Consider the following 57,671-nt stretch of genomic DNA (forward strand, 5'->3'; position numbering starts at 1 on the left):
TCCTCAACACTGACCGATCTGGAAGCCTGCCAGGAGCAGATCGGCTATCGTTTTCGTAACGTCGAATTTCTCAACGCGGCCCTCAAGCATGCCTCGGGGGTTTCGCATCGCTTGGCATCGAACGAGCGGATGGAGTTTCTCGGCGATGCCATCCTGGGCTTTGTCGTTTGCGAACAGTTATATTTGCAATACCCTGAGTATCTCGAAGGGGACCTCACGAAGATCAAATCGGTCGTGGTGAGCCGAGACACTTGCGCGACGATTTCGGAGAACTTGGGTCTGCACGAATTCTTAATGCTCGGCAAAGGCATGGCTGCCGATCCCGAGATTCCGCGTTCAGTGATTGCCGCCGCGCTCGAGTCGTTGATCGCTGCTATTTATATGGATGGCGGCATCGAGCCAGCCAAGGCATTTATTCTCAAGCACATTGAAGCGGAAATCGAGCAGACCGTTTCGGGCGAGTTCCGCGGCAACTACAAATCACAGCTGCAACACTATGCGCAACGCGAACATGGCGTGACGCCGATTTACAATCTGCTCGACGAAAAAGGGCCTGACCACAGCAAGTGCTTCAAGGTGGCCGCTCAGGTCGCGTCGGTCCTGTTTGCACCGGCGTGGGGCCGCAGCAAAAAGGAATCAGAACAACGGGCCGCTCATAATGCGATTAGCCAACTCGGCGGCAAGCCGGTCCCCTACCCCACCGACGATTTATTTGAAAATGGTGATTGAGAGTGGGGTGATTAAGAGTGGATCTTGATGGACCGCCACCGCATTCTCGGGAGCATGTCGTGGCCAATTCCATTTCCGACCTGAAAGCCTGTCACTGCTGCGGCTTGATTCAACACATTCCCCTGCTCGCTGCGAAGCAAGTTGCTGCCTGCTCGCGCTGCGGGGCCACGGTCAGCCGCTATGGCGATTATTCCGCCAGTCGCACTGCCGCGTTGGCCATGGCCGCGTTTGTGCTGTATTGGCCGGCAATTTTGCTGCCGATTCTAGAAATCGAACGCCTCGGCCGACATCATCAATCCAGTTTGCTGATGGGAACCATCGAACTGATCCGCGAGGGGAGTTGGTTCGTTGGTTTTGTCGTGTTGCTCTTTTCGATTATCTTTCCCTTGGTCAAAATTGTGCTGCTGTTGGAATTGAGTCTCTTCGGGATTCTTCACCGCAATCACAAAGCACTCACTTATCGCATCATGGAACAAGCAGGCCGATGGAGCATGATGGATGTGATGCTGCTGGCGTTTTTAGTGATGCTGGTGAAATTGGGCACGCTCGTGGAATTTCATATCGGTCCAGCTGTGTGGGCATTTGTGCTGTGCGTGGCGATGAGCATGCTCGCCTCGTTGTCGTTTAACCCTTATGCGATTTGGGAAGGTGACAATGAGTGACGAGACTCCCCCACAATCGGAATTTCCCACGGCTGAGGTTCGCAATGTTGCGCATCCGGCGCGTGTCGCGGGACAGCTCACGTCACGGGTCTGGAATGTGACGGCCCTTTGCTTTTTAGTGGCGATCGCCCTCATTTGGGCCGCGCTCGATACGTCGGGAACTCAAATTCAAATCGCGTTCACCGAAGGCCATGGTTTGGTGCCTGGTGACAAGGTACGCTACCGCGGCATCGACGTCGGTGAAGTGAAATCTCTAGTGCTTGATGACGACCTCAAACACGTGACCGTCACGGCGGAACTCACGGCCGAGTCGGCCCCCTTGGCCCGTGAGGGAACACGCTTCTGGATCGAAAAGCCGGATATTCGTTTGGGGCAGATTCGCGGACTCGATACGTTACTCAGCGGACGCTACGTCGGCGTACTGCCCGGCTCGCCGAATAGCGCACGCGCGACAATTTTTGAGGGACTCTCCGATCCCCCCGCCTCAGTGGAAGATATTTCTGATGGATTAGAAATCGTGTTGGAATCGATTCAGCGTTTTGGACTGCAACGTGGTTCGCCGGTGAGTTATCGCGGCGTCGATATCGGCCACGTGATTAGCGTGGGGCTCACTAATGATTCGTCTAATGTGGTGGCACGCACTTACATTCGCCCCGAATATCGTTCGTTGATTCGCGATAACACGCGATTTTGGAGTAACAGCGGCATCGATCTGCGGTTTGGCTTTCAAGGGTTGGAATTTGATGCCGAAACGCTGGCAACAATCGCCGCCGGAGGTGTGGCCATGGCAACGCCAGATGCCGCTGGCGAGCGAGTGAGCACCGGGCATCGGTTTGAACTCACGAAATCTCCGCGCGATGAGTGGCTGAAATGGCAACCGCGGCTCGCGATCGGCAGTGCTTCGCTTCCCGATGATTTTATTTTCCCCCAGCCGACGATTGCGATCTCGCAAGGCAAAGGCGCACTGGCCGTGTTTGGCCACAACCGCCGGCGCGGCTGGTTGTTGGCACTCGAAAATCGAGCCATTCTCGGCCCGGCCGATTTATTGAGTTTCGACAAAGAGGACGAGCGGACGCTTGAAATCTGGGGCGAGACGATTCCCATCGTCGCAGAGGGAATCACCATCAGCGGCGGCTTAGCCAAGCGCGTGTTGCCGGCCGAAGAATTCAAGGCGGAATCGACTTGGCCGCTGGCGAAGATTCAGCCCAACGCCGACTTGAGCAAGTATCAAGAACTGATCGTCACCTGTGGCAGCGACAATCTCACCACGCCCATTGCCACTGACCGATTAACGTTTGCCGACGAGCGTTGGCAAATTGATTCCCGTTTGCCGTTCGACGAAACCTGGCACGGGGCGTGTATCATGAGTTCCAACGGCAACTTGCTGGGGATCATGCTGCAAACCGAAAACGGCATGGTGATCGAAAACATCAAGCCCGAACTAATCCGCTAAGGTTCGGTTAGCTTTTTTCCAACTCTTCCCACCGCACGTAAGCCGTGGAGAGTTCGGTTTCGAGAGCTTGCAGTTCCGCCTGCTTGGTGGCAATGATTGGCCCGGCTTGCTTGAAGAAACTCGGCGCTGCCATGGCGACGTGGAGTTCGCCCACTTTGGCTTCCAACTTTTCGATCTTCGCCGGCAAGCCGGTCAGCTCGCGCTGTTCGTTGTAGGAAAGCTTTCTCTTAGCCGCTTGCGGCTTAGCGGCAACAGCAGTCACAGCGGCTTTTTCCTCGGCTTGCTCAGCAATGATTGCTCGTTGACGCAACCAATCGTCATACCCGCCAACGTATTCCCGTGGTCCCGCTTGCTCGAAGGCAATCGTGCTCGTGACGACGTTGTTCAGAAATTCGCGGTCGTGGCTCACCATCAACATTGTGCCGGGGAATTCGATCAATTGCTCTTCCAACAGTTCCAGGGTCTCGGAATCCAAATCGTTGGTCGGTTCGTCGAGCACAATCAAGTTGGCGGGTTTGGAAAACAGCTTGGCGAGCAACACGCGATTTCGCTCACCACCTGAAAGGAACTTCACCTGCGTTCGCGCCCGCTCGGGCGTGAACAGGAAGTCCTGCAAATACCCGAGCACATGCCGCGCCCTGCCGTTAATCAGCAGTTCGTCGCCCCCTTCGCCCACATTATCTTGAACGGTTTTCTCTTCGTTGAGTTGATCGCGGAGCTGATCGAAATAAGCGATCTGCAAATTCGTTCCTAATCGCACGCTGCCGCTTTGGGGTTCCAGTTTACCGAGCAGCAAACGCAAGAGCGTCGATTTGCCCGCGCCATTGGGGCCGATGATGCCGATCTTGTCGCCGCGCATAACCTCGGTTGAGAACTCACTGACGATATCGTGACCATCGTAGCCAAAGGAAACTTCCTCGGCACGAATCACCAGCGCCCCGCTCCGCTGCTCGGTCTGAATATTGACCTTCGCCTTGCCGACATTGCTGCGGCGTTCGGAGCGCTTCACGCGCAGTTCCTTAAGCGCCCGCACGCGGCCTTCGTTCCGCGTGCGGCGAGCTTTGATCCCCTGGCGAATCCACGCTTCTTCCTGCGCGAGCTTTTTGTCGAATAGGGCGTTTTGTTTTTCTTCTGCGGCCAGCGCAGCTTCTTTGCGTTTCAAGAACGTGTCGTAATCGCACGACCAATCAAACAGCTTGCCCCGATCGATCTCCAAAATCCGCGTGGCGAGCTTACGCAAGAAGGCCCGGTCGTGGGTCACGAATAAATACGTTCCCGACCAACGTACCAGAAAATCTTCCAGCCAGATGATCGCTTCGATATCGAGGTGGTTCGTGGGCTCGTCGAGCAGCAGCAAATCGGGGTTGGCCACCAACTGACGCGCCAACAATACACGACGTTTCATCCCGGCGGATAGCGTTTCGACTTGCCGCTCGGCGTCGAGCGACATTTCCGTGAGCAGCCGTTCGAGCCGCTGTTCGCCTTCCCAGTCGTGGTGGTACTCGTCTTCAACTTGGTCCAGTCCGCCGCGGACAACTTCCTCGACTGTGCCTGTAAGACCCAGCGGCACTTCCTGGGGCAGTAGCGATACGCGGGTCTCGGGGGCGCACAAAACCTGGCCATGATCGGGCAAGATTTGCCCCGAAAGGATCCGCATCAGCGTGGTTTTGCCCGAGCCGTTACGACCCAGCAAACCGATCCGCTGGCCGCGCTCGATCTGACAATCCACGTCTTCCAGCAACGCCGGTCCGCGGAATCCGACGCTCAAATCACTCAGTTGTATTAATGCCATCGCTTAAAATCATGACCGCGGGAAAACTTCCCCACCATGATACCAGTTGGCACGCACATTGAGAACGCCGCGCGAAGCGTGCGGCTAGCGGGCTTTTTCCAGCGTGGGTAAGCGCAAACCGTTCGTGAGGACGCGAAAACGCTCGGCCGGCGGCGGGGCGGTTGTCGAATTGATCTCCAACCACGCGGATTGCACATAGTTGGCTGTTACAGGGAGCGATTCGCCTTTGATCAGTTGCATGATGCATTCAAACGCCACGCTGCCCAGCAGCAGCGAATCCTGACAAATGGCCGTCATGCGGGGATACAACTGGCTGCGGGTATCGGTGTCGTCGAATCCCACGATGGAAAGCTCATTCGGCACTTTGATACCCAAGGCGTGGGCTTCGTTGATCAAACCAATCGCAATGAACGGATCGGCCGCGAAGACGCCCGTTGGCGGATTGGGCATCGCCATGAGCTTGCGCAACAGCTGCGCGCCATCCATCCGATGAGGTGGAATGCGGCTGATATAGTCTTCCTTATATAAGCCGGTCGATTTCATGATATCGCAATACGCGGCAAAGCGGTCGCCGTGGTCACCGTCTTCGCAATCGCTCGCGGCAAACGCAATGTTGCGATGTCCCAGCGAAATCAGATGCTCCATCGCCTCGCGGCTGGCGTTGCGCGAACTTGCGTACACAAATGGCAGACGCGGATGCTCGAAGTGATCGCCGAGCACAACAATCGGAAACTGTTCCTGCGCCATCTTCATTAGAATCTCGCGATCGGCCGCGGTCGAACGTACGATCGCGCCGCAGATACCTTTACGGCCAAAAAACTGGCGATAACTTTCGTCAGGTTGTTTATCGCGAGCCAGATCGATCACAGCCAAATCGTGATTGCTCTTCCGCATGACGTTGATCATGCCTTCGATACAGGCCGAGTCATACGGTGAGCCTGGACTGAATTGCCCGACGTAGAGTAACGCCACGGAATCACAAGCGCGCCGTCCCACGGAGGGGAGATAATCGCAACGATCAATGGCTGCGAGAACCTGATTTTTCAACTCTAGGGCAACAGAACCGTTACCATTAATGACGCGAGAAACAGTGGCGATGGAAACGCCGGCTTCTTTAGCGACTTCGCGAATCGAAGGCATGGCCGAACCGTATGAGGAGAATTGTGACAAGAAACAGTTACATCACTCAGTGTAATCACGAAGTTACTCAGAGGAAAGACAATTTTGAAACATTTTCTCAAAGAGAATCTCAATAAACCCGGTTATTTCAGCCACTTTCCTTGGCCAAACAAATATCGCAGGCAAAATAATTCTCGTCACACAAAATTCGGAAAATTTGTTGACACCGTTGTTACCGTCACTTATGATACTAACTGTTTCGCGTGTGTTACTTCTTAGAAACAGCTTTCCTGGGGCCAGCAGGGCTTTTCTCACACGCGGCTACTAGTCACGACTTTTCAGTGTTCTTGTTTGTTGGAGGCTTTGGCGACGAATTATTTTCGCGCCAGAAATTCGTCAGTTGTCTTGCCGTGGCACTGCTTGCGAATTGCGTTCTTACTATTCCGATCCGACGCGGCACAATCTTTTGGGAGAGCGACTAATGAAACGTATGATGGTTATGTTTATTGTGGCATGTGTGGCCTGGGGCGCTGCACAACGTGCAAGTGCAGCCACCGTGAGTGTCGATCCAGGGGCCACATGGCTCGGATTTATGAATGTGTCTGATTTGCCGTCCAATGGCGGTGCTTATCAGTTTGGCAGCGGCTGGGGGACTGCGGACCTCGTAGCTTCATTCTCTGGTCCGGTTTTGACCTTGGCTCCGAATACAATTGGTGATCCCAATCCGTACTGGTACACACCCGCGGGTGGTCCTGGTGCTGCCGGCAACAAGATCATGGCAGCCAGTATGTATGTCCAAGATGACTCGCTCGTTGGGCAGAGCGTAACGTTTGTTGGCAAGGTTCTGAGCAACTCGTTCACCAGTGCACATAGCACAATAGCCTTCATCAAGGATTTTGCTCCGGACTACTCTTCCTTCAATGTGTCGTCAGTCCCTTTATCTTCAACGGGTGCTTTCAGCATCAGCTTGAACACGATCCCCGTGCCGGGTCGTCATGTCCAATTTGGTTTTGAGACCACAGGCGTGAATGTTTGGGTGACGGACGTGGCTCCTTACGGAAACATCCAAATTATCGGCGTTCCTGAACCGGCCAGCTTGGCCATGGGCGGGCTCGCGATGATGGGTTTACTTGTCGGTCGTCGTCGTCGTTAGACTTTATCATTGTGTTGAATACGATTAATCAGAGTCGCCGCGACCGGGGCAGGCGCGGCGGCTTTTGCCTAATCTTTTAAGCTAATCGGAATAACTTGTCGGGAGGAATCAGCTGTGAAATATTTGTGTTGCGTGCTTTCGCTGTGTGGAGCGATTGTCTTATCTTCTGTTCAGTCACAAGCTCAGGTCACTTATAATGTCGAAGTTGACGCACCCTGGCTTGGATATATGAATGTCTTTGAGACTCCTGAGAACCTGGGAACTTTTGTTTTCGGCAGTAACTGGGGTGTTGCCGACTTGGTATCAAACTTTTCGGGTACAACGTTGACTCTTGCCCCCAATTCGATCAATGATCCTAACGCGTTTTGGTACACTCCTTCCGGTGGTCCAGGATCGGTCGGAAACAAAATCATGGATGCCAATCTGTATGTTGAACTCCCCATCGATACCGTTTCGGGACAAACCGTCACGTTTGAAGGCGAAGTTTTGGCCAACACTTTGACCAGCGAGCACGTCGCCACGGCCTTCATCCGCGACTTCGCCCCTGACTATTCGTCATTCAATACTTCAACCGTAGCCCTGACTCCCGGCCCTTTCAGCGTCAGCTTAGCAACTGATGCCGGTGCTGGCCGTCATGTTCAGTACGGTTTCAATTTCAACGGTCGCAATGTTTGGATCACCGATGTCGCTCCTTATGGGACCGTTCAAATCGAAGCGATTGCCGATGTTGGTATTGCTGGCGATCTCAATGGTGACGGTGCCGTGACGGGCCAAGATTTTCTGTTTTGGCAACGTGGGGCCACAACCCCGGCATTCGATGCCGCCCTGCTCTCAGAATGGCAAGGTGCGTACAATGGTGGAGCGCTCGCTGGTGTGACGGCCGTTCCTGAACCCGCTTCGTTGACACTCATTTCGACAATTGCTTGTGGCTTGTTGTTCAGGAGATCACGCGTCAGCGCGTAAGCAGAAATCTGGATATGGAGTCTTATATGTTGTACCGTCGTGCTTTGATGCGGCGTGGTTTCACGCTGGTCGAATTGTTGGTGGTGATTGCGATTATTGGCGTGCTGGTGGCACTCTTGCTGCCAGCCATCCAGGCCGCACGGGAGTCGGCCCGGCGGTCGCAATGCATCAACAATCTGCGTCAGCTAGGAATCGCTTGCAATCTGTTCGAGAGTTCCAAGAAAGCCTATCCGTCGGCAGGCGGGGCGGTTGAACAGTTTACGACTCAAACTGGCCAATATACCGAAAAGGTGAAGTCGCTGTTTGGCTATGAGAATGCTGGTTGGATGTATCAGGTGCTACCTTTCATCGAGCAACAGAATCTTTATGATCGGCGGCGTGGTGATGGAACCGAGGCTAACAGCGGGTTTTTAAGAACCGGCATCGTTGAGGTGAAAGTCCCCACGTTCCAGTGTCCTTCCAGAAACGATCGTATTTGCATAGCAAATGGGATCTACGCATTCGCATTGGGAGATTACGCGGGTGTGGTGGCAAGTCACTTCACACCGAACTGGCCAGGTTTTGCGTGGCAAAGAACCGTACCGCCGGCTTCAAATGCCGTGGGAACGGAAGAAGAGCTCACCTGGACGGGTATCATTGCTAAAGGTGGACATGTTAACGTTAATGGAGGTCCACAGATTTGGAAGTTTGCTCCCGTGAAATCCAAGTCGATTGTCGATGGCACTTCGAATACCATTCTCCTGGCTGAAAAAGCTGCTCAAGCAAAATATTGGACAGCTCCTAATCCTGCAGCAGGTCAAGCGGGTGGGAATCCTTATTGGGAATTGTACGGTTATTATGTCGGTGCTGACTGGCCACATATGCGTCAGTTTGCCGCACGCCCTGTTGGTAATACGAGTTCAAGACCTGAGTATCTTATCCGAGGTGACAGTGATGCCCGCATAGGAGATACAGACTCTTTTGTGCCCGACGAGCAGGGTTTTGGTTCAGCCCATCCGGGCATTATTTGTGCCGTCTTTGGAGACGGTTCCACACGTACGATTTCGCAAGATGCCGACGTGTTATTGCTCGACAGTATGGGCAAACGGGCCGACCAAGTAGTGGTATCACAAGACAGTCTGTAAGGTTGATAGGATCACTTTATGCGACTCCAAATGATGTTCAAGTCTTTTTTTGCTTGCTCGGTTGCTATTTTTGTTGTTGTAGGTGCGTTGACGGGATGCAATTCGAGTATCAATCCGGATGACGCTATTGCTGCTGCAAATTCAAGTAACATCCAGCGCGTGACGAATTTGTATCTTGCTTATCAGGCCAACAACAACTGGATCGGCCCGGCTGATGAAGCAATATTGAAGGAATTTATTCGCGGTCTCCCCGAATCCCAGTTAACTCGAATCGGTGTGAACACCTCTCAACTCGACCAGTTGTTCACGAGCGAACGCGATGGTCAGCCTTTCAAAATTCGCTACGGTGTTGTAGGCAACGTTAGGGGAAGTGACGAACCAGTCGTTTTTGAGGTAACAGGCTCGGGCGATCAACGTATGGTTGGGTTTCTCAACATGACCCAACGAGATGTGGACTCGGCCGAAGCCGATGCCATGTTTGCTGGCAAGGGGGCAACTCAGAGCGCGGCGAGAAGCAATTAACTTGCAACAGTTAACAGGCAAGAGGAACAATGGCAGCTTCAAATAATCACGCGACCATAATTCGTGGGCGCGTTCCGGCATTCCTGTTGGCGTGCGTGGCCGCTCTGTTTGGTTTTGAGTCCGTGGCGATGAGCGCCGAGGGTTGGAGCCAAGTCTGGGCCGACGAGTTTGACGGCAATGCGGTTGATTTGACCAAATGGCAGAATGAGATCTGGACGGCACCCCATAACAATGAACGCCAAGCCTATGTTCCCAGCCAAGCGACGGTTGCCAACGGCTTGCTGACGATTACCGCCACCAACCAGCCCTACGGTGGGAAGCAATACCGCTCGGCCCGTTTGGAAAGCCATTACACCAATCAATATGGCCGTTGGGAAATTCGTGCGAAACTGCCGTCAACGAAAGGAACCTGGCCAGCCATCTGGTTGTTACCTAATGTCGACCAGTATCCATGGCCCAGCCAGGGCGAAATCGACATCCTCGAAAATCGCGGGCAGCAACCCAACTTAACGAGCAGCGCCTTCCACTACGGTCCGAATTGGGAAGCTCATCAGTACAAGTACGACGAAAATACTCAATCGCGCTTCGGCCAGCCGGTGAATTATCACGACGGCTTTCACACCTATAGCGTGGAATGGGACGCCACGAAGATTAAGTTCTTTGTCGACGACATCAATTGGTACACGCTGTACGACTCCGATGTGAATGGAACAATCAGCAATAACGCGCCGATGGAAACCGTGCTTAATGTGGCCGTCGGTGGCGACTTCCTGGGTGGCAGCGATCAGCAACCCGACGGATCAAGCGTTTGGCCTCAAACGATGCAGGTCGATTTCGTCCGCGTTTTCGAGCGTGATAACAACGTGCCACTGAAAATGGTGAATGGCAACTTCGAGGACAACGATGGTTCGCTCGCTGGGTGGAGCATCATCAATAACGAACCTTTCACCAACAATGTTTCAATTCACAATGAAGCCGCCAAAGACGATGCATCATTAAAAATGTTTGGCCGATTCACCGGCAGTGCGAATCCCTCGGGCATCTACCAAGGGATCTCGGTCGAGCCGGGCGATGAAGTGCGGGCTGATGTGAGCCGCTTCATTCGCTCGCAGGACTCGATCGTGGGCACGAACAACACCGTGATCATGCGCATCGAGTTCTACAACAACTTTGGCGCCAAGGCCGGGTCGTCGGCCATGCTGCAGCGGAACGATTTGACCATTGCCAACGGCAGTTCGCCGAACAATGTTTGGAATGATTTCGATCTGACGGCAGTTGCTCCCGCCAACGCGGTCGAGGCACGGTTGTCGCTGTTGTTCAACCAGCCTAACAACCAGGGTGGGGCCGTGCATCTGGATGATGTGAAGTTCATGAATCTCAACCTCGCAGCCGGTGCGGACTTTAATCTCGACGGCGAAGTCAACGGCCAAGACCTCGCGATGTGGCAACAAGGCTATGGCATGACCACTGGCGCGACGCGCGACAATGGCGATGCCGACGGCGACGGCGACGTCGATGGTCGCGATTATCTGGCCTGGCAACAGCAAGTCACGACTGCCGAGCCCTTAAGCAGCGTGGAAGCCGTATCCGTGCCCGAACCAACCGCCGCCTGGGCCGCGGCGATGATGCTAGTTCAATCGCTGCTTTCGCGGGCGATGGTTCGTTAGAAGTGGTTCTTCTACTTCGGGTGGCAGCGACACTCGACTGGCACGATGATTGTGTGCGTTTTAAGCGTGACCAGTCGAGTGTCGGTGTCACTTGTGACAAGACGTATTTGGGCGATAAGTCGAACACTTCTTGTGCTGCGCACCCCGACACGTGTTCGGTGATGTTTTTCTTGTAGGCGGAGCTGCTTGCGAACGACGTGTCGCGGATACCCGTTACTGCTCTTCAACTGCTGCCAATTTTGCTCGGCGTTCACGTAGTTCGGCGGTCATTTCTTGTTCCATCGCGCGGGTAATCACGTAGGCGAGGATCGTCACGCCCGAGAGAAAAAAGATGGTCGCTGGCAGAATGGTCATCATCACACGAATGCCTTCGACCGCACCGGGCGTTTGCGCGACTTTGGGCTCGTAGCCAATCATATTAAGAATCGACGCGGTCAGCGCCTGGCCGATCCCCTGCCCGATCTTAAAAAAGAAGAGCGTGGCAGCGAAGGTAAGGGCCGTGATCTGTCGACCCGACCGCCATTCGCTGAAATCCGCCACGTCGGCAATCATGCCCCACACGATAGGAACCGTGACACAAAAGGCGACTTGAAACAGGAAGTGCATCGCAAGGATACCCCAAGCGGCATCAGGCGGCACAAAATACAACAGTGCCACCAGCAAGGCCGACACCACGAGTCCGCCGCTAAAGGTGTTGCGTTTGCCAAACTTGTGGGCGAGCGATTGCGAGAAAAAGATGCCGATCAGAGCACCGATCATGCCCGCCGCATTGAACGCACCATACAAGCTGAAATCACCAAATAGATATTCGCGCTCAACCACATACTGGAAGTAGTAAATGGCCGCACTTCCCCGGAGCCCATTGCAGATGTAAATCAAAAACGCCGCGATCGCCAAGACTCGCCAAGCGGGATTCGCCAAGAGTGCTTTGAAATCTTCACGCAATGATGTGTGCTTAGTCGCGACCGGAGCAATTCTCTCCTTGGTCGAAAAGAACGCTCCGAACGAGCATAAAATGCACAGCCCTGCCCAAATAGCCATCGTTGTTCGGTAGCCGCTTAGCGCGTCGCCTTGGCCGAACTCCTTCACCATATCCAGCGTGTAGGTCAGGACCAAAAGTGCCGCCAGCATCGCAAAGGCCATTCGCCACGAGGCCACACTCACGCGCTCGTCGGGATCGTCGCTGATTACTCCCCCCAACGCGGAATAGGGGATATTGTTCGCGCCGTAGCAGATGATCATTAAATTCAGCGTCACCACCGCGTAGATGATTTTTCCCGTCGCACTGAGCTCCGGCGCGGCAAAAATCAGGTACCCCGTCACGCCGAGCGGAATCGCACTCCAGAAAATCCAGGGGCGAAACTTCCCCCACCGAGTTTGCGTGCGGTCGGAGAGCGTGCCCATGACCAAATCGTTGCAGGCATCGGTGATGTGCGAAGTGGCCATGATCACGGCTACAACCGACGCCGTCAGGCCATAATGATCAGTATAGAACACCATCAGAAAGGCCAGCCGCATTTGCAGCACGAAATTCGCGGCGGCATCGCCCAAGCCATAACCGAGCTTTTCACCGAGCGAGAGCTTGTTCGGAGCAGAGGCCATTGTCGAGGTCTGCCGAACAACAGGTGACACGCGAGTCGCCCAGCGGCAAGTTTCCCGTGGGGGGACGAGGATATTCTAGGTCTCGGCATTCTATCGGCTCGCGGCGTATTTGCAACGCGAGCCCACTGGCCTTTCGGAAAGCGGAACTTGATTAGTTTCCTATTCCCAACCACGCTTGCACGATCGGCGCGAACTTCACGACCACTGGCGCGAAGACCACGCTCACCATGGTCACGAGCTTAATCAGAATGTTGAGCGCGGGACCACTGGTATCCTTGCAAGGATCCCCCACGGTGTCGCCGATCACGCCCGCCTTGTGGGCGTCGGAGCCTTTGCCGCCGTAAGCACCTTTCTCGATATACTTCTTGGCATTGTCCCAAGCCCCACCAGCGTTGTTGAGCGTCGTTGCCAACACAAAACCGGTCACGAGGCCCCCCGCAAGCATTCCCATCACGCCAGCCACACCGAGGATTAGTCCCGTCGCCACGGGCGCGCCAATCGCCAGAATGGCGGGGGCAATCATTTCGCGCTGTGCCCCGGCTGTCGAAATCGCAACGCAACGGGCATAATCCGGTTTCTCCATGCCTAGCATAATCCCCGGATGCTCACGAAATTGCCTGCGGACCTCTTCGACCATACTGCCCGCCGCACGTCCCACAGCTTTCATCGTCATCGCCGAGAACACGAAGGCCAACATGCTCCCCACGAACATCCCCGAGAGTAAAAGGGGATTCATAATCGTGAGATCATGCGCGATCACGGTCTCTTCTAAACTCGAATGAGCGGCCAAGCCCGGGGAATATTCATCCGACGTCGCAACGAGGATTGCAGTCGTGGCGTCGGCAACTTGCGTCACTGCGGGCACATCAAACCGATCTTCCCACAGCCGCACTTCTTCCACGTAAGCCGCCAACAGTGCCATCGCGGTTAACGCCGCCGAACCAATCGCAAAACCTTTTCCCGTGGCGGCGGTCGTATTGCCCAAGGAATCGAGCGCATCCGTGCGCTCGCGAACTTCCTTGGGCAAATGTGCCATCTCGGCGTTGCCACCCGCGTTATCGGCAATCGGCCCGTAAGCATCAGTCGCTAAAGTAATGGCCAATGTCGAGAGCATTCCCACCGCCGCAAAGCCGATCCCGTAAAGCCCCATCGTAAGATCGCTAAACCCACCGGCGAAGCCAAAAGCGGCGAGCATACCAATCACAATCACGACCACGGGAGCACCGGTTGATGCCATACCCGTGGCCAGACCGTCGATGATGGTAGTGGCGGCCCCCATTTGCGTTTGTCCAGCTATGCCGCGCGTGGGTGCGTATTCGTCGGACGTGTAATATTCCGTGGCTTGGCCGATGATCACCCCCGCAACCAACCCTGAAATCACCGAACCCACGATTCCCCAACCGATGAGATTCGTGCTGCTTGCCACCACGATCAACGCCACGATGACCATCACGCTGCTACCGAGCGTTCCGAAGAGCAAGGCCTGCAACAATTGCTTTTGCGAAGCCCCTTCGCGACACCTCACCAAAAACATGCCCAGGATGGAAAACAAGATGCCGATCCCGGCAACCACCATCGGCGCGATCACAAGATTGAGCACTTCGGAAATTGGCATGCCTTCGTAAACGTGGCGTGTGCCGACGGCGGCCCCCAGCGCGGCTGTCGCTAGAATTGCACCGCAGTACGATTCATAAAGATCGGCTCCCATCCCTGCGACGTCGCCGACGTTGTCCCCCACATTATCGGCCACTGTGGCTGGATTACGCGGATCGTCTTCGGGAATACCGGCCTCGACCTTGCCCACTAAGTCGGCCCCAACGTCGGCGGCTTTGGTGTAGATGCCACCACCAACACGCGCAAGAAGCGCTTGCGTCGAAGCACCCATGCCGAACGTGATCATCGTGGCGGTGATCTGCACCATTTTGTCGAGGTCCGTCATCCCTTGTTGAACGAAAGTCACACCCCACAGCGACAAACCCTGCTGCATGTGCTCGGGTGTATACACCCACTTATCGAGGATGAGATACCACAAACAAATATCAAGAAGCCCAAATCCGGCAACTACCAACCCCATCACCGCCCCAGAGCGGAAAGCTACCTGCAATCCCTGATTCAAACTGGCAAGGCAACCTTGGGCCGTGCGCGAGGAGGCGTGCGTGGCGGTGACCATGCCGATAAAACCGCACAGCGCCGAGAAAGTTCCGCCCGTGATGAAAGCGATCGGCACGAACGGGTTTTGGATTCCAAACCAGGCAAGCACGCCTAACACAAACATCAACAGCAGAAACACCTTAGCAACAACACGATATTGCTGTCGCAAGTAGGCCATGGACCCCTCGCGGACGTAACCGGCGATTGTTTGCATTAGCTCACTGCCCGGTGAGGCGGCGAGCATCGCGCGATAGAAGTAATAGGCAAACGCCAAGGCCAAGATTGAAGAAATGGGTGCGATCCACCACATGCCGGGAGTAAAAGTTTCCATGGAAATAAACTGCGTACTACTTCGTGTTTCGTGCCGCATCCGCACGGGTGTGCGTGGGGTGCGCGCTCGATTGTTGGCTTTGACCTCCCATAACGTGGGAAAGTCCCGGGAAATCTCGATGCCATGATCAATCTTCCCGCGGTCGCGAGTAAGAAAAGGCACACGCCGTGCCACTGCAACGCAAAAGAAGCTTCAAACGCTTAACGCTTAGGACTGGCTGCGGTCACAAACTTTGGCAGCTCATCGCGCGTAATCACGCGCTCATGGTTGTAGGCCCGCTTCAGTGCTTCGCGATCGTGATCGAACAGATAGCTGCCGTGCCAAACCATCCACCACGACCACGGTGTGCCGTCAGCGAAAATTTGATCGGGATCGGGGATCGTGCCGCACTCATGTAGGGGAATAGGCATATCATCGCCGTAAACATTCTTCACCCACTTGTAAAGCCACGGTTGCATGGCGTGGTCGTAAGTGTCGATCCCTACGAGATCGTAATATTCCTTACCAGGATCCCAGCCCGCGCGGGGCCGGCCGCTGTGGCACAAGACCCAGATCAGATTGTCGAGTTTGCGCTCTTTGGCAAAGTAATCGAACATCGTCCGCCACAGCCGGATAAACTGCTCATCGGTCCCCATGCCGTACCAGAACCAGCCGCCGTCGAACTCATGCATCGGCCGCCAGAACACAGGCACGCCGGCGTCGCGGAGCACAGTCAAGTGATCGGCGATCCGTTTGAGATCGTCCCACATCGCTTTGTTTTCGGGCGTGCCTTCTTCAAAACAGCGATTCATGTCGATCGCCATCTTGCTTTGGCCATAACCCTCGCCCTTGGTCGGCGCTCCCCAATGCCACATGACGGTGGGAATTCCGCCGGCGCGCCACCACTCAATCATCAACTCATTGCCGCGCTTGTTGTCGTGCTCGAACATGTAGTCGTGGCCTTGAATGGCCGGCAACTTGCCCGTAACTTGTTCGATATATTCGAAGGCGTCGGGCCTCCAAGGCACCCAGATTTGCCCGGAGAGCGTCTTTTTGCCCTTCATCTCGTTGAGATAATCGAGCACCGCCCGCGCTTCCGGCGAGGCGTGCGGAGTCACAGGCTCAACGGCATAGACGGAACTTGTCGCGAGCGCAACGCAAAGAATAGCGAGTTGGCCAACTAGACGTACAAACATAGTTTGTCGAATCTGAAAGCTTATTTCAGGATTACGTCGAAAAACCAAACGCAAGCAAGCTATTGGAGCTGGATCCGGCGCAGATGGATGAAGACAACTAAAACTTATCTCTAGTTCCAGCCGTCATTCTTGCGGCCCGACTTGCGCTTTTCGGCGGCAGTCAGCGTCTCATCGAGCTTGCTGATCTTGTGCTTGATGGCAATCCGAGTCAGCAGCGTGGCTTTATCGGTTCCCAGCGTTTTCATCGCAGCGGCCTTGTGATTGTCGACCGTGCTGACGGCAAGGTTTAGGATATTGGCAATCTCACCCACGTCGCAGCCCAAGCTGACGAGACGAACGACTTCCAACTGGCGGGGGGTAAGGGATGCAATACGGTCTTTCATGGTGGGTCTTCCTTTTGGTCGGGGGGATAGCCTAATCGTATTAGAAGATCGCCGAGCGCCAAGGGGGTCCTCTCTAGCGGATTGACGCACATTGCCCATGCTGTTTATGGTAGTGACCATGCACCAATCCCTTATTACGAAATGCTGATGCATTTCAAGCTGAATGCGGGCACGACAGGAGCATACAGAATCCGAACGGGCGGCCTGGATTATAGAGACCCGGTCATATAAGAATTACCAAATTAAAAGACACTGCCCTACGTGCATGCCAGAATATCAAGTTATCCTCAGCAACTTTGTACTCCTGTGGGCGGTGATCGATCCCATAGGCACGATGCCAGTCTTTGTGGCTGCGACGCGTGGCCGGTCCGAAGCTGAGCGACGCAGCATTGCCAACCGCGCGTCGGTCGTGGCCGCGGGAATTTTGCTCTTCTTCATCCTGGTCGGCGAATACGTGCTCAACGCGATGGGAGTTTCGATCTCCGCGTTTCAGATCGCGGGTGGCATCATTTTGTTTTTGTTCGCGCTCACGATGATCTTCGGTGAAAGCAAACCCGAAGCCGAGCGCAAAGATATCAAGCATGCCGACGACGTGGCGATCTTCCCCCTGGCAACCCCGTCGATCGCTTCCCCCGGCGCGATGATGGCCGTCGTGCTGCTTACTCGCAACGACCTACACACGATCGACGAGCTTTTTGTCGTCACGGGATTGATGCTGATCGTGGTCGGCGCCGCTTACATCCTGATGCGAGCTTCGTCGGTGATTATCAAGGTGATCGGCGACGGCGGCTCCAGTATTATCAGCCGTGTGATGGGCATGATCCTGGCATCAGTCGCCGCCTCGCAAGTGCTCGATGGAATCAAGACCTATTTCGGATAGGTCATGCGGGCGATGAGTGCCCCAGATAAATCTTGAGATTGGCAGCAATCTTAGGCTTAGCAGCTCGATTCTTGTTAGGCCTTGTCGCCAACTCAACCTGATCGGCGTGCGCATACAAACTGTCAAATGAATTCGAGAGCCACAAACGGCCATCCTTCACAATCGAGTCGATTCGATAGAGCTCGCCCGTCGTTTTTAGTCGCACCTGCGTACCAACGTGCCATTGAGCCATCACTTTACCCTCCCACCAAGCCGACGCAGAATCGCAACCCGCGAGATACCCAACAACGTTCAACAGCGGCCTGCATCTCCTGCGAATGACTTGGCTACGCGTAATATTCGCAAGGCCTGTGCCATGCTGGAATACCACAGATGTCGCCGCAAAATCGTTGTCTTAGGCACTACCCACTACAATATATGTCCCAATCGTTGCAAACATCAAACGCGGGAGGTGGTGATGTGTGACGAGCGCGCCAATTGGATGCGCACTCTGTACAGCAACAAAGAATCGGCAAGGCAGAATGAGAAAAGCTAAGCCCCACAGAGTTACTCTAAAAAGAAGAAGCAAAACAGTACAGCCCACAGGAGTCGAACCTGTAACCTTCGGATTCGTAGGCATGCCCGAGTTTCTTAATTTTCGCAGTATTTCCCGGTGATTTCTTTACATTAACGGACTTTTGGTACCTTTGCAAGTCATCTCATGGAAATGCATTCTTGTGCGAAGAATAGCGGTAACGGTATCGATTCGTGAGCTTGAGAAACTGTACATACCGTTTTTGAAATTTGACCCTGAAGAGCCGCTTGATCTCTCGTTGCGCTACACGACATTACGTACCAATTAGACTCGGTAACCAAGATGTAACCATCAAAATTTCATGGTCGAGCGATCATGAGGCCTCCAAAACGCTGTAAAATTAAGCGTCTCTTGCAAACCTGTTGGGATCAATCACACCGCTCTCTCGCGCGAGAGGGAAGATTTTGTAGAACTACTGAGCGCGTGGGCCAGCAAAATTGCTATTCAGACCATGTTAAATGCTAACTAACCAAACCTATTGGCGATGTCACATTACCCATTTTGAACATGTTTCATAGCTTCGGCCAACTCAATATTGACCAGTAGCCGCTAGCTGTTTGCTCTGGCATCAAAGGCAGCGAAGTCACCCTCTATGTGAGAGAAAATGGCCTGTGTATTGACGCGATTCAGCAAATGCGACCTGCGATGACTCGGCAAGATTCTCAATCGGAATAATATTTCCGCCCAAACTCAGGCTGCCCAGCACCACCATTTGAGGCTGGATCGGCTTGCCGAAGGCGACAGAACGCAGAGCGGCCAACGTCATCGCTGTTGTTGGTCTTCTGTCCCATTCCGGCACTGCTGGCTCAACCACTCTGCACCAAATTGACGGATTGATCTTGTCAGGTTGCTTGCGGTTAACTCCGATGGCTCTCGGCGGTTTGATGTCAAAAGCCGTACGTGTCTGTTAGCCGAATTGGGTCGATGCAACTTGCCACACTTGATCTTGTCGTGATCGCGGCCTACTTCGTGGGGGTTGTGGGGCTTGGCTGTTGGTTTGTCCGGTCCAGTCTCACGTCCACCGACTTTATGACCGCCGGCGGTTCGCTGCCGGCATGGGCCATTGGGCTCTCGATTCTTGGCACGTACCTGTCGAGCAACACCTTTATTCTGGTTCCCGCGCGGTCCTACGCCAGCAATTGGGACTATCTGTGGTTCTCGCTGACGCTGCTCTTTGCCGCCGGGATCGCCGCCCGTTACTTCGTGCCGATGTACCGCAATCAGCAAGGTGGCTCGGCCTACCAACGTCTCGAAGAGCGTTTTGGGTCTTGGGCGCGAAGCTACGGCGTGATCTGCTACTTGCTCACTCAGCTTGCCCGCACGGGGGCCATCTATGCCGCCATCTCGTTAGTGATGGTTACTCTGACGGGTTGGTCGCAATGGCAAATCATTGTGGGATCAGGCGTGGCCGTGACACTGTACACGGCCTTGGGTGGCATTGAGGCTGTTATTTGGACAGACGTGGTCCAGTGCATCGTGCTCATTGCCGGGGCCATCCTAATGCTACTTGTGATGTTGCTTGACATGCCTGGCGGTCCGGCCGAAGCGATCTCGCTGGCGAGCCAAGCAGAGAAGTTTTCGCTAGGGGGCACTGAGTTCGATTTGGCGCTGGGCAGCACCGCCCTGTGGATACCGCTCTTCTATGGGCTGTGCGAGAACACGAAGAATTTTGGCATCGACCAAGGTTACGTGCAACGGTACCAAGCGGCCAGCAGCACGCGCGACGCCGTGCGTAGCCTCTGGCTGGGGTCGCTTGTTTATGTGCCGCTTTCGCTCGTGTTTCTCGCTATCGGCACGGCCTCGTATGCCTACTATCAAACCCATCCCGCACTCCTCAGCGACTTGCAAACGCAAATGGCCACAGAGCGGTTGGTAAGCCAAGGTCAGGAAATAACCCCCGACAGTCTCGCAGCCGTGGTGACTGAACTGGAGCAAACTGAAATCGGCGATCGCGTGGTACCACACTTTATTTTACGTAAACTTCCTGATGGAATGACAGGGTTGCTGGTGGCGGCGATTTTTGCCGCCGCGATGAGCAGCATCGATACTTCGCTCAATAGCTCGGCGACGGTCATTTATCTGGACATTTACAAACGCCACTTGCGACCTACCTGCGGCGAACGCGAAGCCATGATTGTGTTGCACGCCGGCACTTGCCTGATGGGCTGCGCCGGCGTGGGGGTGGCGCTCGCCATGATCGGCGTGAAAAGCATCCTCGATGCCTACTGGGTGCTGACCGGCGCGTTCTCGGGCGGACTCTTGGGCTTGTTCTTGTTGAGCCTGATCGCGCGCGGTTTGCCACAGCTGGCGGCGGCCATTGGGGTGTTGGCGGGAATCTTGGTGACCGCCGGGCTGTCGTTCCCCGACTGGCTGGCACTCCCTGCTGGTCTGCGATTATCACTCCATGCCAACATGATCACGGTTGTGGCTACACTGGTCGTGTTTGTGGTTGGGCTCGCCTGCGCACGGCTACTTGCCTGGCGTCAGCGTGTTGAAATCTAATTCGATTCACACTGAATTCATTGAACTGCTAGCCTTGTGTGAAGCCTGGTGCTTGCTGTGCGTCGCAATTCGTTGTTAGCAAGCTACAATGCCAATCCCCTCATGAGCGTGATACTTCACTCGCTGATTGTGAGCAATTCTTTGATCCCTTCCCCTTGTTTCGACCCGCCGCCAGCAATTCGCGCTGGCGTTGTTCCCGCGTCGGAGCATTGAATATTCCAAAACGCCGAACTGGTTGAACAGGAACAGCGGGTGGTAGCAGGTGCACTCGAAATGACCGCAGTAGGAGACCCCTTATTGGTCGCCATCGGCGACATTATCGGTGGGCGGCAGGTAGCCCAGGTGCCATATTTTGTATGGGTGTCGCTGGCGACCGTCTTGCAACTGTCGATCACGGTGATGAATTGGCAATCATGACGGTAGGCGAAAATGCAGACCTTTTTCGATTCAAGGCGACGGCTTATTTCGCCTACGTATTGTTTTCATGAAAAAGATGCCAGCTCCAATCACACAACCCAAACCGATCACTGCGTAGCCAATTTTAAATGCTATGATCTGGGTCGTCTTGGCTGTTGGCTCAAAGGTCGCCAAGAAGCCGAAGAGACAGAACGCAGCCGCCGCTAGAAGGAGCAGAGAACCAATAATTTTCATGATTTGTCGCCGTTGCTGATAGCCTTGTCGTCACGGTTCACTGTACAGTTTTGGGCGAGGGCCCAGAGTTGTAGACCTGATCGGTCATATCGCATCGGCCTCCTTGCGTAGCTTTTGCTTGGCGGTCTCGTCTAAGTCTCGCCAATCTTTTCCTTCGAGAGCTGCTGCCAAAGCCCAGAGTAGGTTAAGGCTAGTCTTAGGTTCCCGTTGCTTCACAATCTTATAAACGACAATAGCTCCCAGTCGTTCGAGGTCAGCAATCGTGGTAATGCCAGCATCCCGTAGCCATTGACCACTTTTAGGACCGAGGTTGGGCAGTGATTCAATGGAGTTGGTCATTATTTTTAATTTTTACACCCTTACAACGTTTTCGTTAACTAATTTATGCTCGTGATTGAACAGATTACTCGTTGACGTCGGCGATGGCTTTTTGAATCGATTCATTCACACCCATCGGACGAATCGGGAATCGGAGGCACTAGTCAAGCAGAACAACCGGTGAAGTCGGTGTTTCAGCCATTTATGACCCCTGATGAGAGCATAATCTCTGCTCGAATTCGCAGTTAGCAAACGCTTTGTTCTGCGGATAGTATAGGAGAGTATCTTACTGCCGTTTCTCAGTCCGAGGAACATGCTTAGCGGAGAGTTAGAGCAGGAATGGGGATGTTGTCGCTAAGAAAACCTTCAATCGATTCACTAAATAAATTCGTAGCCGAACAAGCGAACTTGCCGTTTAACTATTCCGCTGTGGGATCAACCGCTACGATTCCTCCCGCTGGCTACGTCGTTGATAGGACTCGAATCGAGCTGGGGGAGGGACAGGCTGTTTTTAATTCCGCCAAGGCAGCATTGCAGAGGTGGGAACAGTTCCGACTGGGTTGGGTTGAGGTCTGGTCTCCAAAATCGCCGCTAGTACCTGGCAGCGTTGTGGCGATCATGGGTTGGGCAGTTGGGTTGTGGTGGCTCAACTCGTGCAGGATTGTTTACACGGTGAACGAGTCGGGGGCAGTTACCAAATTCGGTTTTGCCTACGGCACGTTGCCCAGCCATGTTGAGAGCGGCGAGGAAAGATTCTTGATTGTGTGGGATCGTGCCACTAGCACGGTTTCCTACGACATTCTGGCTTTCTCCAAGCCCAACCATTTCCTTGCCCGGCTCGGCTATCGAATGGTTCGTAGCAAGCAGAAACGATTCGGTCGAGATTCGGCGGCGGCGATGTTTCGAGCCGTCAATGAGTCAGCCGTGATGCCTAATATATGCCAGAGTACCGATTGAACAATCTCTCAAATCGATAAGGATGGTCATGGATACTTTTGAGAACGCCAATCCGCCGCAAGAGCAGCCAGAGAAGGTTCTAGCTCAATGCTGGGAATGCGGCGAAACCAAAATGTGTTTCGAACACATCGTCTGCTGTACGGGAACCCATTTCCACACATGCCCGGAGTGTCGTAAAAAAATCGAACACAGCGCGCCCAGCGATATGGCGCGATTATTACCAGTGTTGCCTGCTTCATGATCGTAAAGCGTTACCGAGATCGTGAGGACAATCACAATGACAAGTGCGACACGGTATGGATTCTCCGCTGACATTCATCACCCGTAAAAGATCGTCAACCAAATCGTCGATTCGATAGGTGTCGTCCCACAAATGAACTCCTTGCCTGAAATCCATCGACAATTTTCCACAATGAGCTACTGATCTCGATCTTATTTCAGCTTCGCTACAATCTTGTCCATCTCCGCCCCCGTAAATGCTCGGACTGTGGACGTTTGGACGAACCCTTTCCCTGCCAGATGGAGGAGTGAGCTGGTGACAGTCTCATCGTCGGGAGCTTCGAGAATCAATACGCCGTCATAGTCGCCTAAGGTCCAGTAAATGTCCTTGACCTTCACACCAAGTTTCTTGGCGGCGGCTTTGAAGGCATTGGCACGTTTCGTGGACTCACCAATCTCTTGAATGCCTTCGGCAGTAAAGTTGATGGTCGTGATAAACGTAGCCATGACTACTCTCCTTGAAAGACCCGGAAAACGGAAACAATAATATATCTAATAATCTGACGCCATTTCCTACCCAAACAAAATTTTCCTTATTCAATCCCCGTTTGCCGTTCCATCGATACGCAACTAAGAATCCCCTTTTGTCGAGGCGCTACAGTAGACAGTCAACATACTAAGTCAATAGAACGCTTAGACACCATTTCCGAAACGAGTGATCAGGCTGAGTACGACTCGATACGTGGTCAAAGCCAATATTCTCACGGATCGCTGGTGATGGGAAGACAACGCAGTCAGGCCCTCTAGCCTCCTAGATTGACCATCAGCTTTCCCGGTGGTGATTCAAGCCGCGTCTACTCGCTTCGGCTACGGCCTAACAACCAAATCGAGCCAGTCTAGATACTACCCTGAAACTAACTTAAATTTAGAGTGAGTAGGCGACGGCAGGTCAATCATGACGAACACAGATTTTTAAAGCATTTTAAAATTTGCTGGTGAGTACAAGCATGAATTCAAAGCCAGAGGGTAGCGAATCGCGAATCGACCACGTCTTGGCAGAGTACTTAGCTCGCCTTGACAAGGGTGAGAGTGTGGACAAACAGGCACTTCTCAAGGCTCATCCCGAGCTTGCTGAAAGGCTTCAACAGTTTTTCAGACTGGTTGATGGTATCAATCATCAAGCCCATGCCGGTGGCCAAGATCAACCAATTGATCCGGATGAAACTCAGCTTCACACCTCGGGACTAGGGGGTGAATTTGAATGCAATCCAGGGTCTGATGCAACTGTCGATCATACGCCGGGTCGCTCGCGAGGGCTGCACATTCGTTGCCCGCACTGCAGTAACGGCGTGGAACTCTTGGCTGATACTCCTTTTGAAGAAATTACCTGCCGCTCGTGTGGAAGCACTTTCAATCTGGCAGTGCGCGAGGAACAGACCTCGGCGGCGACAGCGCTCCAGCGCGTCGGCCGTTTCGAGTTGGTATCACGATTAGGAGTCGGTGGCTTTGGCACGGTGTGGAAAGCTCGCGATACGGAACTCGATCGCGTAGTTGCCGTGAAGATCCCACGAAAAGGCCAGTTGAGTTCGCTTGAACTCGAACAGTTTTTTCGTGAAGCCCGTTCCGCGGCACAGCTCCGTCATCCCAATATTGTTCCCGTCTACGAAGTGGGCAAAGAAGGCGACACGATCTTTATCGTCTGTGCCTTCGTACGAGGCGTCTCTCTGGCGGACTTGCTAACAAGTCGACGGCCAGATTTTCGAGAGGCGTGCCTCATTACTCAAACTATTGCCAACGCCTTGCATCACGCTCATGAACACGGGATTATTCATCGCGATCTCAAACCGTCGAATGTCATGCTCGATCAAGCTCAAGTGCCATACTTAATGGACTTTGGGCTCGCCAAGCGTGATGTGAATGAGATCACGATGACCGTGGAGGGTCAAATTCTCGGCACACCAGCCTATATGTCCCCGGAACAAGCGATGGGACATGCCCATTGGACCGATCGCCGCTCGGATATTTATTCTTTAGGAGTCATGTTCTTCGAGCTTCTTACGGGCGAAAAGCCGTTTCGTGGTAACGCACAGATGCAAGTTCATCAACGCCTGACCGAAGATGCTCCCGATCCACGCACGCTCAATCGCCACATCCCAAAAGATCTGGCGACCATTTGCATCAAATGCATGGAACGCGACCCCAACCGTCGTTATAACACCAGCCAGCAGGTTGTGGATGAGATCGGTCGCTATTTGAACGGCATGCCGATCCTAGCCCGGCCTGTAAGTCGTACGGAAAAAATCGTTCGTTGGTGCAAGCGTAAACCAGCACTCGCCACGGCCGCCGCTTTGACGACGATTTTGGCGATCGCCGGCCCCGCGACGGCCTATCGCATCGAAACTCAGCGCGAACGCTTAGCGGACTTGGTTGATGAAAAGGACGATCTTATCCAGCAGATGTCTGCCGAGAAAGAAGCTAACGTCAATCAATTATCGGTTCTCGAACAAGACCTGAAGCTATACACAGGCACGGCGAACCCTTGGGATATTTGGCCTCTGGAGCGCGAGAAGGGACCGAAGACGCAACTTCTCGACCAAGTTTATAAGTCGCACTACCGACACGCGAACGAAACATTCAATAAGGAAACTTACAGTGAACTGGACAAGGCCTTCGGCCAGCTTGGGTTGGCGATTCTTGCCGAACAAGTTCAGCAACCCCTAGAAGCCAGAAAACATTACGAAGCTGCCAAGTTGCTGTTTGAAGAAATTCCGGCGAGATCGCCGGACCAAGCCGAGGTACTGCTAGCGCTGGCGGATTGCCATCTCGGTCTCAGTCGATTTTATAGTCCGTCAGAGAAAGCGAAAGCCGAGGAAGAACTGCGCGCGGCGACCGAAATCTATCAGCAAGTTGGCCGAGCCCAACCCAAGAAACTCAGTTATGAAGCCGATCAACTCGATGCCGAAATGCGACGGGCCGTGTTCGCGGGTGCCCTGGCGGCACAACAAAACTTGACGCAATCCGTGATGCTTATCAAGAACATGGTTAAGAAATGGCCCACGGAACCGAGGGAATTCTACGCGCTGGTGGCTCAAGTGGCGAATGTAGACAATCCCCATCAGGGGCAGCCAACTCCGTCACCCGAGAATCCGTCACCTGAGAAATAGTTAGGGAGCAGGAACTCCACGATGTAGGGAACGCTGTCCCTGGCGTTGCGTGAATAGCGAGACGCTTTCCACCCAAACAATGGAACGCCGTGGAGGGCGTTCCCTACCGTTTCCCGAACAAGTGATTGCGTGACGGGCGTGGCGCGATTACACACACGATGCTCACAGCCGCCAAAAGCAGCATTGAGGGCTCCGGCACATTGATCGAGTAGGCTTTGATTCTGTGAGTGAGTTGCGCGACGGGCATGCCCAGTAAAGCGGCGAAGTTGTCGATATCGTCGACGTCCAGGTCGTCGTCGCCGTCGAGACTTTTCGAATCGGCCGAAGCGCCGTACAAATCGCTATAGGCCCTAGGTTCGGTCAGGGCCATGGCAAAGGCGGCCACGTCATCGGTACCAAAGCCATTTTCAAAGTTAAAATCCCCTTCATGGAAACCGTCCGTCGATAGGGCCACCAAGTCAGGTGAGATCTGCTCGATACTCAAGCGGAAATACAAATCGTTATCGTTGCCGATGACCTCGAAGGAACTCAGGTCTTCCGTGATGGTTTCGGCCGTAAGTATCTGGATGCTGTCGCCCGCTTGGATCGTGCTACCCGTAATGTCGAGGGTGAGGGAGCCTTCCAAGATGGCCTCGCCGGTGACGGAAATTGTGTCGCGGATGGCCTCACTGGTGGCTTCGATCACCAAATTACCTTCGGCTGTTAGGTCGAGATCGCCATCGATGTCGAGATGCCCCACGGAAAAACCCGGGGCAATCGTGCCACTGGTGACGGTGAGCGTGCCGACAGAGGTCTCACTCGACAAGTCAACCAAGCCATTACCTTTGAGCAGGCCTCCAGCAAGGGTGACTTCAGATGTGGCAAGCGTGCCTCCATTCATCGCAATCACGCCGTTTTCGTCAATCGTCACATCCAACGTGGAGGAAAGATTTCCGCTGATGTTCGATGGCGTGCCACTGCCGATCTGAACAGTGAGATCCTCCGTGCCTCCTCCAACCGTCAGCTTGGCGACTAAGGCGTTGGCACTCACGATTTCCACTTCCTGAGCAGTAGCGGTCAGGTTTTGGATCGAGATGTCGTTGACCAAAGCCGGCAAGACTGGGGCACCAGGATTGTCAGTATCTTCCCATGTGGTAACGCTATCAAACCAGTTGGCCGTTGTATTGGTCGCGTCATCAAACACGACGTTCAACTCAGTGGGCACAAAACTCAGTCGAGCACCTTGATCTGGCCCCGAAGTGATGTATTCGACATCGACAGTGAGATTGGGATTGATGAGGCTGAGTCCGGGAGCCACCACCGCGCTGAATTCGCCCGTCACGCTGCCAGCTGTCAAGAAATTGATAGGCGGCAATCCCAGTGTTGGTCCCCCCGAGGATTTCAAGGGATCGATCACGGGGACTTCCAATCTTCCGCCAAGCATAGCCGCGCCAGTCACCTGCAGTTGGTCGTGATCGGTGCCGGGCACCCAATCAGGCATAGCCATCGTGCCTGAGTAGGAAGCAACCTCGATCTCGAGCGAGCCATCAGCCGCTTGCGTGTAATCGCCGGTGATCGTGAGAATTCCAGGAGAATTGCCGGGACGAACACTCCCGCGGTTGATGACGTCACCGTCAATGGAGCCGCTTCCTGAAATTAGTCCGTCACCCACAACTTGGAGAGTGCCTCCAGTGTTCGTCGTCGCACCCTGCCCAACCGTCACGATACCTGTTCCGTCGGTGAGCGACAAATTTCCGCCCGGCCACAGATGTAGCCGCTGACCAACGGATAGACGACCATTAGTGGTGACTTCGACTGTGCCTGAACCGCCAGAGGAAACACTATCGCCACCAATATAGAGATCTTTCTCGACCGACCAACGAGAGTTCAACCCGTCGATCGAAACGATACCAGATGAACCTGCGATCTGAGCAATCTCGCCACCCACGGACGCCATCCGGCCACCCAGGTCGACAGTGACTTCCCCCGCTCCTTCGGCTCCAACGATGATTGAGCCTTTGGATTCAAACTTCGAACCGGTACCGGTGATGGTTAAGAGCGCGGCATCGTTGGGGCTGGCGGCCGCACTACTGCTTATGGTAGATGTTGCAGGGCTCGAAGCGAGAAACCGGCCGCCGTTCTCAACGTGGATTGAACCATCGGTGAGTACCTCGAAGCTGTCAGTCACCAACGTTCCGCCATTGACATCAATCACACTGTTGTCGGCTACCTTGACGCCCGTCAGAGCCGAAAAGTTGCTGCCTGGTCCAATAGCCAAGGTGAAAAGTTCGGCACTGCCCGAGACTAATAAATTATGGACGAATACATTCTGGGTCACGTCCACGCGCTGCGGCGCACCGGCAAGGTTATCCAGCAAGACAATGTTAGCTCCGCTAGGAGTTCCTCCCGCGGACCAATTCGCGATGTCCGACCAATTGGAGTTTGCTGTCGATCCCTGGAAAAGATTGGTACTAGTGGGCTGCACGAAACGAAGTTTGATCTCGGTAGCACTCTCGACAAGCTCTAAACCCAGTCCGCCACCGGCGGTCGCCAGGTTTGGCGAAGAGAGCGTTTCGAATTGCCCTGCGATTGAGTTCGCAGCAAACACTGTGATTTCTTGATTAACACTTGGCACGAAACCATCGGGCAAAGTTGCGTCGAGCTGGCCAGCCAAGTTCGCTGCACCGCCAACAGTCAACTCACTAAGAGAGAGGTTGACCTCCAAAGTACCCGCTGATTCTTGGGTGAAGTTACCCAAGAACTCAAGCGACCCAATAATGTTTCCTGCGCCAACTGTGCCACGATTGGTCACGTTGGAATCCAGAGAGAAGGTCCCATTTCCAAGCAGACCTCCATTTTCGACGATGATCTCGGGGACTGTGATCGTGCCTCCGCTAGTTCCTCTCAACTGACCGCCGGAGCCAATCACCAGACTCGACCCGACACTTAGCAGCCCTCCGGCACGCACCTCCAAACTCACGCGACCGCTGGGATCACCACTCACGTCACCGAGAATCAGGTTGTTCGTCACGTTCCAAGTGCTATTTTCAAGAATGCCATCCGTTACCAAGCCAAGATTTGCAAGCAACTGCGCTGTTGATGTTGTCAACGTCGCTCCCCCGGTGACCTGGAGATGAGTAACATCAACGAGGTTGAAAGCGCCGTCGACTTGGACATCGGCACCATAACCGACGATAAAATCACCGGCATCTTGTTGATAGTCCCCCAACACATGCAGGGACCAGCCACTGTAGATCGCCGTAGAGCCGTGGGTCGTCAAACTGCTCAGCGTCAGGTCAGTGCCAGCGTTAACGTCGCTCAAATTAAGCTGAAATTCCCCCGCTTCGATAACGCTACCGGCTCCATTGCCGACACTGAAACTCCCGTCCAGCAGATAGAAGCTCGGGCCGGTGTAATGGAAGGCTCCTCCCACCTGCACATCCGCACCATCTGTCACACTAAAGGAGCCGCCGGTCTGGGTATAATCGGTCAGTACCTGAAGTGAGGTCCCCGGCTCGGCGAAGATCACATTGTTGCTGGCCGTGAACGTGTTGACTGCGATCTGGGAACCGCCACGCACCTGGACCAACCCGCTTGTCTCAATCGAACTGCCCGCCGGGTTGCCCACGGCGCTGAGCGTCGCTCCGCCGGTGACCAGAAGTTGAAAGCCATCAACGAGGTTGAAAGCGCCGTCCACCTGAACATCGGCACCATAACCCACGATAAAACTACCGGCATCCTGCTGATGGTCACCAAGCACGTGGAGGGACCAACCACTGTAGATCCCCGTGTCGCCATGGGTCGTCAAGCTGCCGAGCGTCAGATCAGTACCAAAGTTAGGGTCGTTCGCGTTAAGGATAAATGTATCCGCCTCAATCGAACTGGCCGCTCCATTGCCCACGCTGAAACTTCCGTTCAGCACTTGGAATCTCGAACCGGTGTAATTGAACGCGCCGTCGATCTGGACGTTGGCGAAATCCGTCACATCAAACCAGCCGCCGGTCTGCGTGTAGTCGGTCAGCACATGGAGCGAAGTCCCAGGGTCGTCGAAGGTCACATTGTTGCTGGCCGTGAACGTGTTCACCGCAATCTGGGCACCACGCACTTCGGCCCACCCGGTCTCGATAGAACTGCCTGCCGGATTCCCCAAGGCGCTAAAGGTCGAGCCATCGTAGATATTGAAAGAACTTCCATTGACGAGATTGAAGGCGCCGTCAACCTGAACATCGGCGTTGTGCCCCACGGCGAAATCGCCGGCGTCCTGGTAATAGTCTCCCAGCACGTGCAGCGACGTACCATTGCCGACCACAGTGTAACCATGCGTCGTCAAGGTGTTGATCACTAGGTCAGTGGTGCCCTGGTTAAGGATAAATGTATCCGCCTCAATCGAACTGGCCGCTCCATTGCCCACGCTGAAACTTCCGTTCAGCACTTGGAATCTCGAACCGGTGTAATTGAACGCGCCGTCGATCTGGACGTTGGCGAAATCCGTCACATCAAACCAGCCGCCGGTCTGCGTGTAGTCGGTCAGCACATGGAGCGAAGTCCCAGGGTCGTCGAAGGTCACATTGTTGCTGGCCGTGAACGTGTTCACCGCAATCTGGGCACCACGCACTTCGGCCCACCCGGTCTCGATAGAACTGCCTGCCGGATTCCCCAAGGCGCTAAAGGTCGAGCCATCGTAGATATTGAAAGAACTTCCATTGACGAGATTGAAGGCGCCGTCAACCTGAACATCGGCGTTGTGCCCCACGGCGAAATCGCCGGCGTCCTGGTAATAGTCTCCCAGCACGTGCAGCGACGTACCATTGCCGACCACAGTGTAACCATGCGTCGTCAAGGTGTTGATCACTAGGTCAGTGGTGCCCTGGTTAAGGATAAATGTATCCGCCTCAATCGAACTGGCCGCTCCATTGCCCACGCTGAAACTTCCGTTCAGCACTTGGAATCTCGAACCGGTGTAATTGAACGCGCCGTCGATCTGGACGTTGGCGAAATCCGTCACATCAAACCAGCCGCCGGTCTGCGTGTAGTCGGTCAGCACATGGAGCGAAGTCCCAGGGTCGTCGAAGGTCACATTGTTGCTGGCCGTGAACGTGTTCACCGCAATCTGGGCACCACGCACTTCGGCCCACCCGGTCTCGATAGAACTGCCTGCCGGATTCCCCAAGGCGCTAAGCGTTCCGCCATTGTAGATATTTAAAGAACTGCCATTGATGAGGTTGAAGGCGCCGTCGACTTGGACATCGGCACCATAACCCACGGCATAATCTCCGTTGTCCTGCTGATAGTCACCCATCACGTGGAGTGACCAACCACTGTAGATTCCAGTAAAACCATGCGTCGTCAAGCTGCCGAGCGTCAGATCAGTGCCAGCGTTAATGTCGCTCAAGTTGAGTTGAAATTCCCCCGCCTCGATGGCACTGGCAGCCCCATTGCCTACGCTGAAACTTCCGTCCAGCAGTAAGAATCTTGTACCCGTGAAATTGAACGCGCCGTCGACCTGGACATCGGCGAAATCCGTCACATCAAACCAGCCGCCGGTCTGCGTGTAGTCGGTCAGCACATGGAGCGAAGTCCCAGGGTCGTCGAAGGTCACATTGTTGCTGGCCGTGAACGTGTTCACCGCAATCTGGGCACCACGCACTTCGGCCCACCCGGTCTCGATAGAACTGCCTGCCGGGTTGCCCACGGCGCTGAGCGAGGCACTACTAGAAATTAGGAAGCTAGTAACATCAACGAGATTGAAAGCTCCATCAACTTGGAGATCGGCATTGTTTCCCATGAAAAAACTGCCGGCATCCTGCTGATAGTCACCCAACACTTGCAGGGACCAACCGTTGGCGACAGTGGTGCTGCCATGAGTCGTCAGGGTGTTGAGGGTTAGGTCACCACCTGGGCCAGCAGCCCCCAAGTTAAGTTGAAAGTTGCCCGCCTCGATGGTGCTGGCAGCTCCATTGCCGACACTGAAATCCGACTGTAGCAGGTAGAAGCTCGAGCCGGTGTAATGGAACGCACCGCCGATGTCGACGCTCGCACCGGCTGTAAGACTAAACGAGCCATTGGACTGTGTGTAATCATTGAGTACCTCCAGGGAGGTCCCAGGTTCGGCATACGTCACGTTGTTGCTGGTAGTGAACGTGTTGACCGCAATCTGGCTCCCGCCGCGTACTTGGCCGGAACCCGTCCAGTTGAGTAAATCGTTCACCACTAAGTCAAAAGCTCCGGTAATCGTCCCGCCCGAGAACGTCAGGTCTTCGAGGGTGATATTCTGATCGAGCGTCACCGTACCGCCGTTGATGACCGCGTTGTAGTCGTTCCCCCCATTACCGTTATTGGGGAAGAGTGGATTGGTACTCCATCTTGTGGAGTCACTCCAATTCCCCGTCGTGCTGTTCCAGATGGATGTCACCTGGGCAACCGCCGAGCTAGGCAAAAGCGATTTCAAGGTCAACAGCAGCAGCCAGAGAATGGTGTAGCGCCTGAGATAAAATCGTCCTTGCGTGGGAATTTTGTTCATGTCGCAATTCGCTAAGGTAGTTTATCCACCACTTCACCACCATCCTTGGTGGCCATGGCCTGGAAGGTCGTAAAATTTATCGCATCGTTCAAAAAATGCACACTGCCGTCTGCGTAGCCGAAGTGAGCGCCGCCAGGGTGTCGGCTGGCAAACGGAAGCTCATTGAGGCGCATTTTTCTGTCGGCTACAGGGACGGAAAAGTCGAATTTGTAATAGCCGAACTCGTTGTGATCGGCGTTGATCGGAAAGACGATGTTGTTGGCCCCGCCCATGCCGATCTCCGCCGTCGGAATAAAGTCGCTCAGCGATGGAGCACGCCCTGGCGGGGGAGTGATGCCGTACCAAATGGCCCCTTCCATCCAGTGCTTGAAGATGTAGGTTCGCTCGCCGATGGCGAGAGTATTCGAGGTGCCGTCGGTGATTTGACCGATCCGCGTATTGCTCTCGGGAAAGAAGATGCCGTTGGTATAAATATCCCCGAACTTGACGTCTTCGAGGTCGATATAGTCGCTAGTGGTGTTGGCTCCCGCGACAGCCGAGTAGTGGGAATTCTTCCCGATGTTGGGATCGCTTGATGGCGGATCCTGCGAGGGGCAGACAAAATCGCTCAAGCTCGTCGTCTTGTGGGTGTCACTGAGGGCGCCCCCATTTGTCTGGGGGTCGATCTCGTTGTAGATGTTGCCGAGCTCAACAAACGGCAACAGGAGCACCCGCCAACTCACGCCGACTTTGTCTTGTTGGAGATGCAGCCGCGTTCCGGGTGGGAAATGTTTGTACTGCGTATGGTAGTTTTGCAGCCCGAGGCCGATCTGCTTGAGATTGTTGGTGCAATGCGAACGGCGGGCCGCTTCACGAGCCGCCTGGATCGCCGGCAGCAAAAGAGCCACCAGCACGCCGATGATCGCGATTACCACCAACAGCTCGACGAGCGTAAAACCGGACAAATTTGAGATGCGAGATGTGTGATTGATGATGTCAGAAGAGTCGTTGTCGGTGGCAGAAGTTCTGCGCGCGCGGCGATTCATGCGTTCCTGACGTTTTCTGACATCCAATATCTTACATCTCAGATCACACATTTCCGGCTCTTGTTAAACTCGAAGGGTCAGCGCGAACCTCGAGCCAGGCGGGGATTCATCACCATTGAGAGGAAACTTAGCAGCACGGCCGTGGCTGGTTCAGGGATATGATTCAAGGCAGCCAACGCGCCGCCATTATAAGTACCCTGCCAAGCGGCCAAATTGGTCGGACTAAACGGAACCGGCGATCCGCCCCGCTGCCAAACTAGAAAATCGCGGCCATCGACATCATTATCGTCATCAAAATCTGCAGTCGGAGTATTATTGGAGACAGCAATATAGAGGTCGGCGGTCGCGCTATCCTTGTTTCTTTGTGTGTTCGCATTGAGAGCCGTATCGCTGACCCAGCCGAAAACGACATTGGTCGCCGACGAACTTTCGCCCGTGTGATTGATGCCTTTCTCGCCAATCTGGAGACGGATCTCTGCCGTACCGAGTACGCCGTGCAAGGAGTAATTGACACTGCCCAGTAACCAAGCGTTGGCTCCAGGATGGTAAAGCGGATCATCAAACAAGTCGGGGGTCATTCCTTGTTGTACCCCATCACTGGCCGGACCAATGCCTTTTCCCAAACGGGCAACACCAAAAACATTGAGCCCCTTCAGACTGTCCGTGGCAAGGCTGGCCCCCGTGGGCTCATCAACGAACTCCCAACGTACGATCGGAATAGACATTTGGCCCCCAGTATTGCCCAAGACCGGATTAAAGGCTTCGACCGACGAAGTGTTGGAAGCGTTAAACGACACCACGCTGGTATTGGAAGAGACGACTGTCAAGGACCAGTTTTCGAGCGTCTTGGTAGCCGTGGGCCTTGCCCAAATGTAAAAAGTTCCTACTGTGGCGCTGGGTAGATGCGTAATCGTTGGTATGTCACCCAAGCTGGCAGGAGGTGTGGATCCCGCCTCGATACACCCTTGTGGAAGCGGAAGACATCCGCTAGTCGAAAGCCAGAAGTTGGCCCCCAAGGCTGGCGAAAAAGCGGCCAGATAGCAAGCCAAAGCTAATGGAATGCGCAGCATCTCGGTACTCGAACTTAGAAAGTGAATCAATCAGCTACACCGACGCCTGAACAAGTATAGTTGTGGCCAAAATCCCCCGCAATCGAACGGTTCGACCCCCCGACAGGGTGTTTCGGGCGTTTTTTTGAAGATTTAGTGAGTAAGCCAGCTCTATGTTCATAGTTCTAGGCACGGCTGGCGCATTGCATGACCGAGAATTCTTGGATGTTTTTATAAATTTCCTGTGCCGATGCCTTGCATGCCAATATTCTCCCTACTGAGGCCAATCAAGATTTTGATTTAACCGTTGCGGTTCTACATAACATTTTTAGTGCCTTTTTCTATTGGGTGACCACATGGAAGAGCGTTCCACAGGGTCTGACTTTTTGACGCAAGGGCTGACCGTGGCACTGATGGCAGCGAAGAACGATCAGGAACAGTTGAAGGGACTGTTAGACTTGTGTCGGCCATTACTGTTGTTAATGGCCCGCCAATCCCTCGGGCAAAAGATTCGTACCCGTGAGGGGGATTCCGACGTAGTGCAAATTACCGTCATCGAGGCCCACCGGGATTTCTCCATGTTCCAAGGTCGCACGATAGCAGAGTTTTTGAGCTGGATTAAACGTCTGCACAAGAACAATATTTTGAATCTTGTTCGCTATCATGAAGCCGACAAACGCGATTTTCGACGAGAGGCAGATTTAGCCAAAGCCAATGAGAATGATATCAGCTTGTCGTGGTATGCCATGGCCAAGACAGCCCCACCTGAGGCACAACTCCTTAAGACCGAAAAATCGCTCGCCCTGGCCGCCGCGATCGCACGGCTCCCGGAAGCCCAACGCAACGCCGTCACCATGCGTCATATCGAGGGGCTCACTCTAGAAAGTATCTGTCAGGTAATGGATCGATCACCCGCCTCAGTGGCTGGTTTATTACGTCGCGGCCTGGGTGCCTTGCGCCAACAAGCAGGGAATGAATCAAGCTGGTTTTAGTAGCGCCTTCCCAAAAATACTTGCAATATAAAAAACCTCTGTTATGTTGCCCATGAAGCATCGAGTGGCTTGACTCGTTTTCAGTCGGAATCGCTCCATTTTCAACTCAGTTGTTCCCTATTAGTTCTATCTTTAGGAGTACGCTAATGACGCAACCTCAGCTTGAAACAACAACCTTGGCGACCGCCAATATTCCGACTATGGGCAAAAAGAAACGCCGTTCCTCCAAGTTGTCCAAAGCGGTTCGCAACTTAGGTGCCGCGGGCGCGGGCGTCACGGCATGCTACGTTGGAGTGGCCTCTGGTGCCCCCATATCTGTACCGATCAATCAAGATCTTACCTTCCCCAGTTCTTCTATTCCTCAATCGTACTCTTTTGACCTAAACAATGATTCTCAGACGGATGTCGAGCTATTCAGCTCTGATTTCGGTGGAAAGCTTGCTCTATCGTTCAAATCTCTGTCTGCGTTTCCTTACTTCGACACGACTGCCTTCGATGAAGTGAGTGAACTCAGTACACCTTCAGGCTCGACAACGACCGAAGCTGCTAAAGCTTTTGAGTTTGGTGAACTTATTTCGGCCACTCCTGAATTCCAATCTCAGCCAGCTCTTTTGGCTTTCAATTTGGATTTTTCAAATGGCACGGGAGACGGTCATTTCTTCAACTCTGCAGGCCCTCGAATTGCAGGCTTTACATTCTTGATTGATGGATCGTCCCACGCAGGGCAATTAAGGGGGAGCATCAGTCTTCTAGAAAATGAGACAGCCGTTTTTTCTCTCAAAGATTTCATTTATGAGTCTCAGCCCAATGTCAATCTCTCTGCCGTGCCAGAGCCTGGTACCGGTGCTCTGGCGCTCTTGGCAACAGGAGTCGCGGGTATAGCGATACGGAGACGTGTTGGAAACAATGTTCATTGATCACTGAATTAAGTAATTGTTGGCTGATAGACTAGACTGATCCGCTTTGCATGAAGACAAGATTGCTCTTTGTCGGTTGGGACGGTGCGGACTGGCGGTTCCTCCGTCCTTTATTGCGGGCCGGTAAATTGCCCCACCTAGCCCGGCTAATCAATAATGGTGCCCATGGTGTGTTGCGCGCCTGCCTGCCTTATGCAACTTCAGCCACTTGGACGACGATCTTAACCGGCACGGATGCGTGCCAGCACGGAATTGTGACAGATATGGAGCCCGACGGGAGGGGCGATGTTCAGCCACCACGGTCCACCTCTCGTCTTCAGCCGGCTTTATGGAATTACGCCACACGGCATGGTTTAGCGTGTGGCGTAGTAGGATTTCCTGCAACCGTACCCGCCGAGCGGATCTTAGGCGTAATGGTAAGCGACCAGTTCTGTGAACAGTCGACCCGCGTTGGGCAGATGTGGCCTGCTGATGAGTCTTGTGTTTCTCCTCGTGATCGATTTCAGGAATTCTGTGAGCTGGTTGTAAGTCCCGAGGAAATCACGTTCGCAGAAATTGCGGCGATCATCGGGGATGCAGCTCCCGCCGGTAGAGAGGCACCAATTATTCGAGCGATCGTCGCGGAGCTTCTCGCCCAGACAAGTACGGTTCACAATCTAGCCACGCACTTACTTGATCAGGCAGACTGTGCGGTTGTCGGGATTCGCTATCGATTTGTTCTATCCCTTTGCCGTTGCCTCTTCGGCATAGAGTCCCGTCCTCTGAAACTTGACGAAGCCGTCGAATGGAGCCAACGCTGCTTGGACGTTGCATACGAATTATTAGACATGATGCTCGGGCGTCTATTGGAATATTTGGATACTGATACTCATGTGTTCCTCGCATCGAATCATGGTTTCAATCCGAGACCGAGAGTGATTGTCAAAGCTCCCTGGGAAGGTGATATCGAACGCTGGAAGAATGTTCCTGAGAAAGAAAGAAAACGGCGATTGCCTCATGAGCCGGAGAGGCATTACACGCCGTATGGGATGTTTGTGGCAAATGGAAAGAAAATCTTAGGAGGACGTTTGAGCTATAGCGTGAGCCAACTAGAGATTCTGCCCACAATGCTTGCGGCACTTAACATCAGCGCACCAACAGCATTAGATGGAGAGCCTGTTGTACTTCCAGCTAAATTGAATGTCAAAAGCGATTCACCCCTACTCGCGATCTCAGATGATGATGGATCCTGGCCCGTGGGTTATGTGGCAAGCCCCTGGTTCACACAAGAATTGATTGATTGTATTGCGGAAGTGGGAGCATGGAGGCCGTCCCAGCCTGAAGCTGCGGTTGCCCTCGAACAGGCGATGTTGAGGCGATATCACCACTTGGGGCGTGCTCATTTCCAGGCCGGTCGCTTCGAGTTGGCGCTGCGAGCTTATTATCGATTATCGACGCGCGACACCTCCTTTTATGTAAAGGTTCACTTGGCAGAATGCTTGTTGGCACTGGGGCGCTGGCAAGAAGCGAACCAAACAATCGTTGAAATGGAAGCTTCTGCTCCGCGAGCAACAGTCGTCAGGGCGCTGAGGGCCCATTGGTTTTCTCGACAAGGTCGATATGAAGAAGCGACGGCTCACCTGAGTCAAGCCGTCAGAGAGCAGCCTGGAGTTCCCCAGCTCCTTCAGCAATTTGGGTGCTCCTTGGTCGACAGCAAGCAGTTTGAGGAAGCTCTTGCTGTGTTCCAGGAAGTCCTACGGCTCGACGAACAAAGACCCCAAGTGCATGCTGGAATTGCCGTGTGTTACGAAGTCTTGGGAGACGTCCGAGCTGCGCATTTTCATCGGTGTCGCACTCGTGAGTTAGGCGGATCTGACGAAACTTGGCATTCTCTTTTTACAGAGGGGCTGATTTGAAATTACCACAAAGTACGAGTGATAGATGGCAGGGGCTGATGGATGTCTTGGCGGCACCAATGGCGGAGCTTGATGCTGAGAAAAAGCATTTTCCCGAGACACGCTCCCAACTTCGTGATACCCTGGCTCGACTCCAACGACTGAAATTATTTGGTCCTCTGAGTCTTGAACAGTTTCATCCTCAAACGAACCGTGCCATACACTCTTTTGCGGTACGCCAACACGAAGGAGGCGAGCAGGAGGGATACCGACAAGCGGTGATGCGTGTGCTGCAGTCGGCAACTTCTCAAGATTTGACAATTCAGAGTATTCGTCGTTGGCATCGGTTGCACATGGGGCCCACAGTCGATCATCGGGGTGAATGGAAAGTAGAAGACAACGTACTTCCCCGACGTGGGCCGGATGGAACTCTCTACGGGACTGCGTCAACTGTTGATAAAGAACTGATTCCATGGGTTATGGAGCAGTTACTCAAGGATTTTCAATACAATTGGAACGAGTATCCTGAAAAGCGTTTTCTGATTGCCAGTGGGTTGGCACTCGATTTTCTCAAGGTTCATCCCTTTGCCGATGGCAACGGCAGGACGGCACGACTTATACTCTTATTTTTATTCTGCAAGCTCGAACATCGAATATGGGAACATGTCAGCCTCGAAGACGAAGTCACCTATTACCGCCAAGCCTATTTGCGAGCATTACAGGCGACCGGGCAAGATTGGTCAGACTGGCAAAATGATTCCGTTGATTGGTATCGATTTTGCTTAAACATTAATCGCGGCGCATACGAAAAACTGAACCATCATGCTAGCGCGCTTGCTCAACTAGCCGATCAGGCAGAACGAATCGACTTTCAGTTGCCAAATATGCCTGATCAATTTAGCCGTCAGCAGCTACTTGAGCAGTTGGACGATGTTGATCCACAAGTGGTGGATCTCATGCTCGATGCCTTAGTGCAACAAGGGCTTTGGGATGTCATCCGCGTTCAAGGGCAGACTTGCTGGTCACGGCGCGGCAGACCAAATTGTTGAATCATCCAGAAGCTAGTGAGCTGACGAGCAGCGTCAGAAGTCGCTTTGTGCGATCGCCATTTGCTCACGCTTTTTCTGAGCGTCCAAGATATGGCTGAAGAGTTCTTCGATCGTCTTGGGACTAGGAAACCAGCGGTCCCAGCCAATGGCGGGCCAGTCTCCTATCGCATTGCGTTCGGGACCAGGAATCGCCTGCCAGAAATCTTTCAGCATTTTCAGCGACGGAATCGGCTCGCACGCGGCACAGTGCATCCGGCCGCCGACGTCTTCCCAGAAGTAGGCACAGAGACAGGGCTGGCAGATCTTCGGCTCCGCAGCGGGCTTCCTGGTCAATTCCTCGTAGCCCATCGCGATCTTGCCGGGGTCGTGCCACCACACGCCGAGCTTCGGTTCGCGAGCCCAGGAGCAGTCTGTGTCGCTAGCATCTGAGTCGGCAGCATCAGCGGGGTCAGCGGGTTTAGCGGGTTGTGCTGGCGGCCGGGGAGGTTCAACCAAAGGAAGAGACTCGCTAGCAGGCGGCTCTTCGAGGATTCCTTGCTTGAGTTGATGGATTAGGAGCATTAGGTAATCCTGTTTTCGTTGTGTTCCAAGAAAAGTGGAACGGCGGAACGGAGTCTCGTTTTGTAAGTTGTTGTAAACAATGAACTTGCGTCGCTGTTCCATTGTTCCACTTTTTTAGGGATAGATACATATATGTAATTCTCTCTCTCCCCCTCTCTCTTAATTCAAATAACCCTCTACACGTATCTATCCCCAAATTTAACTGGAACAATGGAACACTAACTACTACTAACTAACTAACTACTACTACTATATATACTTAGGAGAATTGAATTGCGTTCCGATCGGCGTTCCTTCGCGTTCCCTTTTTTTCTGAAGTGGCAACAGCACTTAGACGAATTCCTGCTGACCACTCTCGGGGGCGTGTAGATAATGTTGCTCAGAGACCAGCACGCCTCGCTGCGGGGCCCCAGCAATGCGTTGTTTGCTTCTGGCGACTCCAGGGAGCCTCAAGAGGATTTGATCGATTCTCTTGCCATCCCAAGCCGTCCCCTTCAGTAGCTCGCGGCTAGCCAGGCTCGTCTTGATAAATAAGCCCGTCCCGTCGATCAGCCGCACGCCGACCGCTTCCATCTTGGCATAGTTGTCCATGTACCGGCTCGATGTTGGCCCCTCGATGATCTGTGCCACTGATAGCATCCCGTGAGGGTGGCCACAGTTCACCTTGGCCGACATGATCGCGTCGAGCAGATCCTCCTGGTCGGACATCCCCTGGGAGTCCTTGTCGATCGATCCATCCGCCAGCTTCTTTAGGAAGGTGCGAGTCGTCTCCTCGTCATACCCCATCGCCATGCCCAAGATGGCTGCTGGCACGGCATACGACTCGATGGCGCGGGCATCGACCTCGCTCTTCGTGTCCTTGATCCGCACCGCTAGCGATTTGGCCTGGATGGCGAACTTCACCGAAATCGCCAGCAGCTTCTGGCCGAGCTCGTACAGCTCCCGGCCGCCAGGCAGGACCAACTTGCCATGATCGGATCGATCGGGCCGCTTTAGCTCAAACTGGATGAACCGGTTTAAGTCCGGCTGACTCTGCAGGCCAGCCTCAATCGCCGCGGTAAAGCAAATATGCCGCAGCGTGAACTTCTTTCCCTTCTGGTCGCCGGCCGTGCCGCGGGCAATGGTGTCACCACGCGTGCTGGCCCGCATCATCTCGAGAATCCGGACCCGCTCGCTCGACTTCTCGAATTCGTCGCAGATCACGACCTTGCTCGTTTTGCCGACCCCTTGGCGAATGCCTGCTTCCGTCGACTTGGCCTGCTTGAACGACAGCTTGCCAAATAGCCCCAGCTGATGCTCGTTCCCGCCCAGGGCTTCGAACAAAAACGACTTGCCGGAGTTCGATTCCCCGACGATCGAGACCAACGGCCGCCACTTCCAGAGCGTCTGGATCCATGTCGCCAGGCAGAGGCCCGTCATCAGCGTGGGGTCGACGTCGGGGTTCTTCCACTTCCAGCGGGCGAAGAGATTGATGGTCGTTTCAATGACATTGATCCGCCAGGCCTCGTCGGCGGCGCTCTTCAAGTTGCGATCGAGCAAATCGAAATCAAACCAGTCGGGGTCACCCGCTCCGAAATTCAGCCACAGGCCATCTGCCGCGGGTTCCAGCACTGGCCGCAACACCTCATCGCCATTGAGCCGAGCCCCTTGTGCATTGTTTACTAGCACGACGGTTCCGGTTTCATTGCCGTAGGCATCGAGCCCTTGCCAAACACCGACGCCGTGGAGCTGATTGTCGCACGGCTGCTTCGAAGCAAAGTAGGCGATCGTTTCCTTGACATCTTTGAGCGAGAACGTCTCTTCGTTGTCAGGGTCTTCGGATACCAGCTCCATCGCCGGCGGGCCACAGGCAAAGATGAGATTCTCTTTGCGAATGCGTTCGACGCTCCTGAGTACCGTCGACTTCCGCAGCAGCATCGAGAAGACGCGGATCGCGCCATTCTCTTCCACATCGACGATCCGCAGTTGCAGCTTCTCCATGATGAGCTTTTGGATCGGGTACTCTGCCGCCAGCACATCGACGCTGCCATCTTCATTGCGAGCAACAATGATCGGCTCGGTGCGGTCCACCAAGCCCAACAGATCGCCGTACTTATTCCCCTCGTTGATCCAATCGCGGATGTCGTTGCCCTTCTTCTCTTCGATTGTGTAGGGCAAGATGATGTTACGAACGGCTCGGCCGTCAGCGATGCGGCCAGCGATCGATTGGCTCCACTTGTCGGCTCCTGCCTGCCCTGGCTTGTCGCAGTCATGCAATACGCTGATATTGAAGTTGGAAAGGATGTCCGCTTGCCACTTCGGGTTTTCCCTAGACCCGTTCGCCGTCGTTATCACGACATGCGTGGCACGTAGATGCTCGGGAATTGCTGCCCACAACGCGGCCTGGTCCGTGAGTCCTTCGCACTTCCAGACGCACTCGACGAGTCCGGTCATTTTAAGTTTGTTGATCGCATCGAGGCCGACCAAACCAGGGTCCGAACCAGCAACAACTTTCTTCTCGACCGCGTCGATCTGCTCGCCCTTGAAGTTGTAGACAGGAATCTTACGGCACTTGTATTCCATCACGACGTAGCCGCATGGTTTCTCGGTATCGAGATCGGCACCAATGACCGGCCAGACGATCACGGTTTGACTCTTGTACCGTGCCATGCGGCAGCCTTGGGCCAAGAGCGAGGCTTCGGTGATCCCCTTCTTCGCGTCCAAGAAGTGAGCGGCCAGGAGTGGGGCCCATGGCATGAACTCCAAATCCTTGGCCGGGTCCGCCGCGGGCTTGGGTGTCGATGATTTTTTCTTGCTGGGAGCCATGCCGAAATACTCAGCGACCTTGGCCACTGCCTCGGGGAACGAGCAGCCGAGCATCCACCTAATCGTGTTAAAACCGTCCCTGTTGTTTTGGTTATGGCACTGATTGCAAAAGACTCCGCCGGTTTGCTCCAAGTCGTCGAAGGCCCTGTACCTGTCGGTGCCACCGCACTTTGGGCAGGGTTGGTGCCGCGACTCCATCTGTTCCGGTGTAAGCCCGCAAATGGACGAGAGAATACCTGACCAGTGGCCTGCTGCCATCTGTTTCAAGTTATCTGCGTTGAACCGTTTTTTAGTCATAATAAATTCATGTTTGAAATAAGCGAGTAGCGCAAGTAGTGATGCGCTTACTGGGCTGTTGAGAAAGTAAAATCAAAGGCCCGCTTGCTCGCACTCACGTTCCGCTTGCGAAACGCTGGCTTCGCGCTGACGATTAGTCTGCGGAGCAATGGCTGGACCATCAGTCGCCTCCGTGACGGCAGCCAAGAATCGCCGTACGGCTTCGGCGCTACACAGGCGCCTGCCACCCAATTTCACGGTAGTGAGTCGAACGCCATTGATGCCTCGAATGCGGTGCCGATGGCACGTAGACAAGTGGGGGCGGACACCTGTCGCTATTTCATAGGCTTTTGGAAGTGAATAAAGTTTTTCGTTGGTTTGCATAAATAATCTCCATCCTTGACGAGTAATTATTCCGTGGGCTTCGAGAATCGAAACACTCCTACTTGACGCTAAGTGAGCGCCACAGCTTGGGAATTCGCAAACTTTCAACGTTGTGAAATAGAAGGAATGGAACTGGCAACAATTGGATGCGTAAGTTCCTATTTCCCAATGCTTTGCGATGAGTTGCTAGGTTAAGGAATTTTTTTGGCAATTTTTTTTAGCGCACACTTGGCTCAGTGATGGCTCGCGCTGACCGTGTTGAGAGGACCACAAGAAACTTGGGGTCTGAACTGCACTCACCACTGGTCAGTACATATTTGCGATAAGTAATTGATGCCTGACGTAACTTCTTTCTTGTCCCCAATTCTGAAGGACACTCTGCTTACGGTTTGTGTCCGTCGGATCATTCCTGCGGCCGGTTTAACTGAGTTGAACGTCTCAACCCATCAGCGCGGTCGAACAACTTTGCTGAGCAATCTGGGTTTTAGGCACCCCCAGCCTTAAAAGTACACTCTCCGTTCATGGCTGCTGTTTTCCCAAATGAAACCCCGTTATATTGGAGGTTCTCGCTCCGTTCCTCGAACCGCTGGAAAGACTCCAACGCGTATGGCTAAGAAAGCTGCCAAGAAAAAAACCGCGACCTCTGCGACCGCCAATGTCGGCTTTGAAACCGAGCTCTGGAAAGCAGCCGATGCCCTCCGCTCCAACATGGATGCGGCTGAGTACAAGCACGTCGTACTCGGTTTGATCTTTCTCAAATATATTTCCGACGCGTTCGAAGAACAGCACGAAAAGCTGCTAGCCGAAGTAAAGAGCGGAGCCGATCCGGAAGACCCTGACGAGTATCGTGCGCTCAATATCTTCTGGGTCCCGCCCGAGGCCCGCTGGTCCTATCTCAAGGGCCGGGCCAAGGATCCGAAGATCGGCAAGATCGTCGACGACTCGATGTTGGCCATCGAGCGGGATAACGTCTCGCTCAAAGGGGTGCTCCCCAAAGACTATGCCCACCCACGGCTTGATTCCCAACGTCTTGGGCAACTCATCGACATGGTGAGCAACATCGGTCTCGGAACCGAGGAGCATCGCGCCCGCGATGTGCTGGGTCGTGTCTACGAATACTTCCTCTCGCAGTTTGCCAGTGCCGAGGGTAAAAAGGGTGGCCAGTTCTACACTCCCAGCAGCGTCGTCCGCGTGCTGGTCGAAATGCTTGCACCGTACAAAGGCCGGGTGTTCGATCCCTGTTGCGGCTCGGGCGGGATGTTCGTGCAGTCGCTCAAGTTCGTCGAGGCCCACACCAGCGGCAACGGCAATGGCGGCAAGGCCAAGGGAAACATTAGCGTCTTTGGCCAAGAATCGAACCACACCACGTGGCGATTGGCGAAGATGAATCTCGCGATCCGCCAGATCGACAACAACTTAGGTAGCGAGCACGCCGACAGTTTTCATCGTGATTTGCATCCCGATTTGAAAGCTGACTACGTCCTGGCGAATCCACCGTTCAACGACAGCGACTGGCGGGGCGAACTGCTGAAAGAGGACAAGCGTTGGCAGTACGGCACGCCACCCACGGGGAATGCCAACTTCGCTTGGGTGCAGAACTTCATTTATCACTTGGCCCCCACTGGCACGGCCGGCTTCGTGCTTGCCAACGGCAGCATGAGCAGCAACCAATCTGGCGAGGGTGAAATTCGCAAGAATATCATCGAAGCCGACTTGGTCGACTGCATGGTCGCACTGCCCGGCCAGTTGTTCTACAGCACGCAGATCCCCGTGTGTCTGTGGTTCCTCGCACGCGATAAGAAGAACAGCAAGCGGAGAGACCGCCGTGGAGAAGTGCTGTTTATCGATGCCCGCAAGCTGGGGACCCTCGTCGACCGGGTGCATCGCGAACTCTCCGACGACGATATCACTCAGATCGCCGACACCTATCATGCCTGGCGCGGTGACCCGGCTAGCCCTGAGCGTGAGCGACGGGACTACGAGGATATCCCCGGCTTCTGCAAGAGTGCCACGCTGGATGAAATTCGCCAGCATGGCCACATCCTCACCCCCGGCCGCTATGTAGGTGCGGCTGATGTTGAAGACGACGGCGAACCTTTTGAAGACAAGATGCAGCGGCTCACCGCGGAACTTGCCACGCAATTCGCCGAAGGCAAAAAACTCGACCAACAGATTGCCTTCAACTTGGCCGAGATTGGGTTCCAAATGGAGTTGCCAAAATGAGTGAAAATTTGCCCGCACCCTCCGAAGGCAACTTTCTGTTTTATGCCACCGATGACGGGATTACCCGTGTGCGGTTGCTTGTCGAGGGGCAGACCGTGTGGATGCCTCAAAAAACAATCGCTGAATTGTTCGACACCACCGTGGCAAATATCAACACCCATATCCGTAACATTCTGGCGGAAAACGAGTTAGCGGAAAATTCAGTTATTAAGGATTACTTAATAACTGCAGCGGATGGCAAAGCTTACCAAACTAAGCACTACAACCTCGACATGATCCTGGCCATCGGCTACCGGGTGCGGAGTCCGCGGGGCACGCAGTTTCGGCGGTGGGCCACAAAAACACTGCGAGAATACCTCATCAAAGGCTTTGTCCTGGACGACGAGCGACTCAAAGCGGCGGAGACGACTTTCGGTGCTGACTACTTCGAAGAATTGCTCGAACGCATTCGAGATATTCGCTCCTCGGAACGCCGCTTCTATCAAAAAATTACCGACATCTACGCCACGAGCATCGACTATGACCCGAAAGCTGAAGTTTCGCAGGAGTTCTTTGCCACTGTCCAAAACAAACTCGAGTGGGCGATCACCGGGATGACGGCCGCGGAAATTATTCAGTCACGCGCCGACGCCAGCCAGGAAAACATGGGCCTCGCCACTTGGAAAAATGCGCCCGACGGGAAGATTCGTAAAACCGATGTGACAGTGGCTAAAAACTATCTCGACCGCGAAGAGATCAGCGAGCTGAATCGCATCGTTACCATGTATCTCGACTATGCAGAGGATCAGGCTCGCCGTCATAAGTCAATGACCATGGCATCCTGGGTCGCCAAGCTCGACGCGTTTCTCGAATTCAACGATCGAGAAGTCCTCAAGCATGCAGGTCGTGTTCGCAAGGAGGTGGCTGATCGATTGGCACTTCAGCATTTCCAAAAATTCGAGCAGCAGCAACGTCAGATAGAAGCCACGCAACCGACCAGCGATTTTGATAAGTTCATCGACGAAACCAAAAAGCTCAAGCCTCCTCAAGAAGATGATAGATTAGGGCAAGATGACAAGAAATGAAATCAGATGGCAGCGGACTATGCAAAGTAAAGGCATCTTAGTTTTGCCGGAGCGTACACCGTGACAATGGCAGCTCCAGCGCCGATGCTACTCCTCCCCCAGGTCCACGTGCCTGTGGCGGTTGGTGTCTCTCTGCCCACATCTGCCGAGAATCTTTTTGAGCGGTTGATCCGTGATCCGACGGCGCCCAATCGACCCGCCCGAGAACGGCTCTGTGCCGAGATGCTTTGCGGGCTGTTGATCAATGCGCCCATGACACGGCAAGCGCTGATTCGCCTGCTGGCCGAATTGGCAAGCACAAAGGCAAAACCGCTTGAAGAACTTGATTGGCAGTTTGCCACAGAGCAGGCGATCGGAGCGAAACGCGACGATCTGCGGATCGAGGGCTGGACTCACGACGACGAGCCCGAGCGTGTCGTGTTGTGGACCGTCGAAGTCAAAGTTGGCGCAGGAATCCACGTGAGTAGCAATCAACCGTGGGACGAGGACGAAGATGCCGCCGAGGTGATGGTTGAGGAAACAGACCGTGAGCTTGTCAGCCAGATCCAAAATTACGATGCCTGGCTCGCCAAGCAATCGGCGCAACATCGGGCAGGGTTTGTGTTGGCGATCACCGATCAGTCGCAGAATATTCCGACGGCGCTCGGCATGCCATGGCACTGCCTGCGGTGGACGGACCTCGTCCGCGGGATCGAAGAGGAGCTTCGCGCGGGGCGGATTCCCGATTCAGAGCAATTGCTGGCCCGTCACTTCTGTGGTTTTGTTCGTAGCCATTTGTGGAATGAGGACACCATGTCTGAAAGTCGATTTGGTTTTGATGACTTGGCTCTGATGCGAGCGTTCACACAAATGGGTTGTGACTGCTTTCGCAAAGTTTCAGCACTTTCCATTGGTTGCAAACCCATCTTGCAAAATCTACTCGGAGACTTAAGCAAAGAAGTTTTGCATACTAATACTCTTCACAGTAATAACAATCGGTCAGCGGCTTATATCAAGTTCTTGCCCGAAGTGCCGAAAGGCCCTTTATCGCCGGTCCTCTACTCTGGGATTGCCGGTGGTGAAGCGCGTGTGTGGCTGGAAAGTTCGCCCCCGTCACCTGCAAGACCTATAGTACGTGGAATTGTGAAGCGAACTATCGCTACTCTCAAGGAACGCAATCCCAACTGGGAAGCCGTCGAAGACTCCACGTGGACCGATCTGCAATTGAGCAAACCTTTGGAATGGTTGTTAACCGCCGACGATCAACAAGCAGCGCTCAACGAGTTTGTGGCCGCGGCTGTTGTCGATCTCAAGGAAACAGGCTTGATCGCTGAACTTGTGCTCGCGTTGACCCAGGAGCAGCCATGAGCCAGCCGAAACAAGATTTTGCTGCCGCGCAGCGCCATGTGCTCGCTTGGGTCAAGTCGGAAGGGGTTGGCTATGCTGGGTGAACTAGCTCCCTTTTCTACTTTGCTATCCAACGTAGTCGATAACCGAGGAAAAACTTGTCCAACAGCGCCGACTGGACTTCCGTTGATTGCGACGAATTGCATAAAGAACGACTCCCTATATCCATCCTACGAGACATCACGATTCGTTGACGAGCAAACTTACCGATCTTGGTTTCGAGGACATCCTTTGCCGGGCGACTTATTATTCGTCACCAAGGGGAGTCCAGGGCGAGTGTGCGTTGTGCCTGATCCTGTAGACTTTTGCATCGCTCAGGATATGGTTGCAATTCGCGCCTATGAATCGAAAATTTATCCGCGATATCTTTTTGCAGTCCTACGATCGCAAGCAGTTCAAGAGCAGATCGAACAGCTACATGTCGGCACGATGATCCCGCACTTTAAGAAAGGAGATTTTGACAAACTTTTCATACCCATACCGGAAAGACCGACACAAGAATTCATAGGAAACCTGTATTTCTTTCTTTCGGCAAAGATCGAGGTCAACCGGCGGATGAATGAGACGCTCGAAGGGATGGCCCGCGCGTTGTTTAAGAGCTGGTTTGTCGACTTCGACCCCGTCCGGGCGAAAGCCGCGGGCGGGCAGCCCCAGGGCCTCAAGCCAGAAATCGCCGCGCTCTTTCCCGCTGCGTTCGAGGACTCGGAGCTGGGGGAGATTCCGCAGGGGTGGCGAGTCATGTCTACTTCTAACCTTTTTGACGTACGTGACGGCACTCATGATTCACCGAAGCCTCAATCAGCTGGTAAGCCGCTGATCACCTCGAAACATATTACAGGTGGCTATTTAGATATTGAGAAGGCCTACTTGATATCCGAAAACGACTTTGCACAAGTAAATAAGCGAAGCAAGGTTGATCACCTTGATATTCTGTTGACGATGATTGGAACAGTCGGGATCCCGCACTTAGTAATTGATCAGCAACCCGATTTCGCGATTAAAAACATAGGGTTATTCAAAACGTCCAGTGCACCGGAATTGAGCTACTACTTCTTTTTGCACTTGAAGTCGGAAGTAATGCAACAGTTCCTAGAGTCAAGGCTCGCGGGGACAACCCAGAAATTTCTTTCACTCAAAATATTAAGAGAGTTACCCACTTTAATTCCTAAACCTTTGATCATTTCAGCATTCAATCGTATTTGCAGTCAACTATTTAATGGGATGCGTGCAAACTCGTGCCAGTCTAGAACACTTAGTTGCATACGCGATGTGTTGTTGCCGAAGCTGATCTCGGGCGAGCTGCGCGTGCCCGACGCCGAGCGGATTGTGGGGAGGGTGGTGTGATGAAAAAAGTCACGGAGTTCAAAACTTTACGAAGAAATACGCCTAACTTGCCAGTGCAATTGCGTGACTGGATGTCGTCTTGTGAGCATTGAATCAGTTGTTCGAGGAATCTGCATATGGCTAGTTCAACAACATTAACTAGTTTAGCGATGTTAAAGGTTAACATCGACTCACGTGGCATCGACTACATTGACTATCTTAAGCCCTTCGTAATAGAAGCATTACGGACGCATCGACCGGATGTCGTACAAGACGGCTTGGTTGCAGAGTTTATAAGGCAAGACTTTGGTTTGCAGATTCCAAACGCTGGTATTCACCTTGTCCTTCGAAGACTTGCGAAGCAAGGTTTATTGCGCCGTGAACAGACAATGTACTACATAGTTCATGAATTGCCGGACACTCACTATTTTGATGCCCGCTCAGATGCCCAGCGACGTATTGAGGTACTTCTTACACAATTGCGAGAGTTTGTACTTGACAAGTTTAAGCTTACCTGGTCCGAAGAAGACGCTGTTGCTGCACTTACATTGTATCTAGCGGATTTTGCAGTCGAATGCCTGCGATCATATATCTACCATACTGCGTTGCCAGATATTCCACCGAAAAGTCCAAAGACTGTAAGAATCTTGCATACTTTCGTGAGAGACTATTGTCTTAAGTCGGTCGAAGCATTTGAGAACTTTATTACTGTTGTCAAAGGGCACATGTTAGCAAACGCTTTGCTGTGCCCCGACGTCCAATCGCAACAGCAAAAATTTGAACGGGTGACGTTTTTTTTAGATACCCCTCTGGTTTTGAGGGCCCTACGCATGTCGTCGCAATCTGCAGCGGAAGCCTCTATTGATTTGCTTCGGTTGTTAATAATATTACGGGGGCATTTAGCCATATTTGAGCACACGCGAGCAGAAATCCTGCGTGTACTCAAATCAGCTGAAGAAAACTTTCATCGAGAAAGCAATGTGGCCCAACTCGTGCGAGAGCTAAAGAATCAAGGGAAAACAGTAACTGACGTATCTCTCTTACGAAACCAACTAGAAAGGCAATTGGCGGGTTTCAGCGTATATATCAAGAATGCTCCAAAGCATGTCGCAGAATTTCAGATTGATGAGACTGTACTCGAAGATGTTATCGAGGAAGAGATTCTATATCACAATGCCCAAGCACGGATCCATGATGTTGACTGCATTCGTTCGATATTCACTCTACGTAAGGGTTCCGCTCCGGTGCGACTGGAGGACGCAGTAGCGGTGTTTGTGACGACCAATACAGTTCTCGCAAAAAAGGCTTTCGAATACGGACGGCAATACGAACATTCCAAAGAAGTTTCGTCGGTGATAACAGACTTCAGCTTAGCAAATATTGCCTGGCTTAAGGCGCCATTAGCAGCGCCGGACCTGCCGGAACGAGAAGTTCTGTCGGCCTGCTATGCGGCGTTGCAACCACCAAGTGAACTCTGGAGGAAGTATTTGGCCGAAATCGATGAGCTAAAGCTAAACAACCACATCACTGAGGCGGACCACGTTTTCCTGCGGCACGACACGATCGCAAAAGAGGAACTGATGAATCTTACTCTCGGAGAGGTAGCGGCGCTTAGTGTTGAGACTGTTCCCGAAATCTTGAAGCGAGTCAAAGATGAAGTCATTGGTGAAGAACGCGCGAACTCAAGGCGTCTTTCAGAAGAAAACACTGCACTGAGATCGGCGAAAGATTCTCTGTTAGCGAGACTGTACAAGGCTTCGCAATTATTCGGTACTATAATAGCCAGCGGAATGGCGGCAATACTGGTCGTGTCTACTTTTTTCGCGTCTGGATTGATTCCTGATAGCTGGCTTACAGTTCTTCACCTCACTCGCGGTATGTCAGCTTTCGCTTCAGTATTTGGTATCGCCGCCGTATTCAGTTTGTTTGGCGCAATATTTGGTTGGTCGATAAAGGATACATTCTATTGGATTCGGGATAGATCCGCCAATGTTTGCTTGAAGACATTTTGTTGGATTCTGAGTTTATCGATTGAGTAGTTCAGGGCGTCAAATTGATTCAAGTAATGGACTGAGTGGTATTACCCAGACAACCGTTTGTACAATACTATGGACGCCAAAGCCAAAGCCGTTCGAGAAATTCTCCACTCAGGTGATCAGTTTTTGGTTCCGTTCTTTCAGCGGAGCTACTTCTGGCAGCTGCATCTCACGAATTTACAAATGCCGCTAGCAACAAAATGAACCGCTTCTACGTTTACAAGTGCATTGTTGATGATGGCGGCGCACCCTGCGTCGATGACGGTCTGTTATCGCTGTGTATTTGTAAACCGGCGATCCGCAGCACAGCACGGGTAGGTGATGTGATTTTCGCGTTTGGCTCGAACTCAGAACGACCCGCCAATCGGCTAGTCTATATTGCCGAGGTGACACGTCGAGTGACTGGTTGCGAGTACTACAATCTCGAAGAGTTTCAGGATCGTCAGGATTGCATCTACGCACGTACCGCAACCGGTCAGTTTCGCGTGCGACCCAATGCGACGCACCACGGCACTGGTGCCAGATGACTCGCGACATCGGAACACCGCCAAGTTATGATAGAGCAGAAGGGTTGTTGAGTACCAATTTTCGATATTTTGGGGCTTCAGGCACGGATGATTGGAAAGAACGCTCGCCGGCCCTCAAGAGGCTGATCGAGAATCTGGGACAGGGACACCGCGTCAATCACACGGAACAGGTGAGAGCTGAATTGCTGACGCTGAGGATGCTAGTTTGGCACATGTATGATGAGAAAGTCCTCGGCAGGCCCCTGCACTCGGTCTACCACGGCTGTCACGATGAAGATCAGACACAAGCGAAGGGGTGTGGCAAGCGGATATCAGCAAAAGTCCAGGCACCAAAGCAACGAGAGGGTCGCCCACGTAAGTGTTGAAAAATCAACTCAGAACGAAGCTCATATCCACAACAAGTATCCTGAAAGTTACTTTTGCAATAATTATCGAATATGGATGCCAAAGCCAAAGCCGTTGAGGGGCACTAAGTGCAATGTCTAACCGCTTTACCGAATCCGTAGTCGAAGAAGCCGCCCTGGAATGGCTGGCGGAGATGGGCTATACCATCTTGGCCGGTCCCGATATCGCACCAGAGGGGATCGCCGAGGAACGGTTTGACTACAGCCAAGTCGTACTTTCGGCTCGGCTGAAGGCCGCCCTTGCTCGACTCAATCCAGACATTCCAGCCGATGCTCTCGATGAGGCTTATCGAAAGCTGACTCGGCCGGAACTTCCTTCCTTAACTGCCAATAACCGAGCGTTCCATAAGTATTTGGTCGAGGGAGTGCCGGTGGAGTATCAGCGGCCTGACGGGTCGTTTGGTGGCGACTTGGTTCGCGTCATTGATGATGTCAACGTGGACAGCAACGAGTTCCTAGCCGTCAATCAGTTCACGGTCGTCGAAGAAGGCCACGAACGCCGACCGGACATTGTGCTGTTCGTGAATGGGCTCCCCCTGGCTGTGATCGAGCTGAAGAACGCCGCCGATGAGGGGGCGGATATCTGGCGAGCCTTCAACCAGCTGCAGACGTACAAGACTCAGATCCCCTCGTTGTTTGTGTACAACCAAGCACTCGTGATCTCAGACGGTATTGCCGCGCGGATCGGTTCACTCACGGCTAACAGCGAATGGTTCATGCCGTGGCGGACGATTGAGGGGGAGGAGCTTGCCCCTGCTAATCTGGCTCAACTACAGGTCGTGTTGGAGGGTGTCTTTGAGAAGCGGCGATTTCTGGACTTAGTGCGTTACTTCATCGTGTTCGAGGAGAACGACGATGGCGTGCCGATCAAAAAGATGGCCGGCTATCACCAGTACCACGCCGTTAATCGGGCGTTGGAATCGACGGTGGCGGCCTGCGGCGAGGATGGCAAGCGACAGGTGGGCGTGGTCTGGCACACGCAGGGCTCGGGCAAGAGTCTCACGATGGCGTTTTATGCGGGACGGGTGGTGATGCATCCCGCCATGGAGAACCCGACCATTGTCGTGATCACCGATCGCAACGATTTGGACGACCAATTGTTCGGGACGTTCGGGCGCTGCCAAGCGCTTCTGCGACAACCGCCGGTGCAGGCTACGAACCGGTTTCACTTGCGAGAGCTGCTCAACACAGATTCGGGGGGAGTGGTATTCACCACGATACACAAGTTCTTCCCAACGGACTCGGAGGATCAGCATCCAGAGTTGTCTTCCAGACGGAACATCGTGGTGATTGCCGATGAAGCTCACCGCAGTCAGTACGACTTCATCGACGGGTTTGCTCGGCATATGCGAGAAGCATTGCCTGGGGCCTCGTTCATTGGCTTCACGGGAACACCCATTGAGTTGGTCGACGCGAATACTCGTGCGGTGTTCGGCGACTATGTGAGCATCTACGACATCGAGCGGGCCGTTCAGGACAAGGCGACCGTGCCGATTTTCTATGAGAGCCGACTCGCAAAGATCGAACTGGACGAGATGGAACGACCGAAGCTTGATCCCAATTTTGAGGAGGCGACCGAAGGGGAAGAGATTGATCACAAAGAGAAGCTCAAGACGAAGTGGGCAGCGTTAGAAGCACTCGTTGGTGCCGAGAAGCGAATCGAACTTGTGGCTGAGGATTTGGTCGCTCACTTCGAGAAGCGGCTGGAGGCGATGGACGGTAAGGCGATGGTGGTGTGCATGAGCAGACGAATCTGCGTCGACATGTACAACGCGATTGTGAAGCTGAGGCCGGATTGGCACAGCGAGGATGACGACGAGGGCATGATCAAAGTCATCATGACTGGTTCCGCCGACGATCCACTTAGTTGGCAATCTCACATTCGTAACAAGAAACGTCGTGAGGAATTGGCCAAGCGGTTCAAGAGTGCCAGCGACCCATTTAAGATCGTCATCGTCCGGGATATGTGGCTCACCGGCTTCGATGCTCCGGCTCTGCATACCATGTACGCTGACAAACCGATGCGTGGGCATGGCCTCATGCAGGCGATCGCGCGGGTGAATCGCGTGTTCAAGGACAAGCCGGGGGGCTTGGTTGTTGATTACCTGGGCTTGGCCCATGAGCTGAAAAAGGCGCTGGCCAACTATACCGAGAGTGGAGGAACGGGCCGCACCGCGATCGACCAGGAAGAAGCAGTTGCCTTAATGCTGGAAAAGTACGAGATCTGCTGCGGCCTGTTTGCGGGCTTTGACTGGTCGGCATGGAATGGTGGGCCGAAAGAACGATTGTCCGTGTTGCCGGCAGCTCAGGAGCACATTTTGGCCCAGTCTGATGGCAAGGAGCGATTGGCCACGGCTGTCGTCGAGCTTTCCAAAGCCTTTGCCTTAGCTGTGCCCCATGAATCGGCGCTCGAAATTCAAGATGATGTGGGATTCTTTCAGGCTGTGAAGTCGGTGTTAATGAAGAACACCACGAGTGAGCGTCGACGCAGTCCTGAGGAAGTCGATCACGCGATTCGCCAAATCGTGTCGAAGGCGGTAGCTTCCGAAGAGGTGCTCGATATTTTCGCCGCCGCGGGACTCAAGAAACCGGATATCTCGATCTTGTCGGACGAGTTCCTCGCCGAAGTGAAGGGGATGCCACAACGGAATTTGGCCGTCGAGATGCTGCAAAAGCTGCTCAAGGGAGAAATTAAGACCCACTTCCGCAAGAATCTAGTTCAAGCCCGTTCATTCAGCGAGATGCTGGAGAGATCGCTGATTAAGTATCAGAATCGTGCTGTTGAAACAGCGATGATTATTGAGGAGTTGATCGAACTCGCGAAACAAATGAAAGCGGCGGAACAACGAGGCGAAGAACTTGGGCTGAGCGAGGACGAGATCGCGTTTTACGATGCTCTGGAAGTTAACGACAGTGCCGTCGCGGTGCTGGGCGACGATACACTGCGGCTGATCGCACAAGAGTTGGTGCAGGCCGTGCGAAATAGCGTGGCGATCGACTGGACCGTCCGTGAGAATGTGCGAGCCAACATGAGGGTCATTATAAAACGTATTCTCAGGCGTTACGGCTATCCGCCGGACAAGCAGGCTAAAGCGACGGAGCTAGTGCTCGAACAAGCCGCCGAGTTGTGTAAAGATTGGGCACTATGAAGCTTCGCACCAACTTAATGTTTATAACTTTTCTCGTATGCTGACAGACATAACCTCTATGCACAGGCAGTATCTAAATTGACTATTTTAACACCAATTTAAGTATCGCAATTATCACTCTAGGTATCTAAGTGTCTTTTGGTCGTTACACGACGATCGGTGGTAAAAATTCCTGACTTCGATGGGCCCCCCACGCAACATACGCGGCAATTATTCCCCCTGTTGTGGGCCATGAGTCATCGCGTTGGCGATCAGTAGCAGTGATTTGAGTAACCAAAGCCATCGTACGGCTTCCAACTTTGTCTTGCTTTTGGAGGTCATGTGCAGATCTTATCCCGGCTTGATCTGAGTATGCTTGCCCTGCACAGTAAAACGTGCTAACCGCGTCGACTTACTGACATATGCAACCGTGCCTGACGAGCCCCCATTATGAGTGCTTTAGCAGATTTTTTCCCCAATGACGAAGCACACGCCTGCCGTATTCGCAGGCCTTGTTGCAGGAATTCCGGGGCCCACGTGCTTGCCGTACTCGACCATGGGCATCAACCTCCACCGAGGCCCGCTGGTCCTCGTAGTCGACGTGAAACAAGAAGCACTCACCCCGGACAGCGCGATCCGAGTAAGACGCGATACAGTGCTTCATATCGACCGATTCCCTAATGATATTACCGACGCTCTCAAGGAACCGGATCCCTACGACATCTGGAAGAGGAATAGATGGCAATTGCGTGGGCGTATCGGAATCGGGCTGGCCCAGTTGAGCTTCTCGCCACCGCTCCTCTTCATGCCATCGAACGGCACGCCTCACGGATGTGGGCAAGTCGCGAGCAATATCGGGGCAGTCGATCACGTAATTGACGAAGTTGCCGACATCGCGAAGTTCGCGGGGGTTCAACGTCTGACCTAACTGCTCCCCCACAGCGTGCATGCCAGCCACGATTTGCTCATGCGTCGCAAACATAAATGGCCGCAAATGCGCGGGTGTTCTAGCGTGCTCGGGCAACTGGCTCTGAGCGAACAGAAGAGTTAAAAGTTCAAGCCGATCTCCAAACGGTCGTTCGAGGTAGATCTCAGCTAAGTGGAGCAGAAGTTGACTAGGGATGCCGCTGGGCAGATTTATCAGCGTGCGACTCAAGCTGCGATAAGAGTTGCCAGTCGGCGAATAGAGCGACTGCCAGTCGCTAAGCATACCAATTACTTCGTGCGTCGGAGGCGTCGATCGGTCGTCTGGTGGTGCAAAATAGAACTTGCCCTTTGGAGTAGTTGCCTGCCTGCTGAGATTTAAATCTCTGAGCTCAGCCAATTCAAAGGCGATCCCCACGCTCAACGCTGCTGCCCGATAGCGACGTATGTCAGAGACGAGGTACTCTTGGCGGTAAAGCTCGATTTCGTGCAGCAAGCGGGGATGGGTTTCATTCTGAACGAAGACCGCCTGCTGGACGCTTCGGATAATCGGATTGGCCTTGGTAACGAGTCGTTGCCACTGTCCGTAAATGCGTTTAGCCAGATCACGGCAAGATTTCCCCAAGATCCCTGGCTCGGACCTCCAGTTTTTGGCCAATCTGTCATGGGTGTGTGGCAAAAAGCCTTGTATGACTAAGTCGATAAGCAGCCGATGATCGATGAGAGTCGTATGGGGCCGCTTCCATTCAACATAGTTATCGCCACGTCCTAGATCGTCGAATAATTCGAGCTGGCGGCGAACTAGCGGCTCTATTCGGAAACCGGTTTCAACATGCGTCACTCGCGTTGCGACGAGGGTGACCCTGGGGGGAGTGCTAAGGATGAAGCCGTCCTTCAGCTCATCAATTCTGCACGTGGGCACGACTGCTCCTCCTTGTTCGTCCGTGGCTGGTCGACGCCCATTTTACCGCTGAGTATCCGAAACCGCTCGTTAACCCAACATCTGGTGGGCAAGTGTCGGACAAAAGCCATAGAGCGACCAGCAACTCGGCCGTTCGTGATAAATGACCTTAACCATGAAACGCGCGCACGAGTTAACGTATGCTAGAATGCCTGTTCAATCTGTGCTTACGT

Annotated in this window: 40 protein-coding genes and 1 pseudogene (1 of these 41 running past the window's edge); 24 read left to right on the forward strand and 17 right to left on the reverse strand. The window is 53.6% G+C overall.

All coding sequences use genetic code 11. The features are described from left to right. The 3 genes in view from rnc to SH678x_RS11610 are tightly spaced (at most 59 nt apart) and all read left to right on the forward strand, a layout consistent with a single transcriptional unit that may run on beyond the window. Positions 1 to 729, forward strand: the 3' portion of a protein-coding gene (gene rnc / locus SH678x_RS11600; RefSeq protein WP_496918610.1) for a ribonuclease III. It extends 15 nt beyond the left edge of the window; only the last 729 of its 744 coding nucleotides appear in the window; its start codon lies beyond the left edge, outside the window; the stop codon is at positions 727 to 729. A 59-nt stretch (positions 730 to 788) separates the two neighbouring features. Continuing rightward, complete coding sequence (locus tag SH678x_RS11605; RefSeq protein WP_496918611.1) at positions 789 to 1,391, forward strand: paraquat-inducible protein A; 603 nt, start codon at positions 789 to 791, stop codon at positions 1,389 to 1,391. After that, complete coding sequence (locus tag SH678x_RS11610; RefSeq protein WP_496918612.1) at positions 1,384 to 2,844, forward strand: MlaD family protein; 1,461 nt, start codon at positions 1,384 to 1,386, stop codon at positions 2,842 to 2,844. The genes SH678x_RS11605 and SH678x_RS11610 overlap by 8 nt, the downstream gene beginning before the upstream one ends. Positions 2,845 to 2,851: 7 nt before the next feature. Here the strand turns inward: SH678x_RS11610 and SH678x_RS11615 are convergent, their stop codons facing one another. Then, positions 2,852 to 4,636: an ATP-binding cassette domain-containing protein gene (locus SH678x_RS11615; RefSeq protein WP_496918613.1), complete on the reverse strand. Its 1,785-nt coding sequence runs from the start codon at positions 4,634 to 4,636 to the stop codon at positions 2,852 to 2,854. Positions 4,637 to 4,720: 84 nt separating this feature from the next. Continuing rightward, positions 4,721 to 5,776 carry a LacI family DNA-binding transcriptional regulator gene (locus SH678x_RS11620; protein WP_496918614.1) on the reverse strand — a complete coding sequence of 352 codons (1,056 nt, stop codon included), beginning with the start codon at positions 5,774 to 5,776 and terminating at the stop codon, positions 4,721 to 4,723. Between the two features lie 460 nt (positions 5,777 to 6,236). Between SH678x_RS11620 and SH678x_RS11625 the strand changes: the two genes are divergently transcribed. From SH678x_RS11625 to SH678x_RS11645, 5 genes are all read left to right on the forward strand, one after another. Then, on the forward strand, positions 6,237 to 6,908 hold the full coding sequence (locus tag SH678x_RS11625; protein WP_496918615.1) for a PEP-CTERM sorting domain-containing protein: 672 nt from the start codon (positions 6,237 to 6,239) through the stop codon (positions 6,906 to 6,908). A 114-nt stretch (positions 6,909 to 7,022) separates the two neighbouring features. Beyond that, positions 7,023 to 7,871, forward strand: coding sequence for a hypothetical protein (locus tag SH678x_RS11630; RefSeq protein ID WP_496918616.1), 849 nt, complete (start codon positions 7,023 to 7,025; stop codon positions 7,869 to 7,871). A 26-nt stretch (positions 7,872 to 7,897) separates the two neighbouring features. After that, on the forward strand, positions 7,898 to 8,995 hold the full coding sequence (locus SH678x_RS11635) for a DUF1559 family PulG-like putative transporter (RefSeq protein WP_496918617.1): 1,098 nt from the start codon (positions 7,898 to 7,900) through the stop codon (positions 8,993 to 8,995). 18 nt (positions 8,996 to 9,013) lie between these two features. Then, positions 9,014 to 9,517 (forward strand): hypothetical protein, encoded by a 504-nt coding sequence (locus SH678x_RS11640; protein ID WP_496918618.1) that lies wholly within the window; start codon positions 9,014 to 9,016, stop codon positions 9,515 to 9,517. Between the two features lie 29 nt (positions 9,518 to 9,546). Beyond that, positions 9,547 to 11,184: a glycoside hydrolase family 16 protein gene (locus SH678x_RS11645; protein WP_496918619.1), complete on the forward strand. Its 1,638-nt coding sequence runs from the start codon at positions 9,547 to 9,549 to the stop codon at positions 11,182 to 11,184. Between the two features lie 213 nt (positions 11,185 to 11,397). Here SH678x_RS11645 and SH678x_RS11650 read toward each other — a convergent pair whose 3' ends face one another. The 4 genes from SH678x_RS11650 to SH678x_RS11665 form a co-directional block, all read right to left on the reverse strand. Beyond that, positions 11,398 to 12,786: an MFS transporter gene (locus SH678x_RS11650; protein ID WP_496918620.1), complete on the reverse strand. Its 1,389-nt coding sequence runs from the start codon at positions 12,784 to 12,786 to the stop codon at positions 11,398 to 11,400. A gap of 151 nt (positions 12,787 to 12,937) precedes the next feature. Beyond that, positions 12,938 to 15,430 carry a sodium-translocating pyrophosphatase gene (locus SH678x_RS11655; protein ID WP_496918621.1) on the reverse strand — a complete coding sequence of 831 codons (2,493 nt, stop codon included), beginning with the start codon at positions 15,428 to 15,430 and terminating at the stop codon, positions 12,938 to 12,940. Between the two features lie 38 nt (positions 15,431 to 15,468). Continuing rightward, positions 15,469 to 16,443 (reverse strand): glycosyl hydrolase, encoded by a 975-nt coding sequence (locus SH678x_RS11660; protein WP_496918622.1) that lies wholly within the window; start codon positions 16,441 to 16,443, stop codon positions 15,469 to 15,471. A gap of 110 nt (positions 16,444 to 16,553) precedes the next feature. Further along, complete coding sequence (locus tag SH678x_RS11665; RefSeq protein ID WP_496918623.1) at positions 16,554 to 16,826, reverse strand: response regulator transcription factor; 273 nt, start codon at positions 16,824 to 16,826, stop codon at positions 16,554 to 16,556. Positions 16,827 to 17,091: 265 nt separating this feature from the next. On the opposite strand from SH678x_RS11665, the gene SH678x_RS11670 reads away from it, so the two are divergent. Continuing rightward, positions 17,092 to 17,706 carry a MarC family protein gene (locus SH678x_RS11670; protein WP_496918624.1) on the forward strand — a complete coding sequence of 205 codons (615 nt, stop codon included), beginning with the start codon at positions 17,092 to 17,094 and terminating at the stop codon, positions 17,704 to 17,706. 1 nt (position 17,707) lies between these two features. Here SH678x_RS11670 and SH678x_RS11675 read toward each other — a convergent pair whose 3' ends face one another. Then, complete coding sequence (locus SH678x_RS11675) at positions 17,708 to 17,938, reverse strand: hypothetical protein (protein ID WP_496918625.1); 231 nt, start codon at positions 17,936 to 17,938, stop codon at positions 17,708 to 17,710. A gap of 1,266 nt (positions 17,939 to 19,204) precedes the next feature. Here SH678x_RS11675 and SH678x_RS11680 point away from each other — a divergent pair. Together SH678x_RS11680 and SH678x_RS11685 are read left to right on the forward strand one after the other, a co-directional pair. Further along, complete coding sequence (locus SH678x_RS11680) at positions 19,205 to 20,782, forward strand: sodium:solute symporter family transporter (RefSeq protein ID WP_496918626.1); 1,578 nt, start codon at positions 19,205 to 19,207, stop codon at positions 20,780 to 20,782. Between the two features lie 273 nt (positions 20,783 to 21,055). Further along, complete coding sequence (locus SH678x_RS11685) at positions 21,056 to 21,199, forward strand: hypothetical protein (RefSeq protein WP_496918627.1); 144 nt, start codon at positions 21,056 to 21,058, stop codon at positions 21,197 to 21,199. Positions 21,200 to 21,517: 318 nt separating this feature from the next. Here the strand turns inward: SH678x_RS11685 and SH678x_RS11690 are convergent, their stop codons facing one another. Continuing rightward, complete coding sequence (locus SH678x_RS11690) at positions 21,518 to 21,772, reverse strand: TfoX/Sxy family DNA transformation protein (RefSeq protein ID WP_496918628.1); 255 nt, start codon at positions 21,770 to 21,772, stop codon at positions 21,518 to 21,520. 324 nt (positions 21,773 to 22,096) lie between these two features. On the opposite strand from SH678x_RS11690, the gene SH678x_RS11695 reads away from it, so the two are divergent. After that, positions 22,097 to 22,708, forward strand: a complete 612-nt coding sequence (locus SH678x_RS11695) for a DUF1990 domain-containing protein (protein WP_496918629.1) — start codon at positions 22,097 to 22,099, stop codon at positions 22,706 to 22,708. A gap of 432 nt (positions 22,709 to 23,140) precedes the next feature. On the opposite strand, the gene SH678x_RS11700 is transcribed toward SH678x_RS11695, so the two are convergent. After that, on the reverse strand, positions 23,141 to 23,434 hold the full coding sequence (locus tag SH678x_RS11700) for a GYD domain-containing protein (protein ID WP_496918630.1): 294 nt from the start codon (positions 23,432 to 23,434) through the stop codon (positions 23,141 to 23,143). 500 nt (positions 23,435 to 23,934) lie between these two features. Between SH678x_RS11700 and SH678x_RS11705 the strand changes: the two genes are divergently transcribed. After that, a complete protein-coding gene (locus SH678x_RS11705; RefSeq protein ID WP_496918631.1) occupies positions 23,935 to 26,091 on the forward strand; it encodes a serine/threonine-protein kinase in 2,157 nt (718 codons plus the stop codon). A gap of 103 nt (positions 26,092 to 26,194) precedes the next feature. Here the strand turns inward: SH678x_RS11705 and SH678x_RS11710 are convergent, their stop codons facing one another. From SH678x_RS11710 to SH678x_RS11720, 3 genes are all read right to left on the reverse strand, one after another. Beyond that, positions 26,195 to 32,590, reverse strand: a complete 6,396-nt coding sequence (locus tag SH678x_RS11710) for a beta strand repeat-containing protein (RefSeq protein ID WP_496918632.1) — start codon at positions 32,588 to 32,590, stop codon at positions 26,195 to 26,197. Between the two features lie 11 nt (positions 32,591 to 32,601). Further along, the gene (locus SH678x_RS11715) at positions 32,602 to 33,615 is read right to left on the reverse strand and encodes a DUF1559 family PulG-like putative transporter (protein WP_496918633.1); all 1,014 of its coding nucleotides are present in this window, start codon (positions 33,613 to 33,615) and stop codon (positions 32,602 to 32,604) included. 77 nt (positions 33,616 to 33,692) lie between these two features. Further along, positions 33,693 to 34,685, reverse strand: a complete 993-nt coding sequence (locus SH678x_RS11720) for a hypothetical protein (protein WP_496918634.1) — start codon at positions 34,683 to 34,685, stop codon at positions 33,693 to 33,695. A gap of 335 nt (positions 34,686 to 35,020) precedes the next feature. Between SH678x_RS11720 and SH678x_RS11725 the strand changes: the two genes are divergently transcribed. The 4 genes from SH678x_RS11725 (at position 35,021) to SH678x_RS11740 (ending at position 39,496) form a co-directional block, all read left to right on the forward strand. Beyond that, a complete protein-coding gene (locus SH678x_RS11725; protein ID WP_496918635.1) occupies positions 35,021 to 35,656 on the forward strand; it encodes a sigma-70 family RNA polymerase sigma factor in 636 nt (211 codons plus the stop codon). Positions 35,657 to 35,802: 146 nt separating this feature from the next. Continuing rightward, positions 35,803 to 36,573 carry a PEP-CTERM sorting domain-containing protein gene (locus SH678x_RS11730; RefSeq protein ID WP_496918636.1) on the forward strand — a complete coding sequence of 257 codons (771 nt, stop codon included), beginning with the start codon at positions 35,803 to 35,805 and terminating at the stop codon, positions 36,571 to 36,573. A gap of 50 nt (positions 36,574 to 36,623) precedes the next feature. Next, positions 36,624 to 38,468 carry an alkaline phosphatase family protein gene (locus tag SH678x_RS11735; RefSeq protein ID WP_496918637.1) on the forward strand — a complete coding sequence of 615 codons (1,845 nt, stop codon included), beginning with the start codon at positions 36,624 to 36,626 and terminating at the stop codon, positions 38,466 to 38,468. Beyond that, the gene (locus SH678x_RS11740; protein ID WP_496918638.1) at positions 38,465 to 39,496 is read left to right on the forward strand and encodes a Fic family protein; all 1,032 of its coding nucleotides are present in this window, start codon (positions 38,465 to 38,467) and stop codon (positions 39,494 to 39,496) included. Before SH678x_RS11735 ends, SH678x_RS11740 begins: the two co-directional genes overlap by 4 nt. A gap of 33 nt (positions 39,497 to 39,529) precedes the next feature. On the opposite strand, the gene SH678x_RS11745 is transcribed toward SH678x_RS11740, so the two are convergent. From SH678x_RS11745 to SH678x_RS11760, 4 genes and pseudogenes are all read right to left on the reverse strand, one after another. Beyond that, positions 39,530 to 40,057, reverse strand: a complete 528-nt coding sequence (locus SH678x_RS11745; RefSeq protein ID WP_496918639.1) for a hypothetical protein — start codon at positions 40,055 to 40,057, stop codon at positions 39,530 to 39,532. Between the two features lie 330 nt (positions 40,058 to 40,387). Then, complete coding sequence (locus SH678x_RS11750) at positions 40,388 to 42,916, reverse strand: putative GTPase (RefSeq protein ID WP_496923105.1); 2,529 nt, start codon at positions 42,914 to 42,916, stop codon at positions 40,388 to 40,390. 33 nt (positions 42,917 to 42,949) lie between these two features. Continuing rightward, positions 42,950 to 43,159 (reverse strand): annotated as a pseudogene (locus SH678x_RS11755) (primase-helicase zinc-binding domain-containing protein); the annotation flags it as partial. Positions 43,160 to 43,231: 72 nt separating this feature from the next. Further along, positions 43,232 to 43,522 (reverse strand): DUF1580 domain-containing protein, encoded by a 291-nt coding sequence (locus tag SH678x_RS11760; RefSeq protein WP_496918640.1) that lies wholly within the window; start codon positions 43,520 to 43,522, stop codon positions 43,232 to 43,234. Between the two features lie 606 nt (positions 43,523 to 44,128). Here SH678x_RS11760 and SH678x_RS11765 point away from each other — a divergent pair. From SH678x_RS11765 to SH678x_RS11795, 7 genes are all read left to right on the forward strand, one after another. After that, the gene (locus SH678x_RS11765; RefSeq protein ID WP_496918641.1) at positions 44,129 to 45,745 is read left to right on the forward strand and encodes a class I SAM-dependent DNA methyltransferase; all 1,617 of its coding nucleotides are present in this window, start codon (positions 44,129 to 44,131) and stop codon (positions 45,743 to 45,745) included. Further along, positions 45,742 to 46,809, forward strand: coding sequence for a virulence RhuM family protein (locus SH678x_RS11770; protein WP_496918642.1), 1,068 nt, complete (start codon positions 45,742 to 45,744; stop codon positions 46,807 to 46,809). The genes SH678x_RS11765 and SH678x_RS11770 overlap by 4 nt, the downstream gene beginning before the upstream one ends. A gap of 60 nt (positions 46,810 to 46,869) precedes the next feature. Continuing rightward, positions 46,870 to 48,156, forward strand: coding sequence for a hypothetical protein (locus SH678x_RS11775; protein WP_496918643.1), 1,287 nt, complete (start codon positions 46,870 to 46,872; stop codon positions 48,154 to 48,156). A gap of 72 nt (positions 48,157 to 48,228) precedes the next feature. Beyond that, complete coding sequence (locus tag SH678x_RS11780; RefSeq protein WP_496918644.1) at positions 48,229 to 49,539, forward strand: restriction endonuclease subunit S; 1,311 nt, start codon at positions 48,229 to 48,231, stop codon at positions 49,537 to 49,539. A 116-nt stretch (positions 49,540 to 49,655) separates the two neighbouring features. Next, positions 49,656 to 51,557: a coiled-coil domain-containing protein gene (locus SH678x_RS11785; RefSeq protein ID WP_496918645.1), complete on the forward strand. Its 1,902-nt coding sequence runs from the start codon at positions 49,656 to 49,658 to the stop codon at positions 51,555 to 51,557. Between the two features lie 197 nt (positions 51,558 to 51,754). After that, positions 51,755 to 52,081 (forward strand): Nmad2 family putative nucleotide modification protein, encoded by a 327-nt coding sequence (locus SH678x_RS11790; protein WP_496918646.1) that lies wholly within the window; start codon positions 51,755 to 51,757, stop codon positions 52,079 to 52,081. Positions 52,082 to 52,559: 478 nt separating this feature from the next. Further along, complete coding sequence (locus SH678x_RS11795; RefSeq protein ID WP_496918647.1) at positions 52,560 to 55,634, forward strand: type I restriction endonuclease subunit R; 3,075 nt, start codon at positions 52,560 to 52,562, stop codon at positions 55,632 to 55,634. A 427-nt stretch (positions 55,635 to 56,061) separates the two neighbouring features. Here the strand turns inward: SH678x_RS11795 and SH678x_RS11800 are convergent, their stop codons facing one another. After that, positions 56,062 to 57,459, reverse strand: a complete 1,398-nt coding sequence (locus tag SH678x_RS11800; RefSeq protein ID WP_496918648.1) for a PcfJ domain-containing protein — start codon at positions 57,457 to 57,459, stop codon at positions 56,062 to 56,064. Positions 57,460 to 57,671: the final 212 nt, after the last annotated feature.

Source organism: Bythopirellula superficialaquae (assembly GCF_059632245.1).

What these genes read in the sequence shown, in the direction of transcription:
- SH678x_RS11765 (WP_496918641.1), top strand. Translation starts at nt 44,129, where the DNA reads ATGGCTAAGAAAGCTGCCAAGAAAAAAACCGCGACCTCTGCGACCGCC.
- SH678x_RS11670 (WP_496918624.1), top strand. Translation starts at nt 17,092, where the DNA reads ATGCCAGAATATCAAGTTATCCTCAGCAACTTTGTACTCCTGTGGGCG.
- SH678x_RS11790 (WP_496918646.1), top strand. Translation starts at nt 51,755, where the DNA reads ATGAACCGCTTCTACGTTTACAAGTGCATTGTTGATGATGGCGGCGCA.
- SH678x_RS11760 (WP_496918640.1), bottom strand. Translation starts at nt 43,522, where the DNA reads ATGCAAACCAACGAAAAACTTTATTCACTTCCAAAAGCCTATGAAATA.
- SH678x_RS11650 (WP_496918620.1), bottom strand. Translation starts at nt 12,786, where the DNA reads ATGGCCTCTGCTCCGAACAAGCTCTCGCTCGGTGAAAAGCTCGGTTAT.
- SH678x_RS11660 (WP_496918622.1), bottom strand. Translation starts at nt 16,443, where the DNA reads ATGTTTGTACGTCTAGTTGGCCAACTCGCTATTCTTTGCGTTGCGCTC.
- SH678x_RS11615 (WP_496918613.1), bottom strand. Translation starts at nt 4,636, where the DNA reads ATGGCATTAATACAACTGAGTGATTTGAGCGTCGGATTCCGCGGACCG.
- SH678x_RS11725 (WP_496918635.1), top strand. Translation starts at nt 35,021, where the DNA reads ATGGAAGAGCGTTCCACAGGGTCTGACTTTTTGACGCAAGGGCTGACC.
- SH678x_RS11665 (WP_496918623.1), bottom strand. Translation starts at nt 16,826, where the DNA reads ATGAAAGACCGTATTGCATCCCTTACCCCCCGCCAGTTGGAAGTCGTT.
- SH678x_RS11745 (WP_496918639.1), bottom strand. Translation starts at nt 40,057, where the DNA reads ATGCTCCTAATCCATCAACTCAAGCAAGGAATCCTCGAAGAGCCGCCT.
- SH678x_RS11735 (WP_496918637.1), top strand. Translation starts at nt 36,624, where the DNA reads ATGAAGACAAGATTGCTCTTTGTCGGTTGGGACGGTGCGGACTGGCGG.
- SH678x_RS11675 (WP_496918625.1), bottom strand. Translation starts at nt 17,938, where the DNA reads ATGGCTCAATGGCACGTTGGTACGCAGGTGCGACTAAAAACGACGGGC.
- SH678x_RS11645 (WP_496918619.1), top strand. Translation starts at nt 9,547, where the DNA reads ATGGCAGCTTCAAATAATCACGCGACCATAATTCGTGGGCGCGTTCCG.
- SH678x_RS11640 (WP_496918618.1), top strand. Translation starts at nt 9,014, where the DNA reads ATGCGACTCCAAATGATGTTCAAGTCTTTTTTTGCTTGCTCGGTTGCT.
- SH678x_RS11730 (WP_496918636.1), top strand. Translation starts at nt 35,803, where the DNA reads ATGACGCAACCTCAGCTTGAAACAACAACCTTGGCGACCGCCAATATT.
- SH678x_RS11785 (WP_496918645.1), top strand. Translation starts at nt 49,656, where the DNA reads ATGGCTAGTTCAACAACATTAACTAGTTTAGCGATGTTAAAGGTTAAC.
- SH678x_RS11610 (WP_496918612.1), top strand. Translation starts at nt 1,384, where the DNA reads ATGAGTGACGAGACTCCCCCACAATCGGAATTTCCCACGGCTGAGGTT.
- SH678x_RS11795 (WP_496918647.1), top strand. Translation starts at nt 52,560, where the DNA reads ATGTCTAACCGCTTTACCGAATCCGTAGTCGAAGAAGCCGCCCTGGAA.
- SH678x_RS11715 (WP_496918633.1), bottom strand. Translation starts at nt 33,615, where the DNA reads ATGAATCGCCGCGCGCGCAGAACTTCTGCCACCGACAACGACTCTTCT.
- SH678x_RS11620 (WP_496918614.1), bottom strand. Translation starts at nt 5,776, where the DNA reads ATGCCTTCGATTCGCGAAGTCGCTAAAGAAGCCGGCGTTTCCATCGCC.
- SH678x_RS11695 (WP_496918629.1), top strand. Translation starts at nt 22,097, where the DNA reads ATGTTGTCGCTAAGAAAACCTTCAATCGATTCACTAAATAAATTCGTA.
- SH678x_RS11770 (WP_496918642.1), top strand. Translation starts at nt 45,742, where the DNA reads ATGAGTGAAAATTTGCCCGCACCCTCCGAAGGCAACTTTCTGTTTTAT.
- SH678x_RS11750 (WP_496923105.1), bottom strand. Translation starts at nt 42,916, where the DNA reads ATGCTCGGCTGCTCGTTCCCCGAGGCAGTGGCCAAGGTCGCTGAGTAT.
- SH678x_RS11685 (WP_496918627.1), top strand. Translation starts at nt 21,056, where the DNA reads ATGACCGCAGTAGGAGACCCCTTATTGGTCGCCATCGGCGACATTATC.
- SH678x_RS11700 (WP_496918630.1), bottom strand. Translation starts at nt 23,434, where the DNA reads ATGGCTACGTTTATCACGACCATCAACTTTACTGCCGAAGGCATTCAA.
- SH678x_RS11690 (WP_496918628.1), bottom strand. Translation starts at nt 21,772, where the DNA reads ATGACCAACTCCATTGAATCACTGCCCAACCTCGGTCCTAAAAGTGGT.
- SH678x_RS11705 (WP_496918631.1), top strand. Translation starts at nt 23,935, where the DNA reads ATGAATTCAAAGCCAGAGGGTAGCGAATCGCGAATCGACCACGTCTTG.
- SH678x_RS11720 (WP_496918634.1), bottom strand. Translation starts at nt 34,685, where the DNA reads ATGCTGCGCATTCCATTAGCTTTGGCTTGCTATCTGGCCGCTTTTTCG.
- SH678x_RS11635 (WP_496918617.1), top strand. Translation starts at nt 7,898, where the DNA reads ATGTTGTACCGTCGTGCTTTGATGCGGCGTGGTTTCACGCTGGTCGAA.
- SH678x_RS11780 (WP_496918644.1), top strand. Translation starts at nt 48,229, where the DNA reads ATGCTGGGTGAACTAGCTCCCTTTTCTACTTTGCTATCCAACGTAGTC.
- SH678x_RS11625 (WP_496918615.1), top strand. Translation starts at nt 6,237, where the DNA reads ATGAAACGTATGATGGTTATGTTTATTGTGGCATGTGTGGCCTGGGGC.
- SH678x_RS11680 (WP_496918626.1), top strand. Translation starts at nt 19,205, where the DNA reads ATGCAACTTGCCACACTTGATCTTGTCGTGATCGCGGCCTACTTCGTG.
- SH678x_RS11710 (WP_496918632.1), bottom strand. Translation starts at nt 32,590, where the DNA reads ATGAACAAAATTCCCACGCAAGGACGATTTTATCTCAGGCGCTACACC.